Here is a 57,671-nt window from a genome sequence, read left to right as displayed (position 1 = left end):
TGGCCACACCTGGACGTCTTCTGGATCTTTACCAACAAAATGCGATTCGCTTTGATGAGCTGGAAGTCTTGGTGCTGGATGAGGCAGATCGTATGCTGGATATGGGGTTTATTCATGATATCCGCAAGATCATTAATATGTTGCCGCAAAAGCGCCAGACCTTGCTCTTTTCGGCGACATTCTCTAATGAGATCCGCGAGCTGGCAAAACGTCTGGTAAAAAACCCAGTTGAGATTTCTGTTGCACCAGCGAATACCACAGCTAAGAAAGTGAAACAGTGGATCATTCCTGTTGATAAAAAACAAAAACCGGCGCTACTGAACCAACTCATTCAGGATAACAACTGGTATCAGGTGTTAGTGTTTTCGAAAACAAAACATGGCGCCAATAAATTAACGAAATATCTGGAAGATCACGGCCTGAAAGCTGCGGCCATTCACGGTAATAAAAGTCAGGGAGCAAGAACACGAGCGCTGGCTGATTTTAAGTCCAATACGATTCAGGTATTAGTTGCTACAGATATTGCCGCAAGGGGGTTAGATATTGATCAACTGCCTCATGTCATCAACGTTGATCTGCCCAATGTGGCTGCTGATTATGTTCACAGAATTGGCCGTACAGGTCGGGCTGGTGCTACTGGAGAAGCGATATCATTAGTCAGTGCTGATGAAATTGATCAACTCAAAGATATCGAAAAACTTATCGGTAATAAACTGGAACGAGAGTATGTGGATGGTTTTGAACCGACACATGATGTGCCTGATAGTTACAGCATTACTAAAAAAGCACCCTCTAACCGTAGTCCGGCAAAACGCCGTCCACCTAGAGCAAATGCTGATAATGCAACGCCAGCAAAACGACCTGCGCGTCGTCCGCCACGGGCCAAACCTGCCAATAGAACAAATAAAAAACCACGATAAGACTGATATATTCAGACGCAGAGTTAGCCAATACTATGCGTCTGCATAACTCCAACTATGTCAGAAAGTAGTGGATTCATAATAAGACTTTATCAACCATCTCAATTTGTCTGAATTAGCGTATTAGTAAAAAACCACTAATCAATGTAATCTTCGTATCACCATTCTTAACAAATATTTACATATCGGGGAACTAAGCTCTGACTTATCACCTAAGTTAGCGACGACTTGGTATATCGGAATAATATGAAGAATAGTTATTATTTAAAATCAATCTATCTATTTTTATTCGCCCTGTACGGATTTTTAACCATCACGACAGTCTTTGCTGAAACTCCTGTATCAGTCATATCGCCAGAAAAATCGAAAGTAAGTGATAACTTAACTCTAAGTGGTACACTCACCGCAGAAAAACAAGCCATGCTTTCACCACGTGTTGATGGCTTGGTGTCGAGTGTTCTGGTTGATGCAGGAAGTAAAGTAAAAAAAGGCGAACTATTACTCGAGTTGGATCCTGCCTTGTCCAAACAAGTTTTGAATCAGGCCAAAGCCGCCACCGCTGAAGCACAAGCGGCTCGGAATGAGGCGCAGCGGCTTGTTGATGAAGCCAAAGGTTTACGTGAAAAAAACTATATCTCCGCCAGTGAAAATGCCAGCCGATTATCCAATCTAAAACTGACCGAAGCAGCACTTATGGCCGCAAAAGCGGCTGAAGCATCAGCTCTGGAAGAATTGACTCGACATCGTTTACCAGCCCCTTTTTCAGGCGTTATCAGCGCTAAACTTACTGAAGTGGGTGAATGGGTAAACCGGGGTACAACCGTACTAGAACTGGTGGCAACCAATAAAGTCCGGCTTGATGTCAAAGTACCACAGGAACGTTTTTCAGAAATTAACCGGCAAAATGCGGTGGAAGTCATTCCTGATGTTTTTCCTGATAAGCGTTTTAAAGGGACCATAAATGCCATTGTTCCGGTCAGCGACCCACAAGCGAGAGCCTTTTTAGTACGAATTCTTATCGATACAGGCGACATCAGCTTACTACCGGGTACCTCAGCAAAAGCTATTATTGGCTTGAATGACAATCAACAGAACCAACAGCGAATCATTATCCCCAGAGATGCATTACTTTTACACCCTGACGGTGGTTACAGTGTCTTTGTAGTAAAAGATGGCATTGCCAAACGCCATAAAGTCAGCATCGGCAATCAAAGCAGTCAGGGCGTGACCATTTTATCTGGTATCACACTAGACGACAGTGTTGTCACACGCGGTAACGAAGTTCTGCGTGATGGGCAAAACGTTACCATCGTTGACTCAGAACAATAGTCAGGTCTAGTTATGCTTGAAGCCCCCATCAGAAACGGAAAGCTACTTACGGTTATCGTTCTTATCATTATGGTACTGGGCATTGCCGCAGCAAAACGTATTCCAGTCCAGATGATTCCTGATCTCGATGTGCAAACCATCAGCGTGGTTACCGGCTGGCCAGGAGCAACACCACAGGATATTGAAAAAGAAATCCTCATCGAACAAGAACGCTATCTGCGCAGTGTGCCGAATCTGGCTAGAATGGAATCACTGGCAGATACTGGCCAGGCTACAATCGAGCTGGAATTTCCGTTTGGGGTTGATGTGAATGAAACTCTTATAGAAGTTTCTAACGCACTCAGTCAGGTCTCCAATTACCCAGAAAATGTCGATCAACCGCGGCTATATAGCAGTTCTTTCTCAGAAAATGCCTTTATGTATTTTGCTGTTACCCCGCTGCCCGGAAATCCACTGAGCCTTGATATGGATATGGTCACTGATTTCATCGATGATGATGTCAGACCTCGTATGGAAAGGGTTCCTGGAGTATCTGAAGTTCAACTTCGTGGTGGTGCTGAAAGACAAATACAAATCCATATAGATCCCGCCAAACTCGCACAACGAGGTCTGTCCTTAACTGATGTCAGAGACGCCATTCGTGAACGTAACAGAGATACCTCAGCCGGCGATCTTGACGATGGTAAGCGCCGTTACTTTATCCGGACCGTAGGACGTTTCAAAGATGTTGAAAGCCTTCGAGAATTGACTCTGGCTCATCGCAATAATACGGATATCAAACTCAAAGACGTGGCAGAAGTCAGGCTGGATCATTATGAAGTGCGAGGTTTATCGATAGTCAATGATGAAGCGGCACTGACCATGGCCGTTAAGCGAGAAACAGGCTCAAATGTCATTGATATCAAACAGGCCATGCTGAAAGAAATTGATGAAATCCGTCAGGATCAACTTCATCCTAACGGTTTAACTATTTCCCTGATAGGTGATGACGTTCGTTATGTTCAAGCCTCTGTAGAAAAAGTCACGCAGAACCTGGCTCTGGGCGCCATTCTTGCGACACTTATTCTGTATTTATTCTTACGTTCGGGCAGAGCCACCGTTATCGGCCTACTCGGCATGCCGGTATGTACGATTGCCGCCTTTATCGGTTTACTCGCCTTTGATCGCACGATCAATGTGATCTCTCTGGCAGGGATTGCTTTTGCCATTGGTATGACCGTGGATAACACCATTGTGGTCTTGGAAAGTATTGAACAGGCACGTCGACGTGGATTAGATCGGATCCAAGCGGCCATTACCGGCGTAAAAGAAGTGTGGACCGCCGTACTCGCCTCCAGTATGACCACGGTATTAGTGTTTGCCCCCGTGTTATTTGTTGATGAAGAAGCTGGTCAGCTGTATTCAGATATTGCGATTGCGATATCTACGGCCATTTTAGCTTCTATGCTATTTGCAGTTGCCGTGGTACCTGCTGCCTGTGCCCGGGTTGGCTTTGGTAATGATCGTGATCATGGCAATGATTTAAAGCATCCTGGCCCAATTTTAAGAATGGTCAGTTGGCTCAATACCTCACCGTTAAAACGCTTTCTCTCGATAGTGATTATTTTTACCAGCACCATGGGCGCTGGCTGGTATCTGCTGCCACCGGCTGAATATTTACCTGAAGGTGAGGAACCCAAAGCCTTCAGTATGATGATTGCTCCGCCTGGCTATAACTTACCTGAAATGCGTTTATTAGCAGATGATATCCGCAAGCATTTAAGTGAAGCCCTGCATGCCGATCCACAAAAGTTTGATAACGGTGAACACCGCTTACCTGCACTGAAATATTATTTTCAGCGGATTAATCCAGGCTCGATATGGATTCTGAGTGAACCTGTTCGTCCACAAGATTTACAGGCGATGATGGATGCACTCACGTCGATGTTTAAAGAATATCCAGGAATGCGTGGTTTCTCGAACCGCGGTTCGATTATTTCCAGCAATCAGGGCGGCACACGCGCTGTTAATCTCGATATTTCCGGCGCCGATCAGGAAAGCCTCTACAGCACGGCTGAATACGCAATGAGACGTGCTGAAAAGCTGTTTGGCAATCCGCAGATCGAGTCTGAACCTTCAGCACTGTCTCTCGATCAACCCTTAGTTGAAATTCGTCCGAACTGGGATCGACTAGCCGAGATTGATATGTCTGCAGATGATTTTGGTTACACGGTAGCAGCGCTGAGTGATGGCGCTTATGTCGATGAGTTTTTTATGAATGATGACAAAATTGATATGTTCATCTTTAGCACCGCCGGACAAAACCAAACCCTGTCGTCACTGGCTAATGTGCCTATCATGACGCCACAAGGTACGGTTTTACCCTTAAATGCGCTGGCCAATATTGTTGATACGGTAGACAGTGATCAATTACGACGTGTGAATGGTCGTCGTACCGTCACCTTACTGATTATTCCGCCACGAGAAATTGCACTGGAAACCGCGGTGAACCAGGTTCGCACCCAAATGCTGCCAAATATGCAGGCTGAGGGGGAAGTGGCTAAAGGGGTTTCTATCAGTATTTCGGGTGCCGCTGATCAGTTAGATGCTACCCGTGAATCCTTATCAGGCAACCTTGTCATTGCGTTAATTCTTATTTATTTGCTGCTGGTCGCTATCTTTAGTCACTGGTGGTATCCACTACTCATTCTTGCGACCGTGCCCTTAGGTATTGCTGGAGGTATTGTCGGCTTAGCAGCAGTCAATGCCGCCGGGCCATTACTCAACCTGTTTGGTCTTCCAGCGATTATTCAACCATTCGATATGATTACCATGCTTGGTTTTGTCATTTTGCTGGGTACTGTCGTCAACAACCCTATTCTGATTGTTGAACAGGCACGAAGGAATTTGGAAGATAAAGCAGTATCCGTGGGTGATGCAGTCAATCAGGCGGTTGCCACCCGCTTGCGTCCAATCTTGATGTCTACCGCCACTACCGTGTTTGGTCTGGCACCTTTGGTCTTTATTCCGGGTGCAGGGACGGAGCTTTATCGCGGCGTCGGTATCGTTGTGCTGGTTGGGATTTTATGTTCAATGATCGTCACGCTGACCTTTTTACCCAGCTTGTTAATCACTGTTTTAAACTGGGCTGAACGCTTCTCCGTTAAGAAAACATAGATTAATGAAGCAACGACTAGAATGTAACTAATACCACTTGTTCTATTTGAATTTATCTCAATGGTTTGCTGACCAGATAATGTGGACCGATGCCGGAAATCATAAACTCATCGGAAGCCAGCGTATAAGCTGATCCGTGATAAAAACCGATTGCCGAACTTCTGGCATTGGCCCAGATGAGGGTTGCTCCCTGGGATTTCGCATATTGCTCCGCAGCCGTCAGTAAGGCGCTTCCAACACCTCTGCCTCGGTAATCCGGTGCAGTTGCCATCGCTCTGATTTGATAGCTATTGCTCTGCTTCAATAAAGGATTATCGTTGAGATAAACCGATACTATTCCAACGATATTCTCGGTTTGATCCACGGCAGCAAAATGTCTTGTGGTCACAGCATCATCGCCCTCAAAGACACATTCAGAAAGCGGTTTACCTGGGCGCAAAACCTGACTTCTTAAAGCATGTGTTTGCTGTGAAGCTATTTCTCTAATTTCCATATTTCTCAACGACAACGGCAACAGGATGATGACTATCAAAAATAAACTTAATAAAGGTATCCATTAAACGCCGTGATTATACCTTTGCAACACCAGAGTGAAGCCGAGTGACCAGAACAGCCAAAGCTAAATTATGCTGAAAAAAACGCCTCTCTTGTCTGATAACAAGAGAGGCGGATAATTCAAAAGTCGATGCTGGTTGAGATGGTAAATGTGCGTGGTGCGCCGTAAGCCATGCCGCTCCAGGTATCCACACCTGACCAGTAGTCACGATCAAAGACATTATGGATACCGGCACGAACGGTCACGTCTTTACCTGCCACCAACAGACCATAACGAGCACCCAGGTCGAGTCGGGTCCAGCTGGGGATTTTCTGAGTATTGGCCTGATTAACGTATTGTTCACCGGTATAAATCAAATTTGCCGTCCAGGTTAACGCAGGCAGCATGGGCATGTCCCATTCAGCACTAATATTGGCCTGACGTTCAGCAACACCAACGGGTGTATTACCTTGGGTTGCCGGGTTATTGGTTTTATTTAATTCTGCATCCAGTAACATCAAACCACCTAATAGCCGAACATCTGGGGTTAATTGTCCAAACACATTCATTTCGATGCCGCGGTTGCGTTGTTCACCTGACACAGATGAGATATTGTTCACCGTCTGATAGCTGGGCTTTTCGATCTGGAACAAACTCACTGTTGATGTGAACTCACCAAAATCAATCTTAGCACCCACTTCATATTGCTTGGTTTTATAGGGTTCAAACACTTCCCCCGCATTGGCTGAACTATCGGGTGCAATATCGCCTTTACTCAAGCCCTCACTGCGATTGGCGTAAAACGATACATTTTCCCAGGGTTTAATGACTACACCCACCATCGGTGTTAATGCACTTTCATTGTAGTGTGTGGTGACGGCACCAGTACTGGCATTGAAACTGTCTGATTCCACCTGTTGTCTTCTGACACCAATGGTTAGTTGCACTCTGTCATCCAACGCAGACAAGGTATCCGCTAAAGCTATCCCTGTTAATCTACTCTCACTGACTCTGGGTGCATTATGCGGATTAGCGACCACAATCTCTGCCTGATCGGTCGGTGAATAGAGATTATTTAAATAGGATGAACTGGCATTGATCGTCGCTTTTTCGAGCTGATCGCGATACTCCGTTAATTGCACAGTCATATTGTGATTTATCGCACCCGTATCAAACCAGCCTCTCAAGCCAGTGCTGACGGTATATCTATCCACATTAAAATCGGCATTACTTGGTGTTACGCTGACATCACCCGATGCATTGGTAATGCTGGGATAACCAAATAACCGGGATACACGGGTTTTACCACCGCCGATATCTGCAAAAAAAGTTAATTGGTCATGGATATCGTATTCCGCTTTGAGCAGTAATGACTTGTCATCTACCTTCGACCATTCCCAATCCTGAGTAATATTATGTTCACCATCCGGCGCTGACGGCACATCAACACCATTGGCTAACCATAAATGACGTAAGGGGGCATCCAGATCCTCTTTTTGATGAATAAGATCGGCTGTCATCCTCAGTTTTTCGCCCTGATAATCCAAAGCTAATGCCCATGACTCGACTTCGCGTGATTGATTTTCACGCTCGGTATGACCATCACTGACCGTACCGTTAAATCTAACCCCAAATTGATCGTCATCACCAAAACGTCGACTCAGATCAAGATGGCCTTTTAATTGGCTGTCGGAAGCATAAGATGCGGTCAACCGCGTTAAATCCTCATCCAGAGCGCGCTTGGGCACGATATTGATACTGCCACCCACACTACTATCTGGTGACATTCCATAGATCATCGATGCCGGGCCTTTTATGACTTCAATTCTGTCCACATAATCTGCCAACACCCGGTAATTAGACGCCACACCATAGACACCATCAAAGGCGATATCACCTGAGTTACCTTCATTCATAGCAAAACCACGAATACGGAAAGAATCCAGCATGCCACCACTCACATGTGCTGTTCTGACGGAAGGATCAGTTGATACCACATCGGCTATGGTTTCGGCCTGAGTATTGTCGATAAAATCACTGGTAAAGTTGGTCATATTAAACGGCGTGTCCATCACATCACGGTTACCCAAGATACCGACACGACCTTGTTTCGCGACCTGTCCCCCAGCATATTTTTCAGTTTGTAAGGACTTTTTTACTTTTTCAGCGTTTATATCAATAGCGCTTAAAACAACCTCATCCTCTGACACCGCTTTAATAACAAAGCCTGTACCGGAATCTTCCGCCTGCAGCTTATGTCCATCTAATAACATCTCTAAAGCGTTCTGCGGCGTATAAAAACCTTTAATCGCTTTTGCTGATTTGTTTTTCACCAGATCAGTATTCACCACGATGGATATCTCTGTCTGGCTGGCAAGTTGGTTGAGACTACTTGATAAAAGACCTGCCTTAATATCAATTGGCTTTTTCTGACTCTCTGCCGCCGTCACAACGGAAAGCCAGCTTAATAAAAACACAAAAAGGCTATAGCGAAACCAGGCTGTTGAAAAAAAACGATAAATAAACATGAGACTCCCTTATTTCATTTGTCTTACCTACTCTGACGAATGACATAAAGAAATCACCACCTTTAACTTCATTTATGTTTTTGGGACGACAGTAATAGCCGTCCACCAGGGAGTGATATGAGTGACTTTTAGCGGGAATGAGTCTGCTAATAAGGATAATGCCGCCTGCGGATTATCAAGCGGCAACACGGCTGAGACATGATAATTCTCTAACGGCTGAGCATCAAAATAGAAATAGCCCTTATGGAAACGGTTCAGAATAGTAAGCACCTCATTTAACGGCATACCATCCACCATCAACTGGCGTTTATTCCACATCAAACTGGCATCAGCAATACTAAAGTCAGAAACCTTACCCAAATGTTCAGCATAAACACGAATCTGCTGGCCCGGCTGAAGGGGCTTAACATCACAGCCTCGTCGCTGACATGTGGCTGCTACAGTGGATTCGATCACTTTCAGTAAGGTGTAATCGCTACGCTTATCCACACTAAACTCTGTACCCAAAGCCGTGAGACTACCGTGTTCTGTTTTGACGACAAACGGTCTTTGTGGATTTTTACTTACCTTGACCCGTATTTCTCCCTTTAATAAATGAATGGTTCGCTGGCTATGATTAAAATCCACATTAATAGCACTATCACTGCTGAGCATAATTACTGAGTTATCTACCAGGGTGTAGGATTGCCAATCACCGACGGATGTTTGTTTATCAGCCATCATCAGCGTGACTTTATCTGGTAGCCAAACAAACATTGGGATAAAAATAACCATTAATAATACAAATGTTTTTGCTAAGGTCTGCCAGGAATGCTGATGATATGCTTTGCTGGTTGAGACTGATAATGCAGCCTTTGATGCAGACCGGGGAAACTGTTGGATGTCACCTAAAAGGGTTTGTAACTTATCCACCGCCTCATCATGCTGAGGATCCTGATTTCTCCAGTCAAGGAAGGCTTGTTTTTGTGCTGTTGATGGTGGATTTTCTTCATCTGACATCAACACAACCCACTCTGCCGCTTGGGTGACAATGCTTTCTGAATCTGTCACTTCAGGTGATGAACTCGTGACCATTAAAATGTTTCTGTTTCAAACGCCTGCTGACAGGCGACTAAACTCTGAATCAAATACTTCTGCACCATGGTGGTGGATACACCCAGTTTTTTACCAATGGCAGACTGGGTTAAACCATCAATATGCCTGAGAATAAAAGCCTGTCTGACGTGGCTAGGTAAGGTTTCCAGCGCCTCAGAGATTGTACTAAGTGCATTAATGACCAGATAAACATCTTCTGTTGATGGTATTGGCTCTGCATCATCCAGGCTGAGTTTTAACTCTTCTAAATAGGCTTGTTCTAATAAAAAGCGGCGACGTTTATCAATCAATAAGCGCTTGGCAATCGTCAACAACCAGGGACGAGGTTCTCTGATTTGAGTTAAGTCATTTTGTTTGCTGATGACATTCACAAAGGTGTCATGGGTGAGATCGCTGGCGTTTTGCGAACAGCCTAATTTTTTACTTAACCAGCCCGTCAACCAATAGTGATGATTTTCATACAAAGACGCAATAAAACTGTTTTTATAGCTCGGCTGATCAAAAACAATCTGTTTATTACTCGACATATTAAACGGCTGAACCATATATAGATATTAATGATAACTATTATCATTTAAAAACTATCCCTTATGCAACCTTTTGTTTTTAATAAAAACCGTTATCTGAGTTAATATGAAGCGATTATTGCATTGAGTAAGATATGAATTATGTGTAGAAGCAAGCGGATGATCTACATTGAATAGATAAAATAACCAGAGATAATGATAAATAATGAAAGAGACAGGAAAGATTAACTATCTTGAAATTCCATCGTCGGATTTAGATAAGACCAAAGCTTTTTTCACTCATGCATTTGGCTGGAAATTTATTGATTATGGTCCTGACTATATCGCCATTGAAGACGCCGGCATTGATGGTGGATTTTATCGATCACCACTGGTCGCGACACCAGAGTCAGGTAGTGTATTGATAGTGCTCTATAGCAACGCTCTGGAGGAAACACTAAAAGACGTAAACGCCGCTGGTGGTCAGATTGTCAAAGACATTTTCGCTTTTCCGGGAGGACGACGTTTTCACTTTACCGATCTCACTGGCAATCAATATGCCGTATGGTCTGAATAAACGATAACCTCCGACAAACTTATGATTCATCACGCCTTTTTAAATAACTGCCAAACTGAAATATCAAAAAACCAATCAACGATAACACGATAGCAATTTCATACCTTCTATAAGCTACCGAAAGACCTATCGCACCCGTTAACCAAATACCGGCCGCGTTAGCGGTACCCATCGCTCTACCAGATTCTTTCACTATGGCACCACCACCAATAAATCCCATACCGGTAATCACGCCATACATGACCCGCGCTTCAGCATCACTTCCCTGATAAACATCCATTGCTACCAACATAAAGGCACAACAGGCAATAGACACCAAGGGATAGGTTCTTAACCCGGCACCGCCGCTATCTACATATTCACGATTAAACGCAATAGGCAGTGCGAGCATAAACGCGATACCTATCTGATATAAATTAAACCAAACCTGATCAAAATTAATCTCGGGCATAAAAACATCTCTTAAAGGGCAGAGTGTCACCATGCCATTAGCCGGCAATCTATTTCAATGATTTTTGTTTCACAAAGATCAGATCATCTGTATCGAAACCCGCCGCTTTAGCTCTATTAATAAAGCGTTGCTTCACCTCTTCAGACACATCCGGAGTCCGTGAAAGTAACCACAGATAATTGTGATTTGGGCCAGAAACAAAGGCGTAACGATAATCATCTTCTAACTCAAATACCACATAACTGCCATAAAAAGGCCCAAAAAAAGAGACTTTAAGATGTCCGGTATGTGGACCTTCGACAAAATAGGCTTTGCCTTCGGCCTGTTTCCACTCCTTATCCTCTTCCGAGTAACCGCGGTTGATCACTTTAACGCCACCATCCCCTTTTAAAGAATATTGCGCTGTAACATTACTTAAACCACGTTCAAAGCGATGATCAAGTCTGGCTACTTCGTACCAGTTGCCGAGATAGCGGTTTAAAACAAAGTTATCTACAGGTGTGACGCCTTTGGGTGTGCCTGTACAGGCTACGACGCTCATAACTAACAAACAAAGCATGCCGATTAGCCGCATATATCACCGTCCTCTCATTATTTTTATGGCTGAAGCAATATGTGTACGACACGAATTGACGCTATTGTTTCCCTTAAAGAAGAAATAAGCTGATGGATCCTAAAAGGCAGTGATTGCTTTCACACCAATATAGATGGCACTAAATAAACCAATCAAAAAAACCAATGAACGATAGGTATCCATATCGAGAATATAAAATAAGGGATGAAAAATTCTACTAAGTAAAAATAAGCCAGCTGGATAACTAAAATCAGCTAGATTAAGTCCAGAGGCATATGCCAGTAAACTCATAGCAGAAAACAGAGTCAGTGACTCCCAGGCATTATGCTGAGCAGCCATAACACGTGCGCCCAAGCCGGTCATGTGTGCTTGCTGTGATCTCGGATAATGATTATCAAACTTGCCAAACTGCCTGTAACGGCAATAGCCACCTAACATAGCCAGTAACATCGGCAAAATAGCCACGATAAATAAGACCCATAAAATAAACGGCATACATCTACTCGCTTTGTTTAGAAAATACGGTGTTTAATGCGTTTAATAACGCCTGTTGAAAACGTTCAGGTTCCTGAATCTGTGGCGAATGACCTAAATCATTAAACAATATCAAATGTGAATCAGGAATCGCTTTTGCCGTTTTTCTGGCTAATACGGGGTAGTTGCCCAATTGTTTTTTGATATCGTCTGGCACAAAGGCTTTACCGATAGCAGTATTGTCTTTCTCACCAATAAATAGCCATGTCGGCACTGAGAGCTGATCAAATTCATGTACGACGGGCTGCGTTAAAATCATGTCGTAATGAATAGCAGATAACCAGGCTGAGTCTTCCTTATCCGCCCTATACTGTATCATCAGCATATCGACCCACTTCTGATAATCATCACGCCATTGACCCGCGTAGTATGTTTTTTGTTGATAGGCTCTGGCGCGCTTTGTTGTTAGTGTCAGTTGGTTTTTATACCAGTCTTTAATCGACACATATGGCACGCCTTTAGCTAACCAATCTTCCAGACCGATTGGATTCACTAAAAATAAAGCATCAACATTATCTGGATACAGCAAAGCATAGCGTGTTGCCAGCATGCCACCCATTGAGTGGCCGACAATGACAGCTTTTTCAATACCCAGTTTATTTAATAAATTCCAGCTATTGGTTGCCAATTGATGAAAGCTGTATTGATAATCAACTGGTTTTGAAGATTTACAAAACCCTATCTGATCCATTGCTATAACCCGATAACCAGCTGCCGCTAGCGCTTTAATTGTCTCCCCCCAGGTGGCAGCACAGAAGTTTTTACCATGAAACAATACAATCGTTTTCCCATTAGCTTTGGCTGTCGGTTTTATATCCATATAAGCCATTTCCAACTGCTTTTTCTGGCTGGAAAGAGGCATAAACTGAACTGGATATGGGTAATCAAAATTCTCTAATCTAAACCCCGTTTTATTATTTGCTGAGACAGAAGAACTGATCAATAACAGCGTAACAATAAAACTAATGGCATGGCATATCTTCATCATGACTAACTATTTACCTGCTTCTTTGTTGTTTTTGGCTAAATATCATTAATATTAGTGATATTTAGCCGCCGTGATAAAGAGATTAAAAGGCTCACACCAAATCACGACGGCCTGGTAATCTGCCGGATTAATACCTTCTGGTATATCAAGCATAAAGCCGTTAAAGGTTCTGACATCACCTATGTTTAACATCTTATCTTTATTCGCTAAAAAGTCTGTTTTATTCTCAACAAACACGGGTGATAAATATAATTTGTAATCCGGACCGGGAGAAATCTGCCCATCAAACGCTATTTTATTAGCATTAATATATAGCGTACCACTACCGTAATGTAGGGCATCACTTCCCTCAAGATCGCGCTCAAACTGGCCAGTAAATAATGCTGATGTCGCAACTTGACCAATCTCCGTCATAGACGGTTTATCCGGTTGTGTCAGTATGGGTAAAGCATAAATACCTAAACCAAAACCAAGTACCAACATCATTCCATGCGTTATCAGTAATAATAGCTTTTTCATGGGTTCCCCCCCTTTAACCACGTTACTGTTGTGCAGAAAGCGCTTTTATCTGTCGTTTATTGTTATCTATTTCCTGCTGAAGGCTTTTAAGCTGCTGTACATGCTGCTCAACTATCCCACGCATATTTTCCAATAATGCCGGGTCACGAGTGGCGATCATCCCATTTCCTACATCATAGGTTTGATTCTGCAACTCGTCATATCTTGCTTTGTTTTCTTTTTCCAACGCGATTTTTTGTTTTTGCAATGCCCTGTTTTCTTGCTTGAGCATATTTATCTGGTAAATACGTGAATTTTCGTTATATGCAGCGGTTAGCTTGTTTTGTTGTTCAATATCTTGTTTCGAAGGTTGGTGAAGTTTGATTTCGACTTTTTCAGACTGAGCATTACAGGGCTTATCCTGATAATGAACTTGTCCATTATCATGACATTTATAAATGTCTGCCTGAACTGCTAATCCAAAACAAAGACTGATTAATAATATAAGTCGCGACATCCATTGCTCCTAAAATCCCTTTTATAGCGATAACGCTTACTTATGATAGGAAACCACCCTTTCCACTTCATTTTTTGAGCCAAGAAAGACCGGGACACGCTGGTGGATAGATTCTGGTTGCAGGTCCATAATACGCTGTGTGCCCGTGCTGCTGACACCACCCGCTTGCTCAATGATAAAACTCATCGGATTAGCTTCGTACATCAGGCGTAACTTTCCTCCCTGCTGTGCAATCCGACTATCAAGTGGATACATAAAAATGCCACCGCGTGTCAAAATGCGATAGACCTCCGCCACCATTGAAGCATTCCAACGCATATTGAAATTCTTTTCACGCACACCATCAACACCCTGAACACATTCATCAATATAACGTTTAACAGGCGACTGCCAATAGCGCTGGTTCGACATATTAATGGCAAACTCGGCGGTATCCTCAGGAATCTGCATATTGGGATGCGTCAAAATAAACTCGCCGACCTCTCTATCTAAGGTAAAACCATTCACTCCAAAGCCCGTGGTAAGAATCAGCATCGTGCTCGGACCATACACACAAAATCCGGCACAAACTTGCTCTGTGCCTTTTTGCAAAAAATGTTCGTGGCTTGGTTTTTTGATATCTTCAGGACAGCGTAATACCGAAAAGATGGTACCCACACTCAGATTGATATCGACATTACTGGAGCCATCTAACGGGTCAAAACAGAGTAAGTACTTACCCTTGGGGTAATCCTCAGAAATAGAGATAATGTCATCAATTTCTTCTGACACCATGGCAGCAAGGTGGCCTGTCCAGTTTAAATGCTCAACCATGACATCATTGGTCAGAATATCGAGTTTTTTCTGGTGTTCACCCTGCACATTATTACTGCTGGCATAACCTTCAAGGCCTAAAATACTGCTACGGTTAACCAGATTCGCGATTTTTTTACAGGCACTGATAACATCATTTAACAGCTCGGTTAAATCACCTGTAGCGGAAGGATGAGCACGCTGCGTTTCAACAAGGAATTGATTAACTGATTGTCCGATATCAGACATAGAAACGTCTCCGTTATTAACACATTAAAGCTATCACCATTTCTAACACGGAGAGAAAAGAAACCCGGCCTGAAGCCGGGTTTTTAAGGTTTAAATTTTAATTAAAATCTCACCCATGCCTATACCGGAAACATCACCAGCATAACGTTGAACACGTGAAAAAGGTTCAATTTCAGCAAATTTGGTATCAAACTTTTTAAATGACGCAAACATCAGCGGCAAAAAGGCTAATGTATGTGAACCACAGTCATTAAAGTTAGCAGAAATACCTTGTTCCGGTGCTGATGTCAGTAATAAAGTGCCGCGTTTCATCGCGTAACCAAAATGCTTACCGACTTTTCCTAACACAGCAATCGTGCCAGACACCATTCTTGAACCACAATAATCACCGGCATTACCTTCAATGAAGATGTACCCACGACGCATATGATCACCGGTTCGTGCACCTGTATTACCTGTCACGATCACAGTACCACCAGTCATGCCATTTTTATAACCAATGCGTGCACCACCCAGGAAATCACCGGCATTACCATTAATTTTAATGGTGCCACCTTTCATTTCACAGGCTGTATAAACCCCAGTGTTGCCGTTAATAACGATGTCACCGGCTGCCATAAACTGACCAAGATAAGCCCCGGCATCACCATCAACCGTGATTTTACCCGTAGCCATGGCATGACCTATATGGTCCAGTTTGTCTGTAGCTTTAGCAAAATGAATATTCGCGACATCCTCACCTTGAATATCAAAAATTTCATCGGTACGGACTTTTTGATTACCGACAACTAAGGTGATCGCTGCAATCTCAGCAGCTGTTTTATCAGCCAGTTTATCCGCTGTTAATGGTGAACAATCCACCCGCTGTGCAGGTGACGTTTTTAACGTGAATGTTAATGCACTCATGCCATAATCTCCTGCAAGTGGAAGTGATATGGGCCTAATTTACCGCCGTAGTTACCCGCACTGATTCGACGAATACCGTTTTCAGCGCCCAAGTCACACACAGCTTGAATACCCACTCGCATCGCTTTATCAATATCTTCTTTGGTTAGGCCGTCAATAACAATTTCCATGACCGATTCAACTTCTGGTGATAAATCACTCTTAGTCTGACCTTTCAGGGTCGGGCAGAAGGCATCATTGGTCGATGCGTTTAAGGCTTTAAATTTAGAGCCCACTTTAGAACCGGACCGTACAACCCCACCAGGGAAAGGCATGATGACGTTTGGAATTTTTCTCATCTCTTCGATAGCCGCTTCACAGGCAGCTAAAGCCTGAGCTTGTGATTCTGCCAATACCAGGAAGTTACCACCACCGACCGAGTCATGCACACCGGTTTTTTCCTGTGTTAAAAATTCACCATCCATCACAGGAATACGCCAGTAGCGTTTGCCATCAATCATTTTTGAAATCTGGAAACCATCACCGAAATAACGCAGGTTTTGACCTAGAGCAATTTCTTTTTCGCTGTTATCCAGACCAGAAAATAAGGCTGAAGTCGGTGAAGTCAAAATACATTGGCCAGCACGTGTTTCTACTTGTTTTGCAAGGCCTTTACCGCCCATAGCAAAGATAAGCACAGAGACGCCTGGGCGACCATCTGGTGTTTCACTTGGATCCAATTCACGCTCAATACCCGCTTCACAACCACAGGCAATAACAGAGGTAGCAAAGCCGGTAAATGCCTGTGCCGAAATCATGGCCCACTTGGCATTTAATGCCGTAATAATCAGCCGAGTGCCTTTCATCGGAAAAGCTTCAGCAAACGTCTCGTCTATAGTGACGCCGTTGATAATCATAACTTGCCTCCTTTTTTCAACGGCTGTACGGTCAAGCTTCCGCGGCCATCATCCACGATTTCATCATCACTGATTTTGAAGTTACCCATCGTCATGGTGTGATATTTATCGAAGTATTCTTTTAATGGTTTTTCAATGCCTTTATCGTATTCAGGTTTGACCACATGAGTCGTCCCCCAGGTGACTTTAACCAGCTCACCATTTTTCACAACGATATTGCCATCTTTAAACACATAATCCGGTGAAGTGAACATTTTTTCACGATCAGCATGATCGGTATACACGGTGATATCCGCTGCAGCGCCTACACCTAAATGACCACGATCAGACAAACCGACCAGTTTTGCTGCACCGGCACGCGTCATAATCGCAATATCGTAAAGACTGTATTCGCGATCTAAAGACGCTAAATGCGTGGCATTTTGTGCTTCCGGATGCAGGGTAGACAGCATATCGTTACGGAATGATTTATCCATCAACAACTTAATCAAATGAGGATAGCTGGTAAAAGGTGCACCATTCGGGTGGTCTGTGGTCAGGAATATGCGCCATGGATCATCCACCATCAGGAAGGTTTCCAGACCAATCATCCACTGCAAAGCATTTACAAAACTTTGATCTTTATATTTGAACGGTACAACACCACAACCACCATCACATTCAATATCCATACACACCCATTTATTGGGGTGGGCATGTTTGCTGCCATCAAACTGACGCATATTATCGCCAGAGGCAGTGACTGTCTGGCCAAACAGAATCTGACCCACGTCGACGGTGATATTTTTGTTTCTGTTAATCGCTTCTGCAATCTCTGCAGCACCGGATGAGAATTTAAAGTCACCTTCTGTGCCATAACTATGGAACTGAATATGGGTTAGATGCATCGGCAGGCCTTCAATACCTTGAATAGTATCGAGGGTAGTATCTTTATTTCCTGGCACACCAAGATTACAACCATGTACGTGTAATGGATGAGGAACACCCAGTTCCGTCACCGCACGAGATAGGCGTTGTAAAATCTCACGTGGAGAAACGTTATAAAAACTATTTTTCTCATCCAGATCCAACTTACGTTGATTGAATTTGAATGCGTTAATACCGCCAGGATTAACCACTTTCAGACCAATCGCCTGACTGTGAGTTAATGTCCAGGCAACATAGTTATTAATCGCTTCCTGATCTTCATTGGCGGCCATCATGCGTAACAGGAAGTCATCACTTCCCAGCATGGCATAACCACCTTTATCAATAATCGGTGTGTCATGCATTTCCATATGCGCCTGGCGAGCATTAACTGGCATCACTGCAGGCTCAAAACCGGCTGTGTAACCCATTTCGGCATAACGATAACCGGTGGTTAATGTGCTTGGTGCAGCATGGCCACACCCACTTCGCATTAACTCGGTACGTTCAATTAACGATTCCGCATGATCTTCCGGCAGCATGGTACGGGCAATATTGACCTTACCACCACCAATATGGGTGTGCATATCAATTGCACCCGACATAATGACTTTGCCACGAACATCAATTTCTTCATCAACTTTACCATCCGCCGGTGCATCAACGATGCGACCATCACGGATATAAATATCTCTCACCACATCATTTTGCCCATGTTCTGGGTCAAAAATGCGTCCACCTGTTAATTTAGTCAGCATATTTTTTCTCCGTTTACAGGGCTTTCTCAACAGCAGTCAGCACGTCATAAGTGCTTGGCAAGCCACTGTCACGTAATTTTTTGAGTGGTAGTGACACAGAACTATCACAGCGGAAAGTACGACCGACATGATCAATACCAGGAACACCCACCGGGATAAAGACTTCAGGCTCATTATCAAATGTCATACCAGAGCGGCCTAAAACAATTGTTGGTGCGTCTGTTTTTGGTGGCGTTAATTGGGTATTGAAACTGGAAATCCAAACCAGACAATCCACCTCGCCTTCATCCAACATGCGTTGTCCACGGTTCAAATACGGATCATAGTCGGGCATATTGCGACTGAAGCTGGTTCGCATTGGGTAACCTGCCTGCCAGGATGACACAGCATTCACCGTTGTATCCCCATCCTTACCGCCTAACATCAAACCATTGCAGCGTGTTTTTTCATTGACCTCTTTGATCATTTCACACAGGTTTTGAATAGTGGCTTCAGCGTGATCCATGCTCATTTCAGAACCAGACCAGGTCAGAACAGAATATTTAGCAGCTTTAATTTTTTCAGCCAAATTGGCAAGTTCTGATACAACAATACCACCAACTGTTTCAGCCTGAACAGATTTACCTTTTACCAGAGCACGTAATACTGAAATCACCTCGGGTAAATCATCTGTATCGCAAGGCAGAACAGCTGCTTTTTTACCTGCTGGTGAGGTGGAAGCATCACCTGAAGGCGCCTTACCTAGATAAATCACTTCGCGAGATTCAATATCCTGGCCGAACATACTTTCTTGTGGCCAGACCATGCGTTCATAAAAACGGGGAAAGCCTTTTTCAATATCACTACTGACAACGATAAGTAAATCTACACGATTTCTGACTTCGGTCAGCGTGGTTGTCATATAGCCGGTGTCTTGCAGCACCAGAATATTTTTAAAGGCATTATCAGAATAAAAACTGTCAACTGTTGCCCGTGTCGCATCAGCCACGGCCATCGCTGCACGAGCACCGTTTAAATCAGTAGCCATACCACTAATCAGCGGCTGTTTGCTTGATTTCAGCAAACTCGCGATATGGTTAACTGCTTGTTCAAATGAAACATCCTGACCTTTTATTCGTGGTGAAAGATCGGTTATCGGTGTCTCAAAGCCTGGTTTGGTGACCGCATCGCCATTTTCTCTCACCGTGACAGTATTGCCTTTAACTTCAATGACTAAATCATCGGAAGCAATACCACAAAAAGGACTCACTACATCTTCAAAGATGTGAGCTGCTGTATTGTCCGTCATGTCGGTGTCCTCAATTACTCAAATTACAAAACTGAAATCAGTAGCGCTTGATAATAAACAGCCGGGACCATGACAGTCACGAATTAATTCAACTTTCTATTATCAATTATGTTTGGCTCGCAAAAGTAGTGAGTCAATATTGTTATCACGTAACTGCTTCTGCAATGCATCAGCTTTACTACGCCCAGCAATAGGACCCACCTGAACGCGATGCCACGTATCTTTATTGTCTATAGTAACGCTCTGAACTTTAGACTCAATACCTAATAAGGCTAATTTGGCCCTGAAACCATCAGCGTCACTTGCCCGCTTGAACGAGCCAACTTGCAACATATAACTGACATCAGCTTCAGCAGAGGGTTGCGTTTCACTGCCCGTTTCACTACCAATAGTGGCTTCTGCTGCATCTGAGTCATCAGAAGGCGAAGTCACGATAGGCTGAGACCCCTGATTTTTTTTATCCACCATGACTTCCATCTCAGGAAGTAAGGTATAAAAATCAAATGTGGGTTCCACCCCTTCTTTTTTTGCAGGCTTTTGTTTTTGCTTCGACTCGGTTGTTTTTACACTGCCAGACTTATCTGCTGGAACATTATCTTTGAGATGCAATAAAAACATCACAAATGCGCCTACAGCAAAGCTCAATAACATCGGCCCCCATGGCAGGGAGCGTGATGATGAATCGTTACGTGTATTTCTTTTTGCCGCCAATGTTCAACCTCTTACATAGACTCAGGCGCAGAAACACCCATAACAGACAATGCATTTTTAATCACTTGTCTGACTGCAGATACAAGTAATAAACGAGCCTGACTCAATTCCATATCATCCACAATAAACTGATGTGCATTGTAGTAAGTGTGGAAATCACGAGCTAAATCAGTAAGATAATGTGCCAGTAGATGTGGTGTATGGTTTAACGCGGCTGTTTCCAGAAACTCAGGATAACGCGATAACATGCTCATCAGAGCTTCTTCATGAGGCTCAGTCAACTTAGCTAAATGTTGTTTTGCCGCTTCTGCATCCCAGTTGTGTCCACGTTCAGCCAGTTGTCTAAAAACACTGCAGACACGTGCATGGGCATACTGGACGTAATACACCGGATTATCGTTGCTCTGTGATTTGGCCAGTTCCAGATCAAAATCCATATGCTGATCAGCACCACGCATTACATAAAAGAAACGCGCTGCATCTTTGCCAACTTCATTGCGTAATTCACGAAGAGTGACAAACTCACCACTGCGAGTAGACATACCTACTTTTTCAGTTCCCCGGTACAGCACAGCAAATTGCACCAGCAAGACATTTAATTTATCCGCATCAAGCTGCATTGACTCCACAGCCGCTTTAACACGCGGAATATAACCATGATGATCAGCACCCCAGATATCAATGATGCGATCGAAGCCACGTTGATATTTATTGAGGTGATAAGCAATATCAGAAGCGAAATAGGTGGCCTGACCATTATCACGCACAACAACGCGATCTTTTTCATCACCAAAATCTGTGGATTTAAACCACCATGCACCTTTGTCCTGGTAGAGATGACCAGCTTGTTTCAGCATTTCAACAGCTTTATCTACATCACCGGATTCAACTAATGAACGCTCAGAAAACCATTCATCATATTCGGTACCAAACTCAGCCAGATCATCACGAATGTCATTGAGGATGGCATTTAAGCCTTTATCAAAAACAATCCGATAATTGGCTTCACCTAATAAGCTTTTGGCTTTATTGGTTAAGGCATCAATATGCATTTCTTTATCGCCGCCATCAGGTTCATCAGCAGGGATATCCTCAAAAACCTGACTGGCAGACAGCAAAAATTGATTTCCATACTCCGTTTTTAACTCTGCGGCGATGGTGCGAACATATTCACCTTGATAGCCATTACATGGGAAGGTAAACACTTCACCACATTCATCAAGGTAACGAAGCCAGACACTAGTAGCCAGAATATCCATCTGGCGGCCAGCATCGTTGACGTAATATTCACGATGCACATCAAAGCCAGCGGCAGATAACAGACTACTAACAACAGAACCATAAGCTGCACCACGCCCATGACCGACATGTAAAGGACCTGTTGGGTTAGCTGAGACATATTCAACTTGTACTTTTTTACCCTGACCTACCTGGCTTAAACCGAACTTTTCACCCAGGTCAAGCACATCTTTGATGACTTGTTGATTCGCTTCAGCAGAGAGGAAAAAATTAATAAATCCAGGTCCGGCAATTTCGACGTTTGTGACAAAGTCGGTTTTAGGTAATGCTTCGAGAATTTCTGTCGCAATTTGTCGTGGATTCATTTTGGCTGGTTTTGCCAACATCATCGCAATATTTGAAGCAAAATCACCATGAGATTTATCTTTGGTTCGTTCTATCTGAATCTCAGGTAGATCAAACTCTAAAGCATGTTTCTGAGTAAATGAAGATAAAGCCTGACCAAGCAGGTTTTTCAGTTGATTTTTCAACGTTGATGAACCTTGAATGCAATTTGAATAGTGTCGCGCATTTTACCCGATCATCCGCTTGGATTACATCCTTGTTTCGTTATCGTTTTTAGGTGGTAAATATGTTTACAAAAGATCGACTGGATCAATATCAATTGACCAACGTACTTTTCTTGCCAGTTTATGCCGTGAAATCACACTGATATGTCGATCCAATAACTGATGTAAGGGTTTTCGATGTGCGCTACTCAATAATAATTGCGCTCTGAACCGCCCTCCCTTTTTTTCCATAATGGCTGGAACCGGTCCCAAAATCAGAACCTCCTCTGACGCATGTTGATGACATTGTGCGCTGAACTCTTGTAAAAACGCTGTTGCTTGTTCTCTATCAGAAGATTCAGCGCGGATAACCGCCCAATTCGAAACCGGCGGTAATTCCATATCAATACGTTCTTCCAACAAGCTTTCTGCTGTTTTCTTATAGCCGTTTTTGATGAGGTTTTTCCAGAAAATATGCGCAGGTTGTTCTGTCTGAATTAATACCTCGCCTGACTTATCTCCACGCCCGGCTCTGCCTGTGACCTGGGTAATCATTTGTGCCAGATTTTCTGTGGCTCTGAAATCAGCACTATACAATCCCTGATCAGTATCGAGAACACCGACGAGAGTAACATCATGAAAATCATGACCTTTTGCCAGCATTTGTGTTCCCACCAGAATTCGGGCTTCCCCTTGTTTAATATCAGCAATCAGATCTGAAAAAGCGTTCACTCTCTGGGTAGTATCTCGATCGACCCTAATAACCGGTGTTTCAGGAAAAAGTTTTTGCAAGTGCTGTTCAATTTTTTCCGTGCCAGCACCATAACTTTTCAATGACTTTGATTCACATTCAGGACATTCTTCAACTAATCGCTGAATAAAACCACAATGATGACAAAACAAAATATTGCGATGCTGATGAACCACCATTCTTGCATCACAATGTTTACATTTAGCCTGCCAGCCACAGTCATGACACATCAAAACGGGGGCATAACCACGTCGGTTGATAAACAAAATAATCTGATTTCCCGCATCCAGATGTTTTTTGATTGCTTTGAGTAAGACATCGCTAAAGCCATGTTCAGGATTTGCTTGACTGTTATCGACTAAACGTACCGCTGGTAATTGAGCATTACCTGCTCTTTGTGTTAACTCAAGCAATTGAAAACGTTGTTTTTTTACTTGGTACAAGCTCTCTAGTGACGGTGTCGCACTGCCCATGACGATCGGTATATTGTATTTTTGAGCTCTAATCAGAGCGACATTTCTTGCATGATAACGTAAGCCATCTTGCTGTTTATAGGAACTGTCATGCTCTTCATCGATGACGATAAGTCCAGGGTCAATCAATGGGGTGAAAACGGCTGAGCGTGTACCGATAATCACATTTGCTAAACCTTGTTTTGCTAATAACCAGGCTTGTTTTCTTTCTTTATCTGAAACGGCAGAGTTCAGGATGACTATGGTCGTGTTCAGTCTTTTTTTAAATCGTTCAACAAACTGTCCTGTCAGACCAATTTCTGGAATAAGTATTAATACTTGTTTATTGGTTTTTAACACTCTTTCGGTTAGCTCAATATAAACTTCTGTTTTACCGCTACCGGTTATTCCTTCCAATAAAAAGGGCTGAAATTCTTCTTTTTTTTGCCAAACGTTTTCTACAATCTGTTGTTGTTGCAGATTCAGTATTAAATCAACATTCAGTTCATTACTTGGAATGGGTAATTTTGCTTTTTGTTGTTGTGATATCAAGCCTGCTGTTTCAAGCGCTTTGAGAGAACTGCTGACATTCCCTAAATACTGTTTAAACATCGACTGGCTGATACCGTCAGCATAATCTTCTAGTAAATCCAGACACTGTTGTTGTTTTGAACCCATTTTTTTATCGACAGTTATGTCTGTTCTGAACCACCACGTTTCTTTATCAAGTTCTGCTGGTTTTCCTGTTCTGAGTAATTTGGGTAAAGCTGTCTGAAAACATTCACCAAGAGGATGGTGATAATACCGACTTACCCAAAGTAATGTTTGCATTAATTCATCTGGAATTAATTTTTTGTCATCTAACTTTTCTTCGATCGCTTTCAACTTAGTGATATCTGTATCGCTTTTAACTTCACTCAGTTTTACAACAATGCCGGTGCAGAGTCGGTTGGCAAAGTTTACTTTTACCCGAGCACCTATTTCCCATTCGGAGATAGGTAAGTCTGAGGTGTAATCAAACAATTGTCTGAGAGGACACGGTACGCTAATGTGAAGTATGCAAGTCATTAATTAAACATAAAGAAAGAAAGATATTTTTTTAGTGATGTTAATGATTTATGCCTGTGGATTGTTGGATAGTTCTTATTACAACATATAAATCAGATTGTTATCGATGTTTACACTTGTTGATAACTTTAAAGCTGCGCAGACTAAATCCTGTGGATAAAAACTGTAGTTATCCACAGGTAAAGTTATCCACAGCTTGTGATCGATCTTATAGGGATCTTATACAGCACTTATTATGAGTAAAATTTGAGCCTATTATTAGGTTAAAAATGTGTTTGGAGAATGAATGAAAATAGCAATGATTGTGGCGATGGATGAACAAGGTGTGATTGGCAAAGACAATGATTTGCCATGGAAAATCTCTGCAGATTTACAGTTTTTTAAACGAACCACCATGGGTAAACCCATTATCATGGGAAGAAACACGCATGAATCAATTGGTAGACCACTACCTGGTCGAAGAAACGTCGTTGTGACGTCACAAGATGGTTATATTGCTGAAGGTTGTGATGTTGTTCATTCATTGGAGCAGGCATTTTCTTTATGTGAAAATGCTGAAGAAGTGATGATTATGGGAGGAGCATCGCTGTATAAACAATGTTTTCCACTGTGTGACAAACTGTATATCACACAAGTCCACACCACCATTGATGGTGGTGATACCTGGTTTCCTGACTGGGATCGTTCTGACTGGAAACTGGTGAGTTCAGAAGACCATAAAGCCGATGAAAAGAATCAGTATGATTATAGCTTTATGCTATTTCAGAAGATTCAGAACAGATGATTTGTAATGCGTGCTGTAAGTGTTCTGCAGCTTCGTAGCCTAAATCAGTGAGATAACCCCCATCATGTTGGCTGATGAGTCCTTTTTTATATAAATTTTCAGTGGCATCGATCATTTCTTGTCTGGCGTTGTGATGAACTTTAATGCCTGCTTGAGTGCTGTTTAACGGGAATTGAAGTAATACTTCGATTTCTTCTATTAGATATTGTTTGATTGTCATGATCTGAGCCTTTTGCTGTTTTTATGGATTTAAAATAGCATAAAGGGTGAAATTCATTTAGGTATTTGTGAAATATATCGGAATATTTTCTTTTGTATAGAAATATGATGGACTTAGCTAGAATCTAGCCGTTATATAACAATAAAGACAGTAAGGGAGAAACAACAATGGCTGCTCCAGTAATTACCGATAACCCACTTTACCAATTACTACGTGATGGTAAGGTTCAAGAATTTAACCAACGAGTTGCTGCCGGTGAGCAGGTAGATTTAAGGGGATGCGATTTTAGGCACTTAACCTTAGTTGGTTTGCTAGCAAAAGGTCTGGACTTTTCAAATAGCTATTTTCGTCAAGCAGATTTGAGGGGGATAGACTTTACGGAATGTGTCAGCATGGAAGGTGCGAGCATTCATGGTGCAAAAATTTCCGGGGTCTATTTTCCTAAACAATTTGAAGCCGAGGAAATTTTACTTTCTTTACAACATGGAACACGAATGCGTTACAAGGCTTAGATTTCTTGCTGTTTTTTTGGTAAAAACCGTGCGCTGAATAATCCCATCTCAAATAATAGCCAAATGGGGACAGCAAGTAAGGTCTGAGAAATCACATCCGGGGGCGTGAGTAACATGCCCACTACAAACGCCCCCACGATGATGTAAGGCCGTTTTTCTTTCAAGGCCTCCACCGTTGTCGCTTGAGTCCAGATAAGCAAGACAGTGGCAATAGGGACCTCAAAGGCCAAACCAAAGGCAAAAAATAGTTTTAAAACAAAATCCAGATAACTACTGATATCTGTCATCACTGCTACGCCTTCAGGAGCAGCTTGCGTCAAAAAAGCAAAGATCAGTGGAAACACCGCGTAATAAGCGAAAATAATTCCTAAGAAAAATAAAATGGTGCTGGCAAACAGCAGTGGGAATACCAGCTTTTTTTCATGTGAATATAAGCCTGGTGCAACAAAGGCCCACAGTTGATATAACAAAACTGGAACAGCCAACAGAATGGAGATGCTCAGCGTCAGTTTAAAGGGGGTCAAAAACGGGGAAGCGACCTCGGTCGCAATCATGGTGCTGCTCTCTGGTAATTGCTTTAAGAGCGGTTCGGACAAAAAGTGGTAAAGGTCATTAGAAAAAGGCAGTAAACATAAAGCGATGACCAGTACAACTAACACGCCTTTTAGCAAACGATCCCTAAGTTCAACCAGATGTGATATCAATGGTTGTTGATCGTTATTATCCATCTTTTTTATCTGTCTCTTCGGTGTTTTCTGTTTTTTTCTGGCTTTCTAAGCTTTCATCAATATGAATTGTTTGATTCATATCAGACATGGTTTGATTGGTTTTATTCAGAGCATCTTTAAGCTCTTGTGCCCGAAGCTCTCTTGAAATATCGGTTTTTATGGCGTGCAAAGAAGCCTGGGCTCGCCCTATCCATAATCCTGTCACTCTGATGAGTTTAGGCAGCCTTTCCGGGCCGACAACAATCAGTGCCACAAGAGCAATAACCAAGATTTCCCAGAATCCAATATCAAACATGGCAAATACGCCGATTTAGCTTAGTGAGATGTTTTATCTTTACTATCGCTTTTCTGTGATGACTCATGCGTATCATGGTGCTGAATTGAATCATGTTCACCTTTCTCGATGTCATCCTTGCCATCTTGCACTGAGTCTTTGAAGTTTTTTATGGCACTGCCTAAATCTCCGCCCAGTGAGCGTAATTTTTTTGTACCAAATAATAAAATCACAATGGCTAAAACAATCAGTAACTGCCAAATGCTAATACCACCTAACATGGTTATCTCCTAGTTAAATCCTGGCATTTTATCGCCGCCAAGGATGTGAATGTGCAGATGATCAACTTCCTGACCGCCACCCGGTCCGGTATTGATGATAGTTCTAAAGCCATTATCCAAACCTTGACTCTCTGCAATTTTAGGCAGACTGAGCATCATATGAGCAAGAAGTGAGGCGTGTTGCTGATTAGCGTGATCCAGTCTGGCAATATGCTGTTTTGGGATAACTAACAGGTGGACCGACGCTTTTGGGTTGATATCTTTAAAGACATAAATCAGCTCATCTTCAAAGATCCGGCTTGAAGGTATTTCACCTGCGATAATTTTGCAGAATATACAATCACTCATCATTTACTCCGGTTAGCCTTTTCTTCCAGGCCTGACAGGCCAAAACGTCTTGCAAGTTCGTCTAGCACCGCTTGAGTATCGATATCATTATGTGCCAGTAAAACAAGACTATGAAACCATAAGTCGGCAGTTTCATAGATGATTTCATCTTTGTTTCCACCTTTACCCGCGATAACGGTTTCTACCGCTTCCTCACCTAATTTTTTCAGGATTTTATCGGTGCCAGCAGCATAGAGACTAGCAACATAAGAACTGTCTGCATCTGCTGTTTTACGTTCAATAAGAACTTCACTCAGTTGTTTGATTATATCGCTCATGAATAGATATCTTTGGGATCTTTTAACACAGGTTCAACAGCTTGCCATTGACCCTCTTGAAGCTCATTAAAGAAACAGTGATGGCGGCCTGTATGACAGGCTATCCCGCCTTTTTGAATCACTTCAAGCAAGATGGCATCGTTATCACAATCCATTCTTATGGATTTAACGAGTTGTTGATGCCCTGACTGTTCCCCTTTATGCCATAACTTTTGTCGGGAACGAGACCAGTAAACAGCATGCCCTTTTTCTGCGGTCAGTTCTAAAGCGTCTTTGTTCATCCAGGCTAAAGTAAGTACTTGCTTGCTTTCAAACTCTTGTGTAATAACAGGAATAAGTCCATCGCTATTCCATTTTACTTGTTCTATCCAAGCTGTCATTTACAGTCTCACCTCAATACCCTGCGCTGCCATTTGTTGTTTTGCCTCTTCAACAGTGTGTTCACCAAAGTGGAAGATACTTGCTGCTAAGACAGCATCGGCATGGCCAAGTTTTATACCATCGGTTAAATCCTGAAGTTTGCCAACACCACCTGACGCAATAACAGGAACGTTCACCGCATCGCTGACTGCTCGCGTCAGTGCCAGGTCAAACCCTGATTTGGTGCCGTCTTTGTCCATACTGGTTAACAGAATTTCTCCAGCACCATAGTCGACCATTTTTTTAGCCCACTCAACAGCATCAATCCCTGTAGGTTTACGACCACCGTGGGTAAAAATTTCCCATTTATCAGTTTCGTTTTCAGTAGAGACTTTTTTAGCATCGATCGCTACCACAATACATTGTGAGCCGAATTTTTCTGCCGCTTCGCGAACAAATTCAGGATTATTAACTGCAGCAGAGTTGATGCCCACTTTATCGGCACCGGCATTCAGCATTCGGCGAATATCTTCAACCGTTCTTATTCCTCCACCAACAGTTAATGGAATAAACACCTGACTGGCTACAGCTTCAACAACATGGACCATTGTGTCACGTTCAGCATGTGTGGCTGTGATATCGAGAAAAGTGATTTCATCAGCGCCTTGTTGGTCGTAACGTTTAGCAACCTCAATTGGATCGCCGGCATCTCTGATATCAACAAACTGGACGCCTTTAACGACACGTCCACCATCAACATCAAGACAAGGAATAATGCGTTTCGCGAGAGCCATGGTTAGCTTTAAAACTCCAACGGCGGGTTTAATTTATCAGCCAGTTCCTGACCTTTTTTCAGGTCGATACTGCCTTCATAAATTGAGCGGCCTAAAATAGCCCCCATCACACCCTCGTCTTCACAAGCGCACAAAGATTCAATATCTTCATAGGAGCTGACGCCACCTGATGCGATAACGGGGATTTGAATTGCTCGAGCTAAGTTTCGAGTAGATTCAAGATTAAAGCCCTGCATCATGCCATCGCGGCTGATATCTGTGTAAATAATGGCTTCAACACCGTCTTGCTCGAATTGCTGGGCAATGTCGACGACATCATGATTGGATAATTTCGACCAGCCATCAATCGCGACTTTCCCGTCTTTAGCGTCGAGACCAACGATGATATGACCTGGAAATTCGGCACATACATCACCCACAAAATGGGGCGCATTGATCGCCTTGGTTCCCAGAATGACGTAGCGAACACCGGCGTGAAGATATGTTTCTATCGTTTCTTCATCACGAATGCCACCCCCGACTTGTACATCTAGCTCAGGAAATGTTTTGCAAACTTCATGGATAACTTCAGCATTAACCGGGTTACCAGCAAAAGCACCGTCTAAATCTACCATATGAAGTCTTTTGGCTCCCGCTTCTACCCATTTACGGGCAACGGCAACAGGATCTTCTGAAAACACGGTGTTATCTTCCATTCGCCCCTGACGCAAGCGCACGCAGTGACCTTGTTTGAGATCAATGGCAGGGATTAACAACATAATCTTACTCCGTTTGTTGATGTTGATTAGGACGACTGACCGTCCCAGTTTACAAAGTTTTCTAATAACTGCAGTCCGGCTCGCTGACTTTTTTCAGGGTGAAATTGGGCTGCAAAGATATTGTCTTTATACAGTGCGGCGGCAAAATCATCAGGATAGGCAGATGTGCCAGCGATAACACGTTTGTCTTCTGGAACAGCATAAAAACTGTGTACAAAATAAAACCGACTGTTTTGCTCTATGCCTTTCCACAACGGGTGTGGGCAGGTTTGATGAACCTGGTTCCATCCCATGTGTGGGACTTTGAGTTTTTCGCCATCAGCATTTTTAGCAGGCTGAAATAATTTGACTTCACCAGTGAAAATATCAAGTGTATTGACGCCATTATTTTCTTCACTATGAGTCAATAAGGCCTGCATCCCCAAGCATATTCCAAGAAAAGGCTTTTCCTGAGCAGCTTGTTTGATAACGTGTTCCAGTTCCAGATGTTTTAGTTCTGCCATACAATCACGTATTGCTCCAACCCCTGGAAATAAAACATGGCTGGCAGAAAGAATGGTTTGAGGATCTGACGTAACAACAACAGAGGCATTATTGGAAACTGCTTCCAGTGCTTTTGAGACAGAGCGTAAATTACCCATGCCGTAGTCAATCACTGCTATGCGATGCATGTTAAACCTGTTTATTTACTTAATAATTTATGGCTAATAATTCTTTTAAAAAGATTATAAAGCACCTTTAGTTGAAGGCAATTGTTCTAATGCGCGCTGATCCAATGAAACCGCCATTCTTAATGCACGACCAAATGCCTTGAAAATGGTTTCAGCAATATGATGAGCATTGCGGCCTTTTAGATTATCAATGTGTAGTGTAATGCCGGCGTGATTTACCAAGCCTTGGAAGAATTCGTAGAACAGGTCAACATCAAACTCGCCAATCTTATCGCGGGTAAATGTGACATCAAACTCGAGTCCAGGACGACCAGAAAGATCAAGTACAACGCGAGATAATGCTTCATCTAGCGGCACATAGGCATGTCCGTAGCGAACAACCCCTTTTTTATCACCCAATGCTTTTCTTAAGGCCTGACCGATTGTGATGCCTACATCTTCAACGGTGTGATGTGCGTCGATGTGTAAGTCGCCATTTGCTTTAACATTTAGATCAAACAAGCCATGACGGGCTATTTGATCCATCATGTGATCTAAAAACGGAACACCCGTTTCGGCATTGAATTGACCGCTACCATCCAGATTGATTGAAACTTCGATCTGCGTTTCCAGTGTGTTTCGCGCAACTGACGCGCTACGAGTGGTCATTTGATTTCCTGAAAATTAGTAATAAAAGGAGATAATAACTGTTTCGAACAAGGGTTTGAAGCGTTATTATAGTCAACGTTCACTATATAGGATTAGCAATGACCCAGTTAGGCAACGTTACCCCACTATTTCAGGACCTCGCTAAAGTCGAACATGAACATAATCTCGCTTGTCAGGAGTGTTCACTTTATCGTTTATGTTTGCCACTTGGTTTACACAATAACGACTTGATTCAATTAGATAAAATCATCAAGCGCAGTCAGAGTTATTCCCGAGGTCAGCCACTGTTTAGTACCCAGACACCGTTCAATTCTATCTATGTTGTTCGTTCTGGTTCCTTTAAAACAACGGTTTCTGCGGTTGACGGTCGCGAGCAAGTAACCGGATTTTATTTTCCGGGTGAGTTTGTTGGTCTGGATGCTATCTATGAACAGGCTTATCGTTCTAACGCAAAAGCATTAGAAAGCAGTAGTGTGTGTGAATTACCTTTCGATATGTTGCAAGAGTTGGGTACCAATATGCCTCAACTTCAAGTACAGATGATGTCACGTTTGAGTAAAGAACTGTCTGGTGATAAAAGTCTGATGTTTTTATTAGGCAAAAAAACGGCTGAAGAAAAACTGGCGACATTTTTATTATCTATTTCGCGTCGTTTCCAGGATCGTGGCTTTTCTGCACGTGAATTTCAGCTCAGTATGTCACGTGGTGATATCGCTAATCATTTGGGTCTGGCTGTTGAAACCGTCAGTCGGCTTTTTTCGCGCTTTCAGGATGAAGGCTTGATCGATATTCAAAACAAATCTATTTCTTTGCGTGACACTGAAAAATTAAAAACATTATGTGGGTAATTCCGGTAAAAATTCGTAAGCGCTCGCTTTATTGATCCAGGTCAATGCATTAACCCTACACCTCCGTAAAATTCAAACCATGTCTTACAGAACATAGTTTGTCCGAGGAGGAAAAAATGAAAACAACAACAGTTGCTGCAGCACTACTCACTACTTTAGGCTTGTCTACGCTTGCCGCTCCTGCCATGGCTTATGAAGCAGGTGACTGGTTAGTTCGTGGACGTATTATCAACGTTAATCCTAATGATGACAGTGGAACACTTACATTAAATGGTGTTGACCAAGGCACAAAAGGCGTTAGTGTTAACTCTGATACGGTTCCAGAGCTTGATATCACTTACATGCTCCATAAAAACTGGGGTGTAGAATTAATCCTAGGTTATTCAAATCACACTGTTAAAGGTGAGAAATCTTGGTCAGCTCTAGGTGATGTTATTGATACTAAAGTATTGCCACCTACTTTAACGCTGCAATATCACTTTATGCCGGACTCGAATATTAGACCTTATGTAGGTGCGGGTATTAACTACACCTATTTCTTCGATGAAGAAGTAGCAGGTAATGTTCTAGACCAGTCTGGTGCAAAAGTGAAACTGGATAGCTCATGGGGTTTAGCCGCACAAGCAGGTGTTGATGTGGCTTTAAATGATGACTGGTTTGTGAACTTTGATGTGAAATATATTGATATTGATACCACTGCACATTTCAAAAATACTGCAGCGGCAGCATCAGCAAAAATTGACGCTGATATCGACCCATTTGTTTGGGGTATTGGTATCGGACGCCGCTTCTAAGAAATTAATGTCCTCGTAGTGCTTGGCCCTCTTCGGAGGGCCTTTTTTTTATCTGTTGATTGGTCTAACTAAGCTTCTTAGATTGATACGTAAGATGAGTAGTAAGACAAAATAAATCACTGCTGCACCCACGATTAATCCAGATAAATGACTGGCTCGCTGTAAAGCATCCCACATTTCCCAGTTTTTATATACCGGATTCAAGGCGAATAAAAACAGCAATAAACCTGAATTAGCGATAATTAATTTCAATGAAAATCGTGCCCAGCCAGGGGGTGGTGAATAAACACCGCGCTTTCTTAAACCTTGATAAAGCAGGCCAGCGTTAAGTATGGCTGATAATGATGTCGCTAAAGCCAAGCCCACGTGCTCAAGATAGATCATCAGGATTATATTCAGCCCCATATTACTGATCATGGCAATGATGCCTATTTTGACAGGGGTTTTTGTGTCTTGTCTGGCGTAATAACCTGGTGCCAGGACTTTGATGAATATAAAAGGTAATAGCCCTAAGCCATAGGCCATTAAACTCAAAGAAGCTTTATGAGAATCGACGGTTGTAAATTCTCCATATTGAAATAATGTCATTAACAAAGGTTCAGCTAAATAAATCAGCCCTATTGCAGCCGGTGTTCCAATAAGAAACACCCAGCGTAAGGCCCAGTCGATAGTGTCTGAGAATTCTTCTGTGGTCTTGGCTGCATGTTTTCTGGATAGGCTCGGTAAAATAACAGTAGATAAAGCGATTCCAAAAACACCCAATGGAAACTCAACAAGTCGGTCTGAATAATACAACCAGGAAATACTGCCAGTAACTAAAAATGATGCAAGTAAGGTATCCAGTAGAAGATTTATCTGCGCAACGGAAACACCAAACATAGCCGGGATCATCAAGCGGATAATTTTCCTGACACCCTCACTTTTCCACCCCCATTTTGGCCTGGGCAATAAGCCGAGTTTTATTAAAAAGGGTAGCTGAAATAAAAACTGTACAAACCCACCTATAAAAACACCCCAGGCGAGACCTGTGACCGGTTCCTCTAATTTAGGTGATAACCATATCGCTGCTGCAATTAGCGATATATTAAGAAATACGGGGGTAAATGCAGGAATAGCAAACTTACCAAAACTGTTGAGAATTGAACCGGCAAGCGCCGTTAATGAGATAAAAAAGATATACGGAAAGGTGATGGTAAGAAGATTAGCTGCCAGGTCGGCTTTGATTGGGTCTTCTACAAAGCCGGGGGCGAAAATCATGATAATCACAGGTGCGGCAATCATCCCCACAGCCGTTATCATGGTTAGAATAACGGCTAAAGTGCCGCTGGTTTGTGCAATCAATTTCCGTAAGGGCTTATCACCATGTTCTTTAAATTCTGCAAGAACGGGAATAAAAGCTTGTGAAAAGGCACCTTCAGCAAAAAGTCGTCTTAAAAAGTTGGGGATCTTAAAAGCAACAAAGAAAACATCTGCGCCCAAGCCTGCACCGAACATTCTGGCAATGACAATATCTCTTACAAAGCCTAGTATCCGGGATAAAAAAGTCATCACACTGACAACTGCGGTAGACTTGAAGAGTTTTTCGCTCATGTTTTACTCACAACAGGGTTATATCTCGGCTGTACAAGGTTAAATAAAGATGTTTAAGCCAATTAAAAGTGTTAATTCTAAGGCTTTTTTAGCGTTATATCTTGTTATTACACTGATTATTTTAGTGTTGTGGCTAAGCAGAATGGAGTTTACGCAACCAGACAGGCGTGATATTCCTGACAATCTGAGAAAATTTCTTATCTCCCCTCCACAACTGATACCTCAGTTTGTATTGCAAGGCCATGAAAAACAGGTATTAACGAATGTCTCCCTCGACGGCAAATGGAGCTTTGTCTACTTTACACACCTATATTGTGAGCCAGAGTGTACTGTTGTCGTAAAAGTGATGCAGCATTTGCAACGTTTATTTGCTGGTTCCTCAATACAGTTTTTAATTATTAACTTTGGCGATAATACCGACACTGCTTCCCTTTCCTTTCCTGACTTAAAAACCTTTGGCGGTTCATCGGAAGTTATCGAATCTATCACTAAAAGTGTCGACTTTTTATATTTAGAGCCTGAGGAATATGAACACAGCTTGAAAGTTGAACAACAGCATTATATTTATCTGATTGATCCTCAAGGGCGTGCTTATGCTGTATTCAAACCGCCTTTTACTTCCTTAGCTATTCAAAAAATATTTTTTCAGATACGCGACTTTTATGCTCGTAGTGAGTAATTAGTATCTGCTAAAGCATCAGAAAATGTTTTTGCCAGCTGCTCTAAGGTCGCTGTTCTTCTGAAGCTTGGTCGCCATACTAACCCTATCTCACGCATAGCTTGTTCTTTATCAGCAGCTAAAGGAACAAGACGAATGTCTGAATGTATAACCATATCTGAATTTATCGCCATGTCAGGTATAAGTGTGATCCCTAATCCACTGGCCACCATTTCAATCAGTGTATATAAGCTTGTTGCCTGAACGCTTTTACGTTGAGCTGATGCGGGTAATTGGCAAGCACTCAATGCGTGCTCTCGCAAACAGTGTCCTTCTGCTAATAGTAATAATTCATTAATAGGTAATTCATCAGCGCTCAACTTATCCTTATCGGCTAAGGGATGATTTTGTGGTAATGCTATCCAGAAGGGTTCTTTTGCAAACTCTCGATGTGTTAATCCGCGAGTATTGTATGGAAATGCCAATACAGCGACATCGATACTACCTGTTTCCAATTGATCTAACAGACGTTCTGACTGGTCTTCTATTAATACTATCTCAAGATCTGGCAATTGTTTTCTGACAGTGGGTAAGACTTTTGGCAATAAAAAAGGACTTATTGTCGGAATGATGCCAATTTGAATTCGACCAGATAATGGGTTCTTCTCCGATAAAGCAAGGTCAACAAGGTCTTCAGTCAATGATAGTATCTGTTGTGCTCTGCTGGCGATTTCTTCTCCGATCGGGGTCGGTAGTACTTTTCGGTTTGTCCTCTCTAATAAAGACACTTCAAGTAACTGCTCTAAGTCCTGAATACCGGCACTTAAAGTTGATTGTGTGACAAAGCATTTATCGGCAGCATGTCCAAAGTGTTTCTCTTCCACCACAGCAGTTAAATATTGCAGTTGTCTTAATGTCGGTAGTCGCATAATCGATATTTCCGTTTATTATCTTTATATTGATTTATAGCATAAATATTATATCTGCTAAACCTAATCTATTACTTTATCGACTTGCAGTAACGCTAATAGTTTTATTATTGTCTATTGACGAGGATTGATTGAGCGCAAACTCTTCAATTTTGTTAAGATTCTTTACTCATAATAACTAGATTTTATTCTCAAATACTCGGAGTTTTAGAATGAAGAAATGGCAATGTATTGTTTGTGGTTTTATCTACGATGAAGCAGAAGGTTTACCTGAAGAAGGAATTGTCCCTGGAACAGCTTGGGAAGATATTCCAGAAGACTGGGAATGTCCTGAATGTGGTGTTGGCAAAGACGATTTTGAAATGGTAGAAATCTAGAAGTTTCTTTTGTCCAAATCAAACGCCTTGATCTTATAGATAAATGGGTTCTATGTACATGAACATTAGTTCACAGAAGTGTTCTATTTATTGTTTTGTCGTAAATGATAACAAAATATGAGGTTATTGATTTCTTTTGCTGTTCAGAAATAATTGTTTGGTCGTATAAGATTACTTGTGCTTTCACACCTGACCCTCGCTCATTTTCGTAATATTAGTTCTGCTACTCTATCCCCCTCTGAAGGTATTAACCTAATTCTTGGGGAAAATGGATCTGGTAAAACAAGTATTCTTGAAGCTCTACACTTACTTGCCATGGGTAGATCATTTCGATCGCGTCATCTGAAAAATATTGTCCAGCTAGAATATTCTCAATTTACGCTTTTTGCGCGTTCCTCTGAAATGACACCGGTTGGACTGTTATATGATATCCAGTCAGGGCTGCAAATTCGTTTGAATAATGCCCCGCTTAAAAAGTTATCAGATTTGGCAGTTAACACTCCTCTACAATTTATTTCTGCAAATTGTCACCAGTTTTTTGAGTTAGGCCCAAAATTTCGTCGCAAGATGATAGATTGGGGTATGTTCCACGTGGAACACAAATTTAATTATCACTGGCAAACGTATAAAAAAGCGCTACTTCAGAAGAATGCAGCATTAAAAAACAAAAAGTCTAGAAATGAGACTGAACTATGGAATCAATATTTAATAAAGCATGGTTTAATTATAACGGACTATCGTGAAGCTTATTTAGATAAGCTCGTTAGTGTTTTTGAGCCATTATTCCATAAGCTCTGTCCATCGCTGAGTGACTGCAAGTTTACCGTCAAGTACAACAAGGGTTGGAGTAAGGAAAAATCTTTAGCCGAAATCCTGGATGAAAATTATGAGCGTGATCGGATTATGGGCTATAGTCGCAATGGTCCACATTCTGCCGATTGGACATTACGTATTAATGATGCCTCTGCTGAAGAAATGCTTTCTAGGGGACAGCAAAAATTGTTTTACCTGGGCCTATGCATGGCACAAATAATCATTTTACTGAACGAAAAAGATGTCAAAAACACGGTTTTATTGATTGATGATCTAAGCTCAGAGCTGGATTGGAACCATCAAATAACAGTCATAGATACACTACGAAATCTACCTGTACAGAGTTTCATAACGAGTACAAATAGCGAACTCGCATCATTAATCAATACAGACAAAGAAAAAGTGTTCCACGTGAAACAAGGTGAAATGATAGCTTCATAATGAGACTGTCAACAAACCTGTATAAGTAGTAGAATAGAAGGTTATTCAGCACATCCTCCATTTGGCCAGGAATAGTTTGATTATGACAACGGAAAAAAACAACAACACTTACGACTCTTCGAATATAAAAGTCCTAAAAGGACTTGATGCAGTTAGAAAAAGACCTGGTATGTACATCGGTGATACCGATGATGGCACAGGATTGCACCACATGGTTTTCGAGGTGTTAGATAATGCAATTGATGAAGCGTTAGCCGGTCATTGTAGTGAAATTCAGGTGCGTATACATCCAGATGATTCAGTATCAGTCATTGATAATGGTCGTGGCATTCCTGTCGACATCCACGAAGAAGAAGGTGTTTCTGCTGCTGAAGTTATCATGACGGTTCTTCATGCTGGCGGTAAGTTCGATGATAATTCATACAAAGTGTCAGGTGGACTTCACGGTGTGGGGGTTTCTGTTGTTAATGCATTATCCAAAAAGCTGGCAATGGAAATTCATCGGAATAACAGAGTTTATAAACAAACCTATACACATGGTGTACCCGACTCGCCATTAACAGATGTTGCAGACACAGAGATAACAGGAACAAAAATTCAGTTCTGGCCAAGTGAAGAAACATTCACTAACGTGACGTTTGACTACAATATCTTGGCAAAACGTATCCGTGAATTAGCTTTTCTGAATTCAGGTGTAAAAATCGTTCTAACCGATGAGCGTAATGAAAAGACAGAAACCTTCTTTTACGAAGGTGGTATCACTGCTTTTGTTCAGCACCTTAATAAGAACAAAGATTTGATCCACGAAAATATTATCAAGATATCAGGTGTGCGTGATGATGTTGCTGTCGAGTTATCGATGCAATGGAACGATTCATATCAAGAAAATATTTATTGCTTTACCAATAATATTCCGCAACGTGATGGTGGTACACACCTAGCTGGATTTCGTGCAGCCCTGACCAGAACCTTAAATCAATATATTGAAAGTGAAGGTTTGGCGAAAAAGTCTAAAGTCACAACAAGTGGTGACGATGCTCGCGAAGGCTTAACAGCAGTGCTATCGGTTAAAGTCCCGGATCCTAAGTTTAGCTCTCAAACAAAAGATAAGTTGGTGTCGTCAGAAGTAAGAACAATTGTGGAATCTTATGTGAATGAGTTTTTCCACGATTTCTTAATCGAAAATCCTACCGATGCTAAATTAATCGCCAATAAAATGATTGACGCCGCCCGTGCTCGGGATGCAGCAAGAAAAGCGAGAGAATTGACACGCCGAAAAGGTGTATTAGATATTGCCGGACTACCAGGTAAACTAGCAGACTGCCAAGAGAGAGACCCTGCCCTATCAGAATTATTCTTAGTGGAAGGGGACTCGGCAGGTGGTAGTGCCAAACAAGGCCGTGACCGTCGTACACAAGCGATATTACCGCTGAAGGGAAAAATTCTTAACGTAGAAAGAGCGCGTTTTGACAAAATGATCAGCTCTGCAGAAGTCGGAACATTAATTACGGCTTTGGGCTGCGGTATTGGTCGTGATGAATATGATCCTGAAAAGCTCAGATATCATCATATTATTATCATGACGGATGCTGACGTTGACGGTTCACATATTCGTACGCTTCTACTGACATTCTTTTATCGTCAGATGCCCGAGTTAATAGAGCGTGGCCATGTTTATATTGCACAGCCACCTTTATATAAAATTAAAAAAGGGAAACAAGAACGTTACGTAAAAGATGATGCTGAGATGGAGCGTTATCTTACTGAAGTAGCATTAACGAATGCGAAATTATATCCGGCAGAAAATGCTCAACCGATTGAAGGTACTGCACTGGCGTCTCTAGTAACGGAATATCAAACGGTCAATTCAATTATTGGTAGATTGTCTAATCATTATTACCCTGCGTTTCTGGATAAATTGGTGTACGAGCCTCAGATTCCAGACATGAATGATGATGCGGCGATTAATGCATGGCTAGCAAATATTGAAGTTGCTTTAAACAAAGGACTGCCGACAGGTACACAATTTAAACTGAGCATCAAACGTCAGGAAAATGAGCCCGTCGGTACCATTAATATTAGCTATAGCAGACATGGTATCAGCACAGACTATCACGTACCGGGTGAATTCTTTGATAGTACTGAATATCAGAAGATTTTAGTATTTTCTAATAAAATCAATGGTTTGTTCGGTGATGGTGCACGGGTTGAACGTGGTGAAAGACAACAAGAAGTCAGTTATTTCTCACAAGCGGTCACTTGGTTGTTAGCCGAAGCCAGACGAGGGCAACATGTCCAGCGCTATAAAGGTCTGGGAGAGATGAATCCTGATCAATTATGGGAAACCACAATGGATAAGTCTAAACGTAGACTACTTCAGGTAAGAATCAATGATGCTATTGCAGCCGATGAAACATTCAACACGCTGATGGGTGATAATGTTGAACCGCGTAGAGAATTTATTGAAACACATGCATTACAGGTCTCGAATCTGGATATCTAAATCCAGGAATCTTTCCTGATTAAATAAGTCATACAGCCGATAGGTTGTGTGACTTTTTTATGCATAAAAGAAAGTGAAGGAAACGGTATGTCCGAAACTGAAAATCAGTATGACTTGGTACAAAGAATCTTGCATTGGTTAATCGCACTGGCGATATTAGCGATGATTGCTATTGGGCTGTATATGGTTCAGCTTCCCAAAGAATGGGAATTACCGCCAGGCCAGGAGAGTGTAAGGGCGTTTTGGTTTTTATTGCACAAGTCACTCGGTATAAGTGTCGCTGTTCTCATTGTGCTGCGCATAGCGTGGCGATTATCACACAAAGCACCACAACTACCCTCTTACATTCCATCGTGGCAACAGCGGCTTTCTGGTGGCGTTCATGGGCTATTATATGTATTGATGGTTGCTATGCCTTTCACCGGATATCTTCAGTCAATGTACAGCAAATACGATACTAAGCTCTGGGGCATTGTGTTACCCAGGCTGGCTGAAGCGGATCCTGATATGAGAGAGTATTTCAGTGAAATACATGAAATTCTTGCATTTACATTGATCGCTATACTAGTCATTCATATCGGCGCAGCAGTAAAACACCGCCTTAGTGGTAATACTATTAATCAGCGAATGTCATTATTTTCCAGAAAATAAATAATGAGGCATCTCGGAATAAAAAAGGCCCTGACAGGGCCTTTTTTTATATCGTTAAGCGAGAAAAGAGGCTTAATGAAGTTTGATTTTAGGATGTACGCTACGTCTAAAGATATGTGATAACGACAGCATCGCTACACGGAAAGGCCCAAATAAGGCTACCTGATGCATCTTATACAGCGACAGATACATGAGACGCGCCATAAAGCCCTCAATCATCAAACTACCTTTGCTCAGGTTGCCCATCAGGTTACCAACAGTACTGTACTTACCAAGAGAGACCAGAGAACCGTAATCATGATATTCAAATTCAGGTGCTACCTTACCTGCCATCCTGTTACGTATTGACTTGTATACAACAGATGCCATTTGATGGGCTGCTTGCGCGCGTGGTGGAACATTTTCATCGTGACCCTGCCATTTACATGCACAGCAATCGCCAATGGCGTAAATATCATCGTCAAGAGTTGTTTGCAGTGTCTGTCTGACAACAAGTTGATTCATCCAGTTAGTTTCAAGTCCAGCGATATCTTTCAGGAATTCAGGTGCTTTAATACCTGCAGCCCAGACTTTTATAGATGCAGGGATGGTTTTGCCACTCTCAGTAAATATGGCCTTATCGTTGACTTCTACGACGCGTTCCCCGGTGAGAACATCAACCCCCAGTTTTGTAAGTTCACTGGTGGTCGCTGCTGATAAGTTTTCAGGTAAACCTGGCAAAACACGGTTTGCCGCTTCGATGATACTAATTTTCACGTCCTGAGGTTGCACTTCATCCAGCCCATAAGCCGTCAGTAAGTGAGAAACCTCATGCAGTTGAGCACTAAGTTCGATACCAGTAGCCCCCGCGCCGACAATCGCGATGTTTAGCTGGCCTTCGTCTAGCGGTTTGCCTTGCGTATGCGCGCGCAGATAAGCCTCAAGCAGTTTATTCTGGAAAGATTCAGCTTGCTTAGTTGTATCGAGGAACAAACAATGATCGCGGACGCCTTTTATACCAAAGTCATGGCTTACACTGCCGACAGATATCACAAGATAGTCATATTCAAATTCACGACGAGGAATAATCTCAATACCATCGGGGTTGAGTGTTGGTGCAAGAGATATTGTTTTGCGGTTTCTGTCGAGGCCATCCATTTTGCCAAGACGGAAGCGGAAACCGCTGGCGTTTGCCTGACTCAGGTATTCAATTTCGTCTTCGTGAGAATCGAGTGTGCCTGCTGCAACTTCATGAAGAAGTGGTTTCCAGATGTGAGTGTGCGTATTATCGACAAGCGTAATTTCAGCCTTGCCCTTTTTACCCAGTTTTTTGCCGAGTTTAGTGACCAATTCAAGGCCACCTGCTCCACCACCGACAACCACAATTTTTGGAATACTGTTAGACATTCGCAAAGGCTCCAATCTGACGCAAAATTACAATGAGTTATCGATTTTAACGTAAAAAACCTTATAAAACCTATCTTATTTTTACTATATCTGTTTAGTCTGGCAAAATTTACACCTTAACTTATTCACAGAGAAATGAAATGCAAGCAAGGCCTGAAAAACCTCGTCTGGCTTGGGCTGTTACTGGCTCAGGGCATTACCTGAAAGAGTGTCTGGAAATTGTCCGGGAATTAGAGGATGTGGACTTGTTTTATAGCCGTGCAGGTGAAGAAGTCGTGAGAATGTACGGATATGACCCAAAATCCCAAGTACCAGAGGGACGGGTTTACCGTGACAGAGCGGCCAGTGCGCCACCTGTGGGCCTTTTTTATCGAGGTGATTACCATAGTTTAGTAGTAGCACCAGCGACATCTAATACCGTGGCTAAGATGGTATTAGGCATTTCTGACACCTTAGTGACAAACATTTTTGCTCAGGCAGGTAAGTGCCAAATCCCAAGTATCGTACTGGCCTGTGACTCTGAGCCGGAGATTGATACACCTGCACCAGATCGAATCGTGCGTGTTTGGCCACGCAGGATCGATCTTGAGCACACCAAGACGTTGAAAACATTCGAAGCAACCACCGTCGTAGACGATGCTGACCAGCTGTTTGCTGCACTGAAAATACGCCTGAAAGAGGTGGGCTGAGTCCCGCATGTCTGAAAGAATTTTGTTTATCACCGGCAAGCTTGCAGAACCAAGTGTAAATAAGGTTTTACAGGAAATGGCACCCCTGCCATTTGATTACCGGGTACACCAAATTGGTGCGTCGGTGGCGGCGTTGATAACGGATGCGATGATCGCACGCAGGCTTAAAGCAGAAGACTATCAGGACTGTGACGAAATTATCGTACCGGGGCGGTGCCGTGGTGACCTTGAAGCGCTGGGTAAAGAATTAGGTATTAAAATAACACGTGGACCAGATGAAATTAAGGATCTGCCAATCCACTTTGGTCGAGCAAAAAGACGCCCCGATCTGAGCCGCTATTCCGTTGATATTTTCGCCGAAATTGTTGATGCACCAGAACGTACGATTGATAGCATTATCGACCGAGCAAACTATTACCGTGATAATGGTGCCGATGTCATTGATATTGGTTGCTTACCTCAAGAGTCATTTCCACACCTTGAAGAAGCTGTTAAAGCATTACATGATAATGGTTTTAAAGTAAGTGTGGACTCACTATCATTGCCGGACTTAAAAAGAGCCGCTAATGCTGGCGCGGACTACTTATTGAGCCTTACTGAAAAAACCATCGACCTTGCTAAAGAAACCGATGCTATACCGATATTAGTTCCAGCTGAACCAGGTTCACTCGAGTCATTAGAGCGAGCGATGGAAACAATGGAACGATGGGGCAAACCGTATATTGCTGATCCAATATTGGATCCTATCCATTTTGGCCTGACAGCGTCTATCGTTCGTTATTATCAATTAAGAGAAAAATACCCTGATATTCCCATAATGATGGGAGTGGGTAATTTAACTGAGCTTACAGATGCAGACACCAGCGGCATCAATGCGATGCTGTTTGGCATTATTTCAGAGTTGAATGTGAGTTGTGTTTTGGCTACCGAAGTCAGCCCGCATGCGCGACGAGCTATCAGGGAAGCGGATGTGTCAAGGAGAATGATGTATGCAGCCAAACAGGATAATAGTTTACCGCGAGATTTTACGGCTGACCTTCTAGTTGCGCATGAACGGAAACCCTTTACGGATAGTCGGGATGAAATTATAGCGCTGGCTGAAAACATTAAAGATCCGAACTATCGTATAAAAATTGCAGCTGATGGCATCTATTTGTTTAATCGTGACGGTATTATTCATGATGTGGATCCGTTTGAGTTTTATCCACACCTTGAAGTAGAAAATGATCCTGGACATGCATTTTACTTGGGTGTGGAACTTGCCAGAGCACAAACAGCCTGGGAATTAGGTAAACGTTATACTCAGGATGAAGAACTTCAGTGGGGTTGTGCTGTATCGAGAGAGGAAGACGATCTCAGCGAGCAGAGAGAAGAAGGCACCACGATGAAGAAAACAAAGAAACAACGTGCCTGCGGGACAGCTGAGGCCAGTGATACCGCGCGAGAAAGTATGAAAAAAATCGTGCGTGATGAGAAAGCCCCTAAAGTGAAAAAACGACGTACGGCCTGTGGAACGGCAGAGTCCGATAAAAAGAAAAAGGAGCGCCCCTGTGGCACGGCTGACCGCAAAGATTCATGAAGTCATCGTAACAACAAAAAATGCTGATGGTACGGCGCATCATGCGCCGATGGGAATTAGTGAAGTAAATAATTACTTTCAAATAAAACCATTTAAACCCTCAACAACATACAACAATCTGATGAACCAGCGGTCGTGTAGTATTAATTATATTGATGATGTTCGTGTATTTGCTGGGGCATTAACAGGGCATCGACAATGGCCAACATCACCATGCGAAAAGGTGGATGGGCTCTATTTGACGGATGCGCTAAGTCATAGTGAAATCACAATTCAGAATGTGGATGACGATGATCCGCGTGCATGTTTTTATGGTGCTGTGGTAAATGAACAGCAACACGGCTTATTTCGTGGTTATAACCGTGCCCAAAGCGCCGTGATTGAAGCCGCGATTTTGGTCAGTCGACTGTCCATGCTGCCGGAACAAAAAATTCGCGATGAAATTAACTACTTAACCATTGGTATGGAAAAAACCGCGGGAGAACGCGAGTGGGAAGCCTGGGGATGGTTAATGGAAAAGGTTAAACAAGCAGGTATCGATGTCGAATAACACAAAGTGGCTTGCCAGCGTGCAATCGCTGGAAGAAGCGCAAAGCTTGAACGAGTGTCTGCCAGATATACTCGACATGAAACAACCGGCACAAGGCGCCTTGGGTGCCCTGCCACTGGATGTGGTGAAAAATGTCGTCAAATGGGCATCAGGTCGGTGTTTAACCAGTGCCACAGTTGGTGATTTGCCAATGCAGGTTCAATTCATTGAACCTGCAATTATGAAGATGGCTGAAACAGGTGTGGATTATGTCAAAGTAGGCTTATTTGGCGGCGATGAGCAGGCTGAATGTCTGCAAGAATTAACGCCGGTTATCAAACAACTTAATACACCGGTCATTGCCGTGACGTTTGCTGACCGTCACTATGAAAAGGATGTGATAAAACAGGTATTGCAGACAGGATTTAGCGGTGTAATGATCGATACCGCTGAAAAAAATGGTCGTTCCTTGTTGGATCTTTGGTCCGTTGATGCCCTGACTGACTTTGTAAACGTCGTAAAAGATGCACAACAATTATGTGGCTTAGCAGGTGCATTACGCATTGATGACATTGCTACCCTGCGAACATTACAGCCGGACTATCTTGGCTTTCGCAGTGCCCTTTGTCCAGACCGAAAACGAAATGGAACCTTATCCGTAACATTGGCCAAAACTATCGCGTCAGCGTTACAGTAAACGTTATCAGCAGGCTTTATTGGCAGGACGCCAGTGAAATAGGTCATCATTAAATCGCAAGGAGGCGAACATGCAACTTGTTCAACGTTTTATCCGTGTTTTTTTAATTCTTACCCTGCTTACCTTTAACGGGATCGTTCATGCTGCTCAGGCCATGCCGCCAGTGCAGCTGGCCAGTGTGTATAAGTCAGACAATGCTGAGCCAATATCAGCCTACCTCGTCAGCGAGAAATTTGATGGTGTTCGAGCTATATGGACCGGCACAGAACTACTGACGCGAAGTGGAAACCGTATTAATGCCCCGGAATGGTTTACTGCTCCCCTCCCTGATGTGTGGTTGGACGGTGAGTTGTGGACAACGCATCAGGACTTTGCCCGGCTCAGTGGTATTGTGAGAACAAAAACACCCGTTGATGAGGAGTGGCAACATGTTAGTTACCGCGTATTTGATATGCCTGATAAAAAATTGCCGTTTGAGCAACGTTATCAAAACTACACTCGTTTAATCACTAAACTAGATCTGCCTCATCTCAAAACAGTTAAACAACAACGCGTTGCGAGTGATAGCGCATTACAAGACCTATTACAGCAAAAGCTTGAGCACGGCGCGGAAGGTCTGATTCTACACCTCGCCTCTGCCAAACATCAGGGTGGCAGAACAGAAGCATTATTAAAATTAAAACCTTACGACGATGAAGAAGCCGTCGTTATTGGACATCTGCCTGGTAAAGGCAAATATACCCATCAGTTAGGTGCCTTACGCGTTAAAAATGACCGAGGTCAAATTTTCGCTATCGGCAGTGGTTTATCCGATCAAGATCGCCTAAATCCGCCTGCGATTGGCACGGTTATCACCTATCGTTATCAAGGTTATACCAAAAATGGCTTGCCACGTTTTGCTCGTTTTTTGCGTATCCGTGACACCGAGCTGGATTAAATCTGACAAATAAGAAGAATTGGCCATGCGTTTGATTTTTAGTGTTCTCAACAGTGATATAAACGTAACAATGTATGGTCGGTTTGTATCACTGTATATGTTTAATTTTAGCTAACGTGAACGGTTTTTTCACCAGGATAGCTACTATAGGTCTGACAATAAGAACGCAAATAAAGGCCGCTGGCATCGCAATTTTATAAGCATGTAAAACATCACTGATGTAGTGCGAAGACCAACCCTGGTTAACGCCAGTAATAATTAAGCACATTAACATGGCCATAATCCCTGCCATATAAAAAGCAAATACATAAGATGTCAATTTGACGGGTAACTTCTTTGTTTTCATTACTGACTCCTCTTAATTTATGGTGAGAAGTTTAACCATGTTACTGTTAAGTAAATAGAGGGTATAAACTAAATAAATTATTATGTTAAAGTTAGTAATGTTGTGTTGCTTATAGGGTATCAACAGATGGATACGATGCGTGGTGTAGAGAGTTTTGTCAGATCGGTGGAGTTAGGCAGTCTTGCAGCCGCATCAAGAAGGTTAGGTATTAGCGCAGCGGCGGTCAGCCAGAATATTGCCCGATTAGAGTCTGCTTTAGCTACACGTTTACTTACCAGAACGACAAGAAGTCTGGCATTAACAGATAGCGGAGAAGTTTATTACCAGCGAGTAAAAGGTCTGTTGCAAGAGATGGAGCTGGCGGCAGAAGCTGTTTCATTAGTTGATGGTAAAGTGTCTGGACGACTGAAAATAGCCTGCTCTGCAGCCTTTGCACGGCATGTATTAGCTCCGTTACTCCCCATGTTTTATGAGCAGTATCCAGAACTGAGTATAGAGCTTATGGCCAGTGACAGACATGTTGACCATCGGCAGGAAGGCATTGATGTCAGTATTCGAATTCGAGAGCAACTGGATGATAGCCTGGTGGCGAATCGACTTACTACCGTTCCGCTTGTTTATTGTGCTTCCCCTGATTATCTAGATAAAAATGGTGTTCCAGATTCTATTGCTGAATTACGTCAGCATAGATGTTTGCTGTTTAAAATTCCTGTTGATGAAAAAATAGTCGGGTGGTCTTTTATAAGACATGGTGAACGTTTCCAACCAGAAGTCAGAACAGCCATGGTTTGTGATGATATTGATATGTTGGCAAATATCACCGTTGCCGGTGGCGGTATTGCGAGATTAGCGGCTTTCGTTGCAACCCCTTATATTGCTCAAGGAAGACTCATTCCCTTATTTGAAGCTGGCAATCACTCTGAACTTCACGGTGAAGCGGAACCTTTAGATTATTATTTTTGTGTTGCTGATCGTTTTGCAAAAACGCTAAAAGTACGGGTTTTTCAGGACTTTTTGCATCAGAATTTACCTAATAGCTGGGATAAGGGGGAGTAGGTACCATTAAGTCCCCTACTCCACCCATCCATTACGCTAAGCTGCCTGAGATTGGCGTAACTCCCTGGCGGCTTCAACCATGGCTTCCAGCGCGGGTTTCACTTCTGCCCATTGACGGGTTTTCAGGCCACAGTCGGGGTTGACCCACAAACGTTCAGCCGGAATTCGCTGTGCCGCTTTTTTCATCAGGGTTTTCATGTACTCCACATTAGGAATATTCGGTGTATGGATGTCATATACACCCGGTCCAATTTCATTGGGGTAATCAAAGGCATTAAAGACATCCAACAGTTCCATATCTGACCGTGAGGTTTCAATGGTGATGACATCAGCATCCATCGCAGCAATTGATTCAATAATGTCATTGAACTCGGAATAGCACATATGGGTATGGATTTGCGTTTCATTCGCTACGCCATTGGCAGTGACTCGGAAACAACGTACCGCCCAGTCAAGGTAGTCTTGCCATTCAGCACGACGCAGTGGTAGCCCTTCGCGTAATGCCGCTTCATCGATTTGAATGATGTTAACCCCAGACTTTTCAAGATCCAGTACTTCATCACGAATGGCCAGGGCCAGTTGTAAACACGTGTCTGAACGTGGTTGATCATCACGAACAAAGGACCAGTTCAGCATGGTGACAGGGCCAGTCAGCATGCCTTTTACAGGCTTATCGGTCAGTGATTGAGCATAATTAATCCAGTCGACGGTCATTGCACGGGGTCGTGCGATATCCCCAAAGATGATAGGAGGTTTAACACAGCGTGAACCGTAAGATTGCACCCAAGCAAACCGGCTGAAGATATAACCATCGAGTTGTTCGCCGAAGTATTCCACCATATCGTTTCGCTCTGCTTCACCGTGCACCAGAACATCCAGCCCAACTTTTTCCTGCTCTTCAATTGCCAGCTGGATCTGTTGGTGCATTTTGGCTTGGTAGGCGGTAAAGTCTATCTCTCCTTTACGAAACAATTGACGTGTTTGCCGAATATCGGTGGTTTGTGGAAACGAGCCAATGGTGGTCGTGGGGTAAAGCGGTAGCTTGACCTTGCTACGCTGTAATTCAGCGCGTTCTGCATAAGGTTGTTGGCGATTTGCCATGGCATCGGTAACTGATTGCAGACGCTGTTGAATGTCACTACGGTGAACTCGCGTGGAGTTTTGTCGATGCGCAATCGAGTTAGCATTTTCGGTTAGTTCTGCTGCAACGGCCTTACGGCCTTCATTCAGCGCGGTGGCGACAATAGCCAGTTCATCGAGCTTTTGCTCAGCAAATGCCAGCCAATCTTTTACTTCAGTATCGATATCCGTTTCGCTGTTTAAGTCGACAGGAACATGCAATAACGAACAGGATGGCGCCAACCAAAGCCGTTGCTGAAGACGTATATAAACAGGTTCGAGCCAATCCAGCGTTGCGTTAAGGTCGGTCTTCCAGATATTTCTTCCATTGATTATGCCGATAGATAACACTTTATGTGGTGGTAACCAGTCGACTACCTTAATGACTTCATCTCGAGCATTAATGGCATCAATATGCAGCCCTGCTGTGGGTAATTCACAGGCCAGCTGCAGGTTTTCTTTCAGACTGCCAAAATAAGTGGTCAGCAGTAATTTAACCGGTGTTTTGTTTAAAGCAAAGTAGGCCTGGTTTAGTGCATGCTGCCAGTCCTTATCCAGTTCCGTAACAAGGATGGCTTCATCGATTTGTACCCAGTCAATACCTTCTTTTGCTAACAGGTTTAACAAAGCTTCGTATACGGACAAGAGTTTAGGTAGCAGGTCAAGTTTGTTGCTATCATCCTTGCTTTTACCTAGCCAAAGGTAGCTGACGGGGCCGAGAATAACGGGTTTGGCATTGACGCCTTGCTGCGTTGCTTCTCTTACGTAAGACAGATAGCGCTCAGCATGAAGTTCAAATGTGGTATCTGCGTCGAATTCCGGGACCAGATAATGATAATTTGTGTCAAACCATTTAGTCATTTCAGCTGCTGCTACAGACGTTTGTTCAACGGTTTTGCTGGTTTGACCTCTGGCGGCTTGAAAGTATTGGTCCAGTTCAGACAATTCACTACGAGCGCGTCGAGGCAAGTTACCTACCAGTAAGCTGGTGTCTAGTACATGATCATAAAATGAGAAGTCGCCTACAGGACTAAAATCCAGCTTTTTTTGGCTATTCCAGTGTTTTTTTCTTAATTCGGCTGCTTGCTGTTCCAGATCAATAAGCGATGTCTCACCACGCCAGTAGGCTTCTAGAGCAAATTTTAATTCTCGTTTCTTCCCTATACGTGGGAAGCCAAGGTTATGTGTTTTTACCATGTTATGTTCCTTTACAAATCGTGGGCCATTGTAAAGTTGATAAAAGATAAGGAATAATGATATTTATTTCTTAATCTATAAGAATATTTCATACATGATTGAGCGTACCCATTTAAAAATTATTCAGGCTTTGGCAGAGCATGGCAGTCTAACGGCGGCTGCAAACGCCTTATATGTCACTCAGCCGGCATTAACTCATCAGATTCGTTACCTTGAGCAGAAGTTAGAGGTTCGTCTTTGGGAGAGACAGGGAAGAAAATTGAGGCTCACCCAAGCTGGTCAGCTTTTATTAAAAACGGCAAGGCAGGTATTACCTGTTTTTGAGCAGGCAGAAAATACAATGCAGGCTCTGGCTGATGGTAAGCAAGGGGTGTTAAAGATTGGTGTGGAGTGTCATCCATGCTATGAGTGGTTAAAAGCAATATTAACGGACTATCTGATCGCGATGCCGAAAATGGATGTAGATATTGTTCATAAATTCCAGTTTTCCGGTTTGGAAGGACTATTAAATCATCACATAGACTGTTTGGTGACGCCAGATAAAATGACACACAAAGATTTATTCTATACGCCATTATTCGAGTACGAAATGGTGTTGTTGGTAGCGAGTACTCACTCATTTTCTGGGCTGGATTATATAGAAGCAGAGGCATTGGAATCGGAGTTATTGATGACTTTTCCCGTGCCGCATGAACGCTTAGATATTTATACTCAGTTCTTACTGCCTGCCAATGTAAAACCACAACATAAAACGATGGAATCTTTAGATATCATGGTACAAATGGCGAGCCTGAACCGTGGTGTGACCGTATTACCTGATTGGTTGGCTAAACAATATTGCCAGGAAATTCCTGCTTCTATCGTTAGACTAGGACAGCATGGTGTGATGAAAACCTTATTTGCAGCGATGCGGGTGGGTGAACAGACGGTGCCCTATATGGCAACATTTTTAGAAATGGGACAGAAAAAAGGTGCTTTAGGAATCAAGCAGACGAAATAACATCTCACGGATGGTGTTAGGTTCAAAAGGCTTGTTGAGAATGGCTGAGACACCTGCCTGTTCGACCTGACCAAGTCGGGCTTCATTATTTTCTGTGGTTAAGATCATGATCGGAATGGCGTCATTACCCATATCATTTCTGATGTACTGAACCAACTCGTGACCATCCATTTCAGGCATATTCAGATCGGTGACAATCAGGTCATAGTGATTTTCATTAATTTTATCCAAAGCTTTACGACCATTTTCAGCATCGTCAATATGCTGAATGCCCATCGTACTGAAAATACGCATAATGTGATTACGTGAAGTCAAACTATCGTCAACAACCAACAAGTTCAACTCACTGACATCATAACTTTCCAGCGTAATTTCTTCTGGATCAATGATATCTAACGTGGCCCTTATAGCCCGTTGTAAGTCTTTATGATCGAAGGGTTTGGGCAGGATAGCAATCACCCCAGCCTGACGGACAGGTTCCAGCGCCGCATGCCCTTTTTCACTGGAAATCAGCATATATGACAGATTGAGCTCTGGATGATCTTGTATCACAGTTTCAATAAGCTCATTGGCCGTCATATCCGGTAGATACATGGCTGTAATTACCAGATCGGGTGGGTATTTACTAATCAGCGCTAATGCTTCTTTACCGCTACTGACGCCATCAATTTTATGAACACCCTCTTCATTCAGATGTCGCATGATGAGCTTGAGTTGCATGGCTGAAGGTTCAACCAGCAGAATAGATAAATCGTTAGCTGTAAGTAAGGCCATAGGCTTAGTGTCTTACCAAGTCATTTTCGACTTGGTTACGTATTTGTTGCGTTGTCAGAATTTCAATAATGCTTAATGCAAAATCCATGGCGGTACCTGGTCCTTTTGAAGTAATTATTCTGTCATCGATGACAACAGTTTGATCAATGAGTGATATTTCAGGCCAATCTTCTTGTTTCAATACGCCTGGATAACAGGTAGCACGGTGTTGATTAAGGATCTTTGCATTCGCTAATACCAAAGGTGCAGCACAAATTGCTGCGATATATTTATTAGCATTTAACTGATTTTGTAATAAGGTCGCGATACGAGCATCGCTATTGAGATTGTTCGTGCCGGGCTGACCGCCCGGCAGAACAACTATATCAAACGTTGACTCTTTGACATCATCTATCAGGCTATCAGCAGCTAATACCACTTGTCTGCTGCCGGTGACCTGATGACGCTGGGTCAGGCTGGCTGTCACCACATTGATCCCTGCTCTCCTCAGTAAGTCGATAACGGTGACCGCTTCAATTTCTTCAAAGCCTTCGGCGAGAGGAACCAATACAGTTGACATAAGCTATCCTTTATTTTTTAAGGATGGTCATTCCTTTTAACAAATTCAGTGCTTGTGATAATGCATAATCAGAGACTTCAAGAGGTTGCTCTTTCTCTTTATCCGCTTGGTTCTGTTCAGCATTGGCTTTTTCTTCTTCGTCACCATTGACCAGATGATGAGCCAGATCACGTTCTCTTAGCGGAGTAAATTCTGCGTCTTCAATAGCAGAAATATGCACTGGTTTTAGTTCGATATCCGGAACAATACCTTCTGCCTGAATAGAACGGCCTGAAGGTGTGTAATAACGAGCTGTTGTCATCTTAACAGCAGTGTCATTAGTGAGAGGCATGACAGTCTGCACAGAGCCTTTACCAAAGGTTTTTGTACCCATAATGACCGCACGATCATGATCTTGTAAGGCACCAGCTACAATTTCCGAAGCAGATGCGGAACCACCATTAACCAATACAACTAATGGAGCACCTTTTAGCATATCGTCAGGAGTGGCGTGGAATTTCTGATCAGAATCTGGAATACGGCCTTCAGTGTAAACAATGAGCCCTTTTTCAATGAAGGCATCAGAGACTTCAACCGCGGCATCTAATACACCACCAGGATTGTTGCGTAGATCTAGGACCAGTCCGTTTAGTTTGCCATCATTTTCTTTTTTCAGTTCAGAGATCGCTTCTCTTAAGCTTTCGCCAGTTCGTGACTGAAATGTTGAAATACGAACATAGGCGTAACCCGGTTCCAGCATTTTTTTCTTAACACTCTCGACTTTGATGATGGCGCGAGTGACATTAATTTTGAGTGGTGTATCTTCACCTTCACGAATGATGGTTAGCATAAGGTCAGTGCCTGGTTTGCCACGCATGATATCCACTGCATCATTCAGGGTCATTCCTTTTACAGGCGTGTCATCAAGACGAATAATCAGATCACCCGGTTTGATACCGGCTTTTGCAGCAGGCGTATCGTCAATTGGTGTGACGACCTTAACAAAGCCATCTTCCATACTGACTTCAATACCCAGTCCACCAAATTCGCCAGAGGTACCTTCACGCAGTTCTTTGAACTGTTCTTTATCGAGATAGGTTGAGTGAGGATCCAGACCGGAAAGCATGCCGCGGATAGCATTTTCCAGTAACTGTTTATCTTCAACAGGTTCTACATAACTACTTTTAATCCTGCCAAAAATCTCTGAAAAAGTACGTAAGTCTTCAAGAGGTAGGTCCGGTTTTGTTGCTTCCTTATCAGCAAAAACCATTTGGCCAAATACGAGGGTGGCACCTAAAATTACACCGCTGGTAATTAAGCCGAAATCACGTTTAAAAAAACTCATATTCCTTCCTTAATCGATAAGACTTGTCAGCCTTGTTTCCCCAACCATTTTAGTGGATTTGTTGGGCTGCCTCGATGACGAATTTCAAAATAAAGGCCGGATAGGCCACGAATTCCTTGTTCGCCAGATTGTGCTATAACGTCGCCGGCTTTGACATACTCACCGACATCTCTAAGTAATGATTCATTATTGCCATAAAGAGTCATATATTGATCACCATGATCAATGATGATTAATAGACCAAACCCTCTCAACCAATCAGCAAAAACAACTCGACCTGCTGCTGTGGCTTTGACATCGTTTCCAGTTGGTGACGCAATGACGATACCTTGCCATTTGAGTTTACCAAGATTTCTCGAGCTGCCATAGCGGGCAAGTAATTTTCCATTAACAGGCCACGTTAGTTTACCTGTCAGACGTGGAAAAGGTGTGTTTGGTTTCACAGGTGTTGAATTATTGTTAGGCTTCGCTACCGGTGCTGTTGGCGCTGATTTTTTGCTAAGGGAATCCAGCAATTGTTGTAGATTCCGCTCTTCATCTTTCAAAGACGCCAGACGACTGTCTTGTGTCGATATGGTGTTATCCAGCGCAGCTAGCGTGGCTTTCCTTTGTTTGGTTTGTTGTTCAAGTTGAGCCTGTTTCGAACGCTGCTGCGTCAGCATATTTTCTAAAGATTGCTGTGCAAGTAAAACATCGCGTTGCTCGTCGTTGAGTTTCACCAATAGCTGATGAATATTTTCCAGTTCTTGCTGTCTCGCCTGATGAAAGTAGCGAAAATAGGTGCTTCCTCGACTAAGGGTAGACACATCTTTCTGGTTTAACAATAGCTCCAGATAACTGGGTTCTGAATGAATGAAAGCAGAACGTATTTGGCTATATAAGGCATCAAGCTGCTGTTTTTGCTCTTTTTCTTTAATGCCCATCTTATGACGTAGCGCTTCTACCTCTTTATGTTTATCGTTAATCTGTGCTTCAAGTTTTCGAAGCTGTTTGTTCAGTTCAGAGACTTGTCGGCTTTGTGTTTTTAACTGATCGAGAAGCGCCTGCCGGTCTGCTTTTTTTTCTGACAGATCACTATTCAGCGATTTTATTTCTTTGCGAACATCGTCCAGGCGCGATGCTGAATCTGTTTCAGCATGAACACTGAAACAGATCAGCAGGCTTAAGCATGCCAGTAATATTCTCAACGTCACTTGAAAGGCTTATTGGGCTATTACTAAGAGTTTTTTACCCATTTCGTCTGGAATGGTGAGCCCCATTAATGACAACATGGTTGGTGCAATGTCTGACAAAGTCCCCCCATCGACACAATGAGCCTCGCGACCGGCAAATAATAATGGCACGACATTATTGGTATGTGCAGTATGAGGCTGTCCGGTTTCATGATTGACCATACGCTCGGCATTGCCATGATCTGCTGTCACCAGCATTTCGCCGCCCACTTTTTCAATAGCTGTCCAAATTTTCCCCAGACTGACGTCCAGAGTTTCGATGGCTTTCACGGCTGCGTCAAAATTACCGGTGTGGCCTACCATATCGGCATTCGCGAAGTTACAAATGATGACATCGTATTTTGCACTATTGATCGCTTCGACAAGTTTGTCTGTGACTTCCGGGGCATTCATCTCTGGTTGTTGATCATAGGTATCAACTTTAGGCGATGGGATCAGAATACGGTCCTCACCTTCATACGGGGTATCCTGACCGCCATTAAAGAAAAAGGTCACATGCGCATATTTCTCAGTTTCAGCAATACGTAGCTGAGTTTTGCCCTGGGCAGATAAGTATTCACCCAGAATGTTATGTAATTTTTCTGTTGGGAAGGCGATAGGCGCAGTGAAGTCTTTTTTGTATTCGGTTAATGTCACAAAGTCAGCAAGCTGAATTTTTCTTGGTAAAACAAAACCGGAAAATTCAGGATTGATGAAACATTCCGTCAGCTCACGAGCCCGGTCAGAACGGAAGTTCATAAAGACAATGCTGTCACCGTCATTCACTTTTACCGGTGTGCCAATCGTGGTCGCTTTAACAAACTCATCGGTTTCTTCGCGTTCATATGCTGCACGTAGACCTTCAATCGCTGTGTCAGCATGATATTGGCCTTTACCTTCGGTGATGAGCTGATAGGCTTCTTCAACTCGATTCCAGCGGTTGTCTCTATCCATCGCATAAAAACGACCGATGATGGTAGCAAGTTGACCTGTTCCTGATTTTTTGAAGCTTTCTTCTAGTTTCTCAATCGCCGCTTCAGCACTTTTAGGTGGGGTATCACGACCATCTAAAAAGGCATGAACATAGACTTGCTTGGCACCTTGTCTGGCTGCTAGCTCGACCATGGCGTGAATATGTTGTTCATGGCTGTGTACACCACCGTCGGATAATAAACCGAAGATATGCACAGCACTATCGGTTTTTTTGGCTTTATCAACCGCGTCAATCAGCACACGATTATCGAAAAACTCACCATTTCTGATGGCCAGACTGATACGTGTAAACTCCTGATACACAACCCGGCCAGCACCTAAATTCAAATGGCCGACTTCAGAGTTACCCATTTGATCACCCGGTAAACCAACACCTTCCCCTGATGCATTAATCAGCGTGTGTGGATATGTTGCCCACATACGGTCCCAATTCGGTGTATTTGCTGCAAGAATGGCATTATTTTCTGCGGATTCGCTGTAGCCCCATCCATCAAAGATGATGAGCGCCAGAGGTCTGTGTGTTTGCGTCATTGATAAGTCCTTAAAACGAAAAGTAGTCGGGCTATCTGCTGACTATCCCTTGTCTTGTATGTCATTAAGAATTGATGCCGTGTATTATATGGTGTTTTGTGATGAAATACAGTCACAGGTACTGACGGACAAAATTGTGGCACAAGCTTTAAACATAGATTCTATCGCGATTGATAATGATATCGAACGTGCTGCATTTGCACTGAAAGCGATGTCTCATCCTTTGCGCCTTAAGATTCTGTGCGCGATTGGTGAGTATGAGTTATCCGTTCAGGATATCGTTGAGCAGGTTGGCACCACACAAAGTAACGTATCACAGCATTTGGCAAAGTTACGTGAAAAAGACATTCTTATGTCACGCCGTGATGCTAATCGTATTTATTACCGTGTGAATGATGAGCGTACTCTCAGACTGATTGAGATGATGCGTGAAGTATTCTGTTCTGCAAAAAATTAATCTGATTTTAAGACAGTTTTAAGGGTTGCTATGGAAAATTTGGGTGAGTTCATCGTTAATCATTGGATGTTGAGTGCAGCATGGGTTGTATTGGCTTGGTTAGTTTTTTCTGATGCGATTAATCGTAAACTAACCGGATTACAGCCATTAGATGCTAATCAGTCGGTCAGACTGGTCAATCAGTACAAAGGTAAATTTGTTGATGTCCGGGAAGCA

61 protein-coding genes (2 of these 61 only partly in view) are annotated in these 57,671 nt (G+C 42.8%); 22 read left to right on the top strand and 39 right to left on the bottom strand.

The features are described from left to right. The 3 genes from B2248_RS11200 to B2248_RS11190 form a co-directional block, all read left to right on the top strand. Positions 1-920, top strand: partial view of a DEAD/DEAH box helicase gene (locus B2248_RS11200; RefSeq protein WP_273179258.1) — the 3' portion only. The gene continues 382 nt to the left of window position 1, outside the view; 920 of the gene's 1,302 nt are visible here — the last part of the coding sequence; its start codon lies off the left edge, out of view; its stop codon occupies positions 918-920. Positions 921-1,166: 246 nt separating this feature from the next. Next, positions 1,167-2,249, top strand: coding sequence for an efflux RND transporter periplasmic adaptor subunit (locus B2248_RS11195; RefSeq protein ID WP_273179255.1), 1,083 nt, complete (start codon positions 1,167-1,169; stop codon positions 2,247-2,249). 12 nt (positions 2,250-2,261) lie between these two features. Beyond that, positions 2,262-5,405, top strand: a complete 3,144-nt coding sequence (locus B2248_RS11190) for an efflux RND transporter permease subunit (protein WP_273179252.1) — start codon at positions 2,262-2,264, stop codon at positions 5,403-5,405. A 52-nt stretch (positions 5,406-5,457) separates the two neighbouring features. On the opposite strand, the gene B2248_RS11185 is transcribed toward B2248_RS11190, so the two are convergent. The 4 genes from B2248_RS11185 to B2248_RS11170 all read right to left on the bottom strand — a co-directional run bounded on the left by B2248_RS11185 (position 5,458) and on the right by B2248_RS11170 (position 10,090). Continuing rightward, the gene (locus B2248_RS11185; RefSeq protein WP_273179250.1) at positions 5,458-5,898 is read right to left on the bottom strand and encodes a GNAT family N-acetyltransferase; all 441 of its coding nucleotides are present in this window, start codon (positions 5,896-5,898) and stop codon (positions 5,458-5,460) included. Between the two features lie 182 nt (positions 5,899-6,080). Next, the gene (locus B2248_RS11180; protein WP_273179249.1) at positions 6,081-8,468 is read right to left on the bottom strand and encodes a TonB-dependent receptor; all 2,388 of its coding nucleotides are present in this window, start codon (positions 8,466-8,468) and stop codon (positions 6,081-6,083) included. Positions 8,469-8,540: 72 nt separating this feature from the next. Continuing rightward, positions 8,541-9,542, bottom strand: a complete 1,002-nt coding sequence (locus B2248_RS11175; protein WP_273179248.1) for a FecR family protein — start codon at positions 9,540-9,542, stop codon at positions 8,541-8,543. Then, a complete protein-coding gene (locus tag B2248_RS11170; RefSeq protein WP_273179247.1) occupies positions 9,542-10,090 on the bottom strand; it encodes a sigma-70 family RNA polymerase sigma factor in 549 nt (182 codons plus the stop codon). Before B2248_RS11170 ends, B2248_RS11175 begins: the two co-directional genes overlap by 1 nt. A 205-nt stretch (positions 10,091-10,295) precedes the next feature. On the opposite strand from B2248_RS11170, the gene B2248_RS11165 reads away from it, so the two are divergent. Continuing rightward, positions 10,296-10,646 (top strand): VOC family protein, encoded by a 351-nt coding sequence (locus B2248_RS11165; RefSeq protein WP_273179244.1) that lies wholly within the window; start codon positions 10,296-10,298, stop codon positions 10,644-10,646. Between the two features lie 19 nt (positions 10,647-10,665). Here the strand turns inward: B2248_RS11165 and B2248_RS11160 are convergent, their stop codons facing one another. From B2248_RS11160 to B2248_RS11095, 14 genes are all read right to left on the bottom strand, one after another. Further along, positions 10,666-11,097 carry an MgtC/SapB family protein gene (locus B2248_RS11160; protein ID WP_273179241.1) on the bottom strand — a complete coding sequence of 144 codons (432 nt, stop codon included), beginning with the start codon at positions 11,095-11,097 and terminating at the stop codon, positions 10,666-10,668. Positions 11,098-11,146: 49 nt separating this feature from the next. Then, positions 11,147-11,671, bottom strand: a complete 525-nt coding sequence (locus B2248_RS11155; RefSeq protein ID WP_007144221.1) for a lipocalin family protein — start codon at positions 11,669-11,671, stop codon at positions 11,147-11,149. A 99-nt stretch (positions 11,672-11,770) separates the two neighbouring features. Then, on the bottom strand, positions 11,771-12,166 hold the full coding sequence (locus B2248_RS11150) for an MAPEG family protein (RefSeq protein ID WP_273179239.1): 396 nt from the start codon (positions 12,164-12,166) through the stop codon (positions 11,771-11,773). 4 nt (positions 12,167-12,170) lie between these two features. Next, the gene (locus B2248_RS11145; protein WP_273179237.1) at positions 12,171-13,193 is read right to left on the bottom strand and encodes an alpha/beta fold hydrolase; all 1,023 of its coding nucleotides are present in this window, start codon (positions 13,191-13,193) and stop codon (positions 12,171-12,173) included. A 51-nt stretch (positions 13,194-13,244) separates the two neighbouring features. Continuing rightward, positions 13,245-13,712 (bottom strand): DM13 domain-containing protein, encoded by a 468-nt coding sequence (locus B2248_RS11140; RefSeq protein WP_273179234.1) that lies wholly within the window; start codon positions 13,710-13,712, stop codon positions 13,245-13,247. Between the two features lie 22 nt (positions 13,713-13,734). Further along, positions 13,735-14,208: a DUF4124 domain-containing protein gene (locus B2248_RS11135; protein WP_273179231.1), complete on the bottom strand. Its 474-nt coding sequence runs from the start codon at positions 14,206-14,208 to the stop codon at positions 13,735-13,737. Between the two features lie 36 nt (positions 14,209-14,244). Then, a complete protein-coding gene (locus B2248_RS11130; RefSeq protein WP_273179228.1) occupies positions 14,245-15,249 on the bottom strand; it encodes a class 1 fructose-bisphosphatase in 1,005 nt (334 codons plus the stop codon). A gap of 90 nt (positions 15,250-15,339) precedes the next feature. Beyond that, positions 15,340-16,155 (bottom strand): formylmethanofuran dehydrogenase subunit C, encoded by an 816-nt coding sequence (locus B2248_RS11125; RefSeq protein WP_273179225.1) that lies wholly within the window; start codon positions 16,153-16,155, stop codon positions 15,340-15,342. Next, positions 16,152-17,051, bottom strand: a complete 900-nt coding sequence (fhcD, locus tag B2248_RS11120) for a formylmethanofuran--tetrahydromethanopterin N-formyltransferase (RefSeq protein ID WP_007144228.1) — start codon at positions 17,049-17,051, stop codon at positions 16,152-16,154. Before fhcD ends, B2248_RS11125 begins: the two co-directional genes overlap by 4 nt. Next, on the bottom strand, positions 17,048-18,715 hold the full coding sequence (locus B2248_RS11115) for a formylmethanofuran dehydrogenase subunit A (protein ID WP_007144229.1): 1,668 nt from the start codon (positions 18,713-18,715) through the stop codon (positions 17,048-17,050). Before B2248_RS11115 ends, fhcD begins: the two co-directional genes overlap by 4 nt. Before the next feature lie 13 nt (positions 18,716-18,728). After that, positions 18,729-20,003 (bottom strand): formylmethanofuran dehydrogenase subunit B, encoded by a 1,275-nt coding sequence (locus B2248_RS11110; RefSeq protein ID WP_273179222.1) that lies wholly within the window; start codon positions 20,001-20,003, stop codon positions 18,729-18,731. Between the two features lie 102 nt (positions 20,004-20,105). Continuing rightward, positions 20,106-20,714: an SPOR domain-containing protein gene (locus B2248_RS11105; RefSeq protein ID WP_007144231.1), complete on the bottom strand. Its 609-nt coding sequence runs from the start codon at positions 20,712-20,714 to the stop codon at positions 20,106-20,108. Positions 20,715-20,725: 11 nt separating this feature from the next. Next, positions 20,726-22,483 (bottom strand): arginine--tRNA ligase, encoded by a 1,758-nt coding sequence (gene argS / locus B2248_RS11100; protein WP_273179220.1) that lies wholly within the window; start codon positions 22,481-22,483, stop codon positions 20,726-20,728. Positions 22,484-22,588: 105 nt separating this feature from the next. Next, a complete protein-coding gene (locus B2248_RS11095; protein ID WP_273179218.1) occupies positions 22,589-24,772 on the bottom strand; it encodes a primosomal protein N' in 2,184 nt (727 codons plus the stop codon). A gap of 286 nt (positions 24,773-25,058) precedes the next feature. On the opposite strand from B2248_RS11095, the gene folA reads away from it, so the two are divergent. Then, a complete protein-coding gene (folA, locus tag B2248_RS11090; RefSeq protein ID WP_273179215.1) occupies positions 25,059-25,556 on the top strand; it encodes a type 3 dihydrofolate reductase in 498 nt (165 codons plus the stop codon). Here the strand turns inward: folA and B2248_RS11085 are convergent. Beyond that, positions 25,525-25,776 (bottom strand): TIGR02647 family protein, encoded by a 252-nt coding sequence (locus B2248_RS11085; RefSeq protein WP_007144235.1) that lies wholly within the window; start codon positions 25,774-25,776, stop codon positions 25,525-25,527. The genes folA and B2248_RS11085 overlap by 32 nt on opposite strands. A 167-nt stretch (positions 25,777-25,943) precedes the next feature. Between B2248_RS11085 and B2248_RS11080 the strand changes: the two genes are divergently transcribed. After that, positions 25,944-26,288: a pentapeptide repeat-containing protein gene (locus B2248_RS11080; RefSeq protein WP_007144236.1), complete on the top strand. Its 345-nt coding sequence runs from the start codon at positions 25,944-25,946 to the stop codon at positions 26,286-26,288. Here B2248_RS11080 and tatC read toward each other — a convergent pair. The 10 genes from tatC to hisB are packed head-to-tail and all read right to left on the bottom strand — an operon-like array spanning position 26,285 to position 31,467. After that, a complete protein-coding gene (gene tatC / locus B2248_RS11075; RefSeq protein ID WP_273179211.1) occupies positions 26,285-27,016 on the bottom strand; it encodes a twin-arginine translocase subunit TatC in 732 nt (243 codons plus the stop codon). The two genes, B2248_RS11080 and tatC, sit on opposite strands and share 4 nt — an antisense overlap. Next, the gene (gene tatB / locus B2248_RS11070; RefSeq protein WP_007144238.1) at positions 27,009-27,311 is read right to left on the bottom strand and encodes a Sec-independent protein translocase protein TatB; all 303 of its coding nucleotides are present in this window, start codon (positions 27,309-27,311) and stop codon (positions 27,009-27,011) included. Before tatB ends, tatC begins: the two co-directional genes overlap by 8 nt. Positions 27,312-27,331: 20 nt before the next feature. Beyond that, entirely contained in the window at positions 27,332-27,571 is a 240-nt protein-coding gene (locus B2248_RS11065; protein ID WP_007144239.1) for a Sec-independent protein translocase subunit TatA, read from the bottom strand. Positions 27,572-27,580: 9 nt separating this feature from the next. Beyond that, positions 27,581-27,919, bottom strand: coding sequence for a histidine triad nucleotide-binding protein (locus tag B2248_RS11060; protein ID WP_040576129.1), 339 nt, complete (start codon positions 27,917-27,919; stop codon positions 27,581-27,583). Then, on the bottom strand, positions 27,919-28,236 hold the full coding sequence (locus B2248_RS11055; protein WP_007144241.1) for a phosphoribosyl-ATP diphosphatase: 318 nt from the start codon (positions 28,234-28,236) through the stop codon (positions 27,919-27,921). The genes B2248_RS11060 and B2248_RS11055 overlap by 1 nt, the downstream gene beginning before the upstream one ends. After that, positions 28,233-28,616 carry a phosphoribosyl-AMP cyclohydrolase gene (gene hisI, locus B2248_RS11050; protein WP_273179206.1) on the bottom strand — a complete coding sequence of 128 codons (384 nt, stop codon included), beginning with the start codon at positions 28,614-28,616 and terminating at the stop codon, positions 28,233-28,235. Before hisI ends, B2248_RS11055 begins: the two co-directional genes overlap by 4 nt. Further along, a complete protein-coding gene (gene hisF, locus B2248_RS11045) occupies positions 28,617-29,390 on the bottom strand; it encodes an imidazole glycerol phosphate synthase subunit HisF (protein WP_273179204.1) in 774 nt (257 codons plus the stop codon). An 8-nt stretch (positions 29,391-29,398) separates the two neighbouring features. Next, complete coding sequence (gene hisA, locus B2248_RS11040; protein WP_007144244.1) at positions 29,399-30,148, bottom strand: 1-(5-phosphoribosyl)-5-[(5-phosphoribosylamino)methylideneamino]imidazole-4-carboxamide isomerase; 750 nt, start codon at positions 30,146-30,148, stop codon at positions 29,399-29,401. Between the two features lie 26 nt (positions 30,149-30,174). Continuing rightward, positions 30,175-30,819, bottom strand: coding sequence for an imidazole glycerol phosphate synthase subunit HisH (gene hisH / locus B2248_RS11035; protein WP_273179201.1), 645 nt, complete (start codon positions 30,817-30,819; stop codon positions 30,175-30,177). Between the two features lie 54 nt (positions 30,820-30,873). After that, entirely contained in the window at positions 30,874-31,467 is a 594-nt protein-coding gene (hisB, locus tag B2248_RS11030; protein WP_273179200.1) for an imidazoleglycerol-phosphate dehydratase HisB, read from the bottom strand. 98 nt (positions 31,468-31,565) lie between these two features. Between hisB and fnr the strand changes: the two genes are divergently transcribed. Both fnr and B2248_RS11020 read left to right on the top strand, forming a co-directional pair. Next, positions 31,566-32,315, top strand: a complete 750-nt coding sequence (gene fnr / locus B2248_RS11025) for a fumarate/nitrate reduction transcriptional regulator Fnr (RefSeq protein WP_007144247.1) — start codon at positions 31,566-31,568, stop codon at positions 32,313-32,315. A gap of 116 nt (positions 32,316-32,431) precedes the next feature. Further along, positions 32,432-33,109 carry an OmpW/AlkL family protein gene (locus B2248_RS11020; RefSeq protein ID WP_273179197.1) on the top strand — a complete coding sequence of 226 codons (678 nt, stop codon included), beginning with the start codon at positions 32,432-32,434 and terminating at the stop codon, positions 33,107-33,109. A 48-nt stretch (positions 33,110-33,157) separates the two neighbouring features. Here B2248_RS11020 and murJ read toward each other — a convergent pair whose 3' ends face one another. Beyond that, positions 33,158-34,699, bottom strand: a complete 1,542-nt coding sequence (gene murJ, locus B2248_RS11015) for a murein biosynthesis integral membrane protein MurJ (RefSeq protein ID WP_273179194.1) — start codon at positions 34,697-34,699, stop codon at positions 33,158-33,160. Between the two features lie 49 nt (positions 34,700-34,748). Between murJ and B2248_RS11010 the strand changes: the two genes are divergently transcribed. After that, positions 34,749-35,378 carry an SCO family protein gene (locus tag B2248_RS11010; RefSeq protein WP_007144251.1) on the top strand — a complete coding sequence of 210 codons (630 nt, stop codon included), beginning with the start codon at positions 34,749-34,751 and terminating at the stop codon, positions 35,376-35,378. Here the strand turns inward: B2248_RS11010 and B2248_RS11005 are convergent. After that, a complete protein-coding gene (locus B2248_RS11005; protein ID WP_007144252.1) occupies positions 35,360-36,286 on the bottom strand; it encodes a hydrogen peroxide-inducible genes activator in 927 nt (308 codons plus the stop codon). The two genes, B2248_RS11010 and B2248_RS11005, sit on opposite strands and share 19 nt — an antisense overlap. 212 nt (positions 36,287-36,498) lie before the next feature. Here B2248_RS11005 and rd point away from each other — a divergent pair, with 212 nt between their 5' ends. The 4 genes from rd to B2248_RS10985 all read left to right on the top strand — a co-directional run bounded on the left by rd (position 36,499) and on the right by B2248_RS10985 (position 41,071). Next, a complete protein-coding gene (gene rd, locus B2248_RS11000) occupies positions 36,499-36,663 on the top strand; it encodes a rubredoxin (RefSeq protein ID WP_273179189.1) in 165 nt (54 codons plus the stop codon). A gap of 177 nt (positions 36,664-36,840) precedes the next feature. Continuing rightward, positions 36,841-37,917 (top strand): DNA replication/repair protein RecF, encoded by a 1,077-nt coding sequence (recF, locus tag B2248_RS10995; protein ID WP_273179187.1) that lies wholly within the window; start codon positions 36,841-36,843, stop codon positions 37,915-37,917. Positions 37,918-37,999: 82 nt separating this feature from the next. Continuing rightward, a complete protein-coding gene (gene gyrB, locus B2248_RS10990; RefSeq protein ID WP_007144255.1) occupies positions 38,000-40,420 on the top strand; it encodes a DNA topoisomerase (ATP-hydrolyzing) subunit B in 2,421 nt (806 codons plus the stop codon). An 87-nt stretch (positions 40,421-40,507) separates the two neighbouring features. Next, positions 40,508-41,071 (top strand): cytochrome b, encoded by a 564-nt coding sequence (locus B2248_RS10985; protein WP_007144256.1) that lies wholly within the window; start codon positions 40,508-40,510, stop codon positions 41,069-41,071. Between the two features lie 72 nt (positions 41,072-41,143). On the opposite strand, the gene B2248_RS10980 is transcribed toward B2248_RS10985, so the two are convergent. Continuing rightward, positions 41,144-42,457, bottom strand: coding sequence for an NAD(P)/FAD-dependent oxidoreductase (locus tag B2248_RS10980; protein ID WP_273179184.1), 1,314 nt, complete (start codon positions 42,455-42,457; stop codon positions 41,144-41,146). Between the two features lie 140 nt (positions 42,458-42,597). Between B2248_RS10980 and B2248_RS10975 the strand changes: the two genes are divergently transcribed. The 5 genes from B2248_RS10975 to B2248_RS10955 all read left to right on the top strand — a co-directional run bounded on the left by B2248_RS10975 (position 42,598) and on the right by B2248_RS10955 (position 46,888). Further along, positions 42,598-43,146 (top strand): flavoprotein, encoded by a 549-nt coding sequence (locus tag B2248_RS10975; RefSeq protein ID WP_007144258.1) that lies wholly within the window; start codon positions 42,598-42,600, stop codon positions 43,144-43,146. 7 nt (positions 43,147-43,153) lie between these two features. After that, a complete protein-coding gene (locus tag B2248_RS10970) occupies positions 43,154-44,725 on the top strand; it encodes a DUF6513 domain-containing protein (protein WP_273179181.1) in 1,572 nt (523 codons plus the stop codon). Beyond that, positions 44,697-45,275, top strand: a complete 579-nt coding sequence (locus tag B2248_RS10965) for a DUF447 domain-containing protein (RefSeq protein ID WP_273179179.1) — start codon at positions 44,697-44,699, stop codon at positions 45,273-45,275. Before B2248_RS10970 ends, B2248_RS10965 begins: the two co-directional genes overlap by 29 nt. Beyond that, positions 45,265-45,951: a (5-formylfuran-3-yl)methyl phosphate synthase gene (locus B2248_RS10960; protein ID WP_007144261.1), complete on the top strand. Its 687-nt coding sequence runs from the start codon at positions 45,265-45,267 to the stop codon at positions 45,949-45,951. Before B2248_RS10965 ends, B2248_RS10960 begins: the two co-directional genes overlap by 11 nt. Before the next feature lie 70 nt (positions 45,952-46,021). Continuing rightward, positions 46,022-46,888 carry a DNA ligase gene (locus tag B2248_RS10955; RefSeq protein WP_273179177.1) on the top strand — a complete coding sequence of 289 codons (867 nt, stop codon included), beginning with the start codon at positions 46,022-46,024 and terminating at the stop codon, positions 46,886-46,888. A gap of 88 nt (positions 46,889-46,976) precedes the next feature. Here B2248_RS10955 and B2248_RS10950 read toward each other — a convergent pair whose 3' ends face one another. Further along, entirely contained in the window at positions 46,977-47,234 is a 258-nt protein-coding gene (locus tag B2248_RS10950) for a DUF2798 domain-containing protein (protein WP_273179176.1), read from the bottom strand. Between the two features lie 126 nt (positions 47,235-47,360). Here B2248_RS10950 and B2248_RS10945 point away from each other — a divergent pair, with 126 nt between their 5' ends. After that, positions 47,361-48,290 carry a LysR family transcriptional regulator gene (locus tag B2248_RS10945; protein ID WP_273179175.1) on the top strand — a complete coding sequence of 310 codons (930 nt, stop codon included), beginning with the start codon at positions 47,361-47,363 and terminating at the stop codon, positions 48,288-48,290. 36 nt (positions 48,291-48,326) lie between these two features. On the opposite strand, the gene metE is transcribed toward B2248_RS10945, so the two are convergent. After that, positions 48,327-50,606: a 5-methyltetrahydropteroyltriglutamate--homocysteine S-methyltransferase gene (metE, locus tag B2248_RS10940; protein ID WP_273179174.1), complete on the bottom strand. Its 2,280-nt coding sequence runs from the start codon at positions 50,604-50,606 to the stop codon at positions 48,327-48,329. Between the two features lie 94 nt (positions 50,607-50,700). Here metE and B2248_RS10935 point away from each other — a divergent pair, with 94 nt between their 5' ends. Continuing rightward, the gene (locus tag B2248_RS10935; protein ID WP_273179172.1) at positions 50,701-51,606 is read left to right on the top strand and encodes a LysR family transcriptional regulator; all 906 of its coding nucleotides are present in this window, start codon (positions 50,701-50,703) and stop codon (positions 51,604-51,606) included. Here the strand turns inward: B2248_RS10935 and B2248_RS10930 are convergent. The 5 genes from B2248_RS10930 to gpmI are packed head-to-tail and all read right to left on the bottom strand — an operon-like array spanning position 51,583 to position 56,998. After that, positions 51,583-52,380: a response regulator gene (locus B2248_RS10930; RefSeq protein WP_007144267.1), complete on the bottom strand. Its 798-nt coding sequence runs from the start codon at positions 52,378-52,380 to the stop codon at positions 51,583-51,585. The two genes, B2248_RS10935 and B2248_RS10930, sit on opposite strands and share 24 nt — an antisense overlap. Before the next feature lie 4 nt (positions 52,381-52,384). Next, complete coding sequence (locus tag B2248_RS10925) at positions 52,385-52,939, bottom strand: DJ-1 family glyoxalase III (RefSeq protein WP_273179170.1); 555 nt, start codon at positions 52,937-52,939, stop codon at positions 52,385-52,387. A gap of 10 nt (positions 52,940-52,949) precedes the next feature. Next, the gene (locus tag B2248_RS10920) at positions 52,950-54,263 is read right to left on the bottom strand and encodes a S41 family peptidase (RefSeq protein WP_007144269.1); all 1,314 of its coding nucleotides are present in this window, start codon (positions 54,261-54,263) and stop codon (positions 52,950-52,952) included. Between the two features lie 26 nt (positions 54,264-54,289). Next, positions 54,290-55,456, bottom strand: coding sequence for a murein hydrolase activator EnvC family protein (locus B2248_RS10915; protein WP_273179168.1), 1,167 nt, complete (start codon positions 55,454-55,456; stop codon positions 54,290-54,292). Between the two features lie 9 nt (positions 55,457-55,465). Next, positions 55,466-56,998 carry a 2,3-bisphosphoglycerate-independent phosphoglycerate mutase gene (gpmI, locus tag B2248_RS10910; protein ID WP_273179167.1) on the bottom strand — a complete coding sequence of 511 codons (1,533 nt, stop codon included), beginning with the start codon at positions 56,996-56,998 and terminating at the stop codon, positions 55,466-55,468. Positions 56,999-57,086: 88 nt separating this feature from the next. Between gpmI and B2248_RS10905 the strand changes: the two genes are divergently transcribed. Then, a complete protein-coding gene (locus B2248_RS10905) occupies positions 57,087-57,455 on the top strand; it encodes an ArsR/SmtB family transcription factor (RefSeq protein WP_273179469.1) in 369 nt (122 codons plus the stop codon). A 30-nt stretch (positions 57,456-57,485) separates the two neighbouring features. After that, positions 57,486-57,671: the 5' end (the start) of a rhodanese-like domain-containing protein gene (locus B2248_RS10900; RefSeq protein ID WP_007144273.1), read on the top strand. The gene runs 234 nt beyond the window's last position; 186 of the gene's 420 nt are visible here — the first part of the coding sequence; the start codon lies at positions 57,486-57,488; its stop codon lies beyond the right edge, outside the window.

The organism is Methylophaga sp. UBA2012 (genome assembly GCF_002335235.1).
Lineage (GTDB): Bacteria > Pseudomonadota > Gammaproteobacteria > Nitrosococcales > Methylophagaceae > Methylophaga > Methylophaga thalassica.
The sequence above is the reverse complement of the archived record's forward strand: the minus strand, read 5'-3'. Positions and strand labels throughout refer to the sequence as shown.

What these genes read in the sequence shown, in the direction of transcription:
- B2248_RS11140 (WP_273179234.1), bottom strand. Translation starts at nt 13,712, where the DNA reads ATGAAAAAGCTATTATTACTGATAACGCATGGAATGATGTTGGTACTT.
- gpmI (WP_273179167.1), bottom strand. Translation starts at nt 56,998, where the DNA reads ATGACGCAAACACACAGACCTCTGGCGCTCATCATCTTTGATGGATGG.
- B2248_RS11115 (WP_007144229.1), bottom strand. Translation starts at nt 18,715, where the DNA reads ATGCTGACTAAATTAACAGGTGGACGCATTTTTGACCCAGAACATGGG.
- B2248_RS11125 (WP_273179225.1), bottom strand. Translation starts at nt 16,155, where the DNA reads ATGAGTGCATTAACATTCACGTTAAAAACGTCACCTGCACAGCGGGTG.
- B2248_RS11180 (WP_273179249.1), bottom strand. Translation starts at nt 8,468, where the DNA reads ATGTTTATTTATCGTTTTTTTTCAACAGCCTGGTTTCGCTATAGCCTT.
- B2248_RS10950 (WP_273179176.1), bottom strand. Translation starts at nt 47,234, where the DNA reads ATGAAAACAAAGAAGTTACCCGTCAAATTGACATCTTATGTATTTGCT.
- B2248_RS11155 (WP_007144221.1), bottom strand. Translation starts at nt 11,671, where the DNA reads ATGCGGCTAATCGGCATGCTTTGTTTGTTAGTTATGAGCGTCGTAGCC.
- B2248_RS11170 (WP_273179247.1), bottom strand. Translation starts at nt 10,090, where the DNA reads ATGTCGAGTAATAAACAGATTGTTTTTGATCAGCCGAGCTATAAAAAC.
- hisF (WP_273179204.1), bottom strand. Translation starts at nt 29,390, where the DNA reads ATGGCTCTCGCGAAACGCATTATTCCTTGTCTTGATGTTGATGGTGGA.
- murJ (WP_273179194.1), bottom strand. Translation starts at nt 34,699, where the DNA reads ATGAGCGAAAAACTCTTCAAGTCTACCGCAGTTGTCAGTGTGATGACT.
- B2248_RS11005 (WP_007144252.1), bottom strand. Translation starts at nt 36,286, where the DNA reads ATGCGACTACCGACATTAAGACAACTGCAATATTTAACTGCTGTGGTG.
- B2248_RS10945 (WP_273179175.1), top strand. Translation starts at nt 47,361, where the DNA reads ATGGATACGATGCGTGGTGTAGAGAGTTTTGTCAGATCGGTGGAGTTA.
- B2248_RS11150 (WP_273179239.1), bottom strand. Translation starts at nt 12,166, where the DNA reads ATGCCGTTTATTTTATGGGTCTTATTTATCGTGGCTATTTTGCCGATG.
- B2248_RS10925 (WP_273179170.1), bottom strand. Translation starts at nt 52,939, where the DNA reads ATGTCAACTGTATTGGTTCCTCTCGCCGAAGGCTTTGAAGAAATTGAA.
- hisA (WP_007144244.1), bottom strand. Translation starts at nt 30,148, where the DNA reads ATGTTGTTAATCCCTGCCATTGATCTCAAACAAGGTCACTGCGTGCGC.
- B2248_RS10935 (WP_273179172.1), top strand. Translation starts at nt 50,701, where the DNA reads ATGATTGAGCGTACCCATTTAAAAATTATTCAGGCTTTGGCAGAGCAT.
- B2248_RS10985 (WP_007144256.1), top strand. Translation starts at nt 40,508, where the DNA reads ATGTCCGAAACTGAAAATCAGTATGACTTGGTACAAAGAATCTTGCAT.
- B2248_RS11135 (WP_273179231.1), bottom strand. Translation starts at nt 14,208, where the DNA reads ATGTCGCGACTTATATTATTAATCAGTCTTTGTTTTGGATTAGCAGTT.
- B2248_RS10930 (WP_007144267.1), bottom strand. Translation starts at nt 52,380, where the DNA reads ATGGCCTTACTTACAGCTAACGATTTATCTATTCTGCTGGTTGAACCT.
- hisH (WP_273179201.1), bottom strand. Translation starts at nt 30,819, where the DNA reads ATGCATCGCATAGCAGTGATTGACTACGGCATGGGTAATTTACGCTCT.
- B2248_RS11055 (WP_007144241.1), bottom strand. Translation starts at nt 28,236, where the DNA reads ATGAGCGATATAATCAAACAACTGAGTGAAGTTCTTATTGAACGTAAA.
- B2248_RS11130 (WP_273179228.1), bottom strand. Translation starts at nt 15,249, where the DNA reads ATGTCTGATATCGGACAATCAGTTAATCAATTCCTTGTTGAAACGCAG.
- B2248_RS11110 (WP_273179222.1), bottom strand. Translation starts at nt 20,003, where the DNA reads ATGACGGACAATACAGCAGCTCACATCTTTGAAGATGTAGTGAGTCCT.
- gyrB (WP_007144255.1), top strand. Translation starts at nt 38,000, where the DNA reads ATGACAACGGAAAAAAACAACAACACTTACGACTCTTCGAATATAAAA.
- B2248_RS10955 (WP_273179177.1), top strand. Translation starts at nt 46,022, where the DNA reads ATGCAACTTGTTCAACGTTTTATCCGTGTTTTTTTAATTCTTACCCTG.
- B2248_RS11190 (WP_273179252.1), top strand. Translation starts at nt 2,262, where the DNA reads ATGCTTGAAGCCCCCATCAGAAACGGAAAGCTACTTACGGTTATCGTT.
- tatB (WP_007144238.1), bottom strand. Translation starts at nt 27,311, where the DNA reads ATGTTTGATATTGGATTCTGGGAAATCTTGGTTATTGCTCTTGTGGCA.
- rd (WP_273179189.1), top strand. Translation starts at nt 36,499, where the DNA reads ATGAAGAAATGGCAATGTATTGTTTGTGGTTTTATCTACGATGAAGCA.
- B2248_RS10920 (WP_007144269.1), bottom strand. Translation starts at nt 54,263, where the DNA reads ATGAGTTTTTTTAAACGTGATTTCGGCTTAATTACCAGCGGTGTAATT.
- B2248_RS11195 (WP_273179255.1), top strand. Translation starts at nt 1,167, where the DNA reads ATGAAGAATAGTTATTATTTAAAATCAATCTATCTATTTTTATTCGCC.
- fhcD (WP_007144228.1), bottom strand. Translation starts at nt 17,051, where the DNA reads ATGATTATCAACGGCGTCACTATAGACGAGACGTTTGCTGAAGCTTTT.
- fnr (WP_007144247.1), top strand. Translation starts at nt 31,566, where the DNA reads ATGACCCAGTTAGGCAACGTTACCCCACTATTTCAGGACCTCGCTAAA.
- B2248_RS11145 (WP_273179237.1), bottom strand. Translation starts at nt 13,193, where the DNA reads ATGATGAAGATATGCCATGCCATTAGTTTTATTGTTACGCTGTTATTG.
- B2248_RS11065 (WP_007144239.1), bottom strand. Translation starts at nt 27,571, where the DNA reads ATGTTAGGTGGTATTAGCATTTGGCAGTTACTGATTGTTTTAGCCATT.
- B2248_RS11160 (WP_273179241.1), bottom strand. Translation starts at nt 11,097, where the DNA reads ATGCCCGAGATTAATTTTGATCAGGTTTGGTTTAATTTATATCAGATA.
- hisB (WP_273179200.1), bottom strand. Translation starts at nt 31,467, where the DNA reads ATGACCACTCGTAGCGCGTCAGTTGCGCGAAACACACTGGAAACGCAG.
- B2248_RS11010 (WP_007144251.1), top strand. Translation starts at nt 34,749, where the DNA reads ATGTTTAAGCCAATTAAAAGTGTTAATTCTAAGGCTTTTTTAGCGTTA.
- tatC (WP_273179211.1), bottom strand. Translation starts at nt 27,016, where the DNA reads ATGGATAATAACGATCAACAACCATTGATATCACATCTGGTTGAACTT.
- B2248_RS11095 (WP_273179218.1), bottom strand. Translation starts at nt 24,772, where the DNA reads ATGACTTGCATACTTCACATTAGCGTACCGTGTCCTCTCAGACAATTG.
- B2248_RS11185 (WP_273179250.1), bottom strand. Translation starts at nt 5,898, where the DNA reads ATGGAAATTAGAGAAATAGCTTCACAGCAAACACATGCTTTAAGAAGT.
- B2248_RS11080 (WP_007144236.1), top strand. Translation starts at nt 25,944, where the DNA reads ATGGCTGCTCCAGTAATTACCGATAACCCACTTTACCAATTACTACGT.
- B2248_RS10960 (WP_007144261.1), top strand. Translation starts at nt 45,265, where the DNA reads ATGTCGAATAACACAAAGTGGCTTGCCAGCGTGCAATCGCTGGAAGAA.
- B2248_RS10975 (WP_007144258.1), top strand. Translation starts at nt 42,598, where the DNA reads ATGCAAGCAAGGCCTGAAAAACCTCGTCTGGCTTGGGCTGTTACTGGC.
- B2248_RS11060 (WP_040576129.1), bottom strand. Translation starts at nt 27,919, where the DNA reads ATGAGTGATTGTATATTCTGCAAAATTATCGCAGGTGAAATACCTTCA.
- metE (WP_273179174.1), bottom strand. Translation starts at nt 50,606, where the DNA reads ATGGTAAAAACACATAACCTTGGCTTCCCACGTATAGGGAAGAAACGA.
- hisI (WP_273179206.1), bottom strand. Translation starts at nt 28,616, where the DNA reads ATGACAGCTTGGATAGAACAAGTAAAATGGAATAGCGATGGACTTATT.
- folA (WP_273179215.1), top strand. Translation starts at nt 25,059, where the DNA reads ATGAAAATAGCAATGATTGTGGCGATGGATGAACAAGGTGTGATTGGC.
- B2248_RS10980 (WP_273179184.1), bottom strand. Translation starts at nt 42,457, where the DNA reads ATGTCTAACAGTATTCCAAAAATTGTGGTTGTCGGTGGTGGAGCAGGT.
- B2248_RS10905 (WP_273179469.1), top strand. Translation starts at nt 57,087, where the DNA reads ATGGTGTTTTGTGATGAAATACAGTCACAGGTACTGACGGACAAAATT.
- B2248_RS11165 (WP_273179244.1), top strand. Translation starts at nt 10,296, where the DNA reads ATGAAAGAGACAGGAAAGATTAACTATCTTGAAATTCCATCGTCGGAT.
- B2248_RS11175 (WP_273179248.1), bottom strand. Translation starts at nt 9,542, where the DNA reads ATGGTCACGAGTTCATCACCTGAAGTGACAGATTCAGAAAGCATTGTC.
- B2248_RS11020 (WP_273179197.1), top strand. Translation starts at nt 32,432, where the DNA reads ATGAAAACAACAACAGTTGCTGCAGCACTACTCACTACTTTAGGCTTG.
- B2248_RS11085 (WP_007144235.1), bottom strand. Translation starts at nt 25,776, where the DNA reads ATGACAATCAAACAATATCTAATAGAAGAAATCGAAGTATTACTTCAA.
- B2248_RS10970 (WP_273179181.1), top strand. Translation starts at nt 43,154, where the DNA reads ATGTCTGAAAGAATTTTGTTTATCACCGGCAAGCTTGCAGAACCAAGT.